The organism is Rhizobium sp. GN54, from assembly GCF_021026345.1.
Classification (GTDB): domain Bacteria; phylum Pseudomonadota; class Alphaproteobacteria; order Rhizobiales; family Rhizobiaceae; genus Mycoplana.
In genome coordinates this window covers 568,104-625,774 of record NZ_JAJNCZ010000003.1, presented here as the reverse complement: position 1 = coordinate 625,774, position 57,671 = coordinate 568,104, and the positions used below count along the sequence as shown (strand labels likewise).

At 65.8% G+C, this 57,671-nt stretch carries 52 protein-coding genes (2 of these 52 cut by a window edge); 22 read left to right on the top strand and 30 right to left on the bottom strand.

Annotated elements, in window-relative coordinates:
* On the top strand, positions 1-524 hold the 3' portion of the coding sequence (locus LQK81_RS12050) for a L,D-transpeptidase (protein WP_230806512.1). 145 nt of this gene lie to the left of the window's left edge; the window shows 524 of its 669 coding nt (coding positions 146-669); its start codon lies off the left edge, out of view; the stop codon is at positions 522-524.
* A gap of 81 nt (positions 525-605) precedes the next feature.
* On the opposite strand, the gene LQK81_RS12045 is transcribed toward LQK81_RS12050, so the two are convergent.
* From LQK81_RS12045 to hslV, 7 genes are all read right to left on the bottom strand, one after another.
* Complete coding sequence (locus tag LQK81_RS12045; protein ID WP_230806511.1) at positions 606-2,777, bottom strand: malate synthase G; 2,172 nt, start codon at positions 2,775-2,777, stop codon at positions 606-608.
* 126 nt (positions 2,778-2,903) lie between these two features.
* A complete protein-coding gene (locus LQK81_RS12040) occupies positions 2,904-4,910 on the bottom strand; it encodes a hydantoinase/oxoprolinase family protein (RefSeq protein WP_230806510.1) in 2,007 nt (668 codons plus the stop codon).
* Positions 4,911-5,049: 139 nt separating this feature from the next.
* Positions 5,050-6,465: a cytochrome P450 gene (locus tag LQK81_RS12035; RefSeq protein ID WP_230806509.1), complete on the bottom strand. Its 1,416-nt coding sequence runs from the start codon at positions 6,463-6,465 to the stop codon at positions 5,050-5,052.
* A 71-nt stretch (positions 6,466-6,536) separates the two neighbouring features.
* Entirely contained in the window at positions 6,537-7,487 is a 951-nt protein-coding gene (locus tag LQK81_RS12030; protein ID WP_442967114.1) for a DUF1402 family protein, read from the bottom strand.
* A 217-nt stretch (positions 7,488-7,704) separates the two neighbouring features.
* Positions 7,705-9,012 carry an ATP-dependent protease ATPase subunit HslU gene (gene hslU / locus LQK81_RS12025; RefSeq protein WP_230806508.1) on the bottom strand — a complete coding sequence of 436 codons (1,308 nt, stop codon included), beginning with the start codon at positions 9,010-9,012 and terminating at the stop codon, positions 7,705-7,707.
* A complete protein-coding gene (locus tag LQK81_RS12020; protein WP_230806507.1) occupies positions 9,009-9,551 on the bottom strand; it encodes a GNAT family N-acetyltransferase in 543 nt (180 codons plus the stop codon). The genes hslU and LQK81_RS12020 overlap by 4 nt, the downstream gene beginning before the upstream one ends.
* Entirely contained in the window at positions 9,541-10,098 is a 558-nt protein-coding gene (gene hslV, locus LQK81_RS12015; protein ID WP_230806506.1) for an ATP-dependent protease subunit HslV, read from the bottom strand. Before hslV ends, LQK81_RS12020 begins: the two co-directional genes overlap by 11 nt.
* A 211-nt stretch (positions 10,099-10,309) precedes the next feature.
* Here hslV and hisB point away from each other — a divergent pair, with 211 nt between their 5' ends.
* Genes hisB through coaA form a run of 7 tightly spaced genes read left to right on the top strand, consistent with a single transcriptional unit; the run spans position 10,310 to position 14,930 of the window.
* Positions 10,310-10,903: an imidazoleglycerol-phosphate dehydratase HisB gene (gene hisB, locus LQK81_RS12010; RefSeq protein ID WP_230806505.1), complete on the top strand. Its 594-nt coding sequence runs from the start codon at positions 10,310-10,312 to the stop codon at positions 10,901-10,903.
* Between the two features lie 25 nt (positions 10,904-10,928).
* Complete coding sequence (locus LQK81_RS12005) at positions 10,929-11,396, top strand: DUF2628 domain-containing protein (RefSeq protein ID WP_230806504.1); 468 nt, start codon at positions 10,929-10,931, stop codon at positions 11,394-11,396.
* Positions 11,397-11,399: 3 nt separating this feature from the next.
* A complete protein-coding gene (gene hisH / locus LQK81_RS12000) occupies positions 11,400-12,050 on the top strand; it encodes an imidazole glycerol phosphate synthase subunit HisH (RefSeq protein WP_230806503.1) in 651 nt (216 codons plus the stop codon).
* A 33-nt stretch (positions 12,051-12,083) separates the two neighbouring features.
* Complete coding sequence (hisA, locus tag LQK81_RS11995) at positions 12,084-12,827, top strand: 1-(5-phosphoribosyl)-5-[(5-phosphoribosylamino)methylideneamino]imidazole-4-carboxamide isomerase (protein ID WP_230806502.1); 744 nt, start codon at positions 12,084-12,086, stop codon at positions 12,825-12,827.
* Positions 12,824-13,600 (top strand): imidazole glycerol phosphate synthase subunit HisF, encoded by a 777-nt coding sequence (gene hisF, locus LQK81_RS11990; protein WP_230806501.1) that lies wholly within the window; start codon positions 12,824-12,826, stop codon positions 13,598-13,600. Before hisA ends, hisF begins: the two co-directional genes overlap by 4 nt.
* Before the next feature lie 14 nt (positions 13,601-13,614).
* Positions 13,615-13,935, top strand: coding sequence for a phosphoribosyl-ATP diphosphatase (locus tag LQK81_RS11985; RefSeq protein ID WP_230806500.1), 321 nt, complete (start codon positions 13,615-13,617; stop codon positions 13,933-13,935).
* On the top strand, positions 13,932-14,930 hold the full coding sequence (gene coaA, locus LQK81_RS11980) for a type I pantothenate kinase (RefSeq protein WP_230806499.1): 999 nt from the start codon (positions 13,932-13,934) through the stop codon (positions 14,928-14,930). The genes LQK81_RS11985 and coaA overlap by 4 nt, the downstream gene beginning before the upstream one ends.
* A 17-nt stretch (positions 14,931-14,947) precedes the next feature.
* Here the strand turns inward: coaA and LQK81_RS11975 are convergent, their stop codons facing one another.
* The 4 genes from LQK81_RS11975 to LQK81_RS11960 form a co-directional block, all read right to left on the bottom strand.
* A complete protein-coding gene (locus tag LQK81_RS11975; RefSeq protein WP_230806498.1) occupies positions 14,948-15,565 on the bottom strand; it encodes an alpha-ketoglutarate-dependent dioxygenase AlkB in 618 nt (205 codons plus the stop codon).
* A gap of 23 nt (positions 15,566-15,588) precedes the next feature.
* The gene (gene lysM / locus LQK81_RS11970) at positions 15,589-16,101 is read right to left on the bottom strand and encodes a peptidoglycan-binding protein LysM (RefSeq protein ID WP_230806497.1); all 513 of its coding nucleotides are present in this window, start codon (positions 16,099-16,101) and stop codon (positions 15,589-15,591) included.
* Positions 16,102-16,210: 109 nt separating this feature from the next.
* On the bottom strand, positions 16,211-16,645 hold the full coding sequence (gene arfB, locus LQK81_RS11965) for an alternative ribosome rescue aminoacyl-tRNA hydrolase ArfB (RefSeq protein ID WP_230806496.1): 435 nt from the start codon (positions 16,643-16,645) through the stop codon (positions 16,211-16,213).
* 140 nt (positions 16,646-16,785) lie between these two features.
* Complete coding sequence (locus tag LQK81_RS11960) at positions 16,786-18,396, bottom strand: phosphoenolpyruvate carboxykinase (RefSeq protein WP_230806495.1); 1,611 nt, start codon at positions 18,394-18,396, stop codon at positions 16,786-16,788.
* A gap of 328 nt (positions 18,397-18,724) precedes the next feature.
* On the opposite strand from LQK81_RS11960, the gene LQK81_RS11955 reads away from it, so the two are divergent.
* The 12 genes from LQK81_RS11955 (at position 18,725) to trxA (ending at position 36,473) form a co-directional block, all read left to right on the top strand.
* Entirely contained in the window at positions 18,725-19,450 is a 726-nt protein-coding gene (locus LQK81_RS11955; protein ID WP_230806552.1) for a response regulator transcription factor, read from the top strand.
* Positions 19,451-19,608: 158 nt separating this feature from the next.
* The gene (locus tag LQK81_RS11950) at positions 19,609-21,381 is read left to right on the top strand and encodes a sensor histidine kinase (RefSeq protein ID WP_330166546.1); all 1,773 of its coding nucleotides are present in this window, start codon (positions 19,609-19,611) and stop codon (positions 21,379-21,381) included.
* Positions 21,378-21,833, top strand: coding sequence for an HPr kinase/phosphorylase (locus tag LQK81_RS11945; protein WP_230806494.1), 456 nt, complete (start codon positions 21,378-21,380; stop codon positions 21,831-21,833). The genes LQK81_RS11950 and LQK81_RS11945 overlap by 4 nt, the downstream gene beginning before the upstream one ends.
* Positions 21,834-21,981: 148 nt before the next feature.
* Positions 21,982-22,383: a PTS sugar transporter subunit IIA gene (locus tag LQK81_RS11940; RefSeq protein WP_230806493.1), complete on the top strand. Its 402-nt coding sequence runs from the start codon at positions 21,982-21,984 to the stop codon at positions 22,381-22,383.
* Position 22,384: 1 nt separating this feature from the next.
* Positions 22,385-22,687, top strand: coding sequence for an HPr family phosphocarrier protein (locus LQK81_RS11935; RefSeq protein WP_230806492.1), 303 nt, complete (start codon positions 22,385-22,387; stop codon positions 22,685-22,687).
* Between the two features lie 170 nt (positions 22,688-22,857).
* Complete coding sequence (gene ahcY / locus LQK81_RS11930) at positions 22,858-24,258, top strand: adenosylhomocysteinase (RefSeq protein ID WP_230806491.1); 1,401 nt, start codon at positions 22,858-22,860, stop codon at positions 24,256-24,258.
* A gap of 285 nt (positions 24,259-24,543) precedes the next feature.
* Positions 24,544-27,093, top strand: a complete 2,550-nt coding sequence (locus LQK81_RS11925) for an ATP-binding protein (protein ID WP_442967113.1) — start codon at positions 24,544-24,546, stop codon at positions 27,091-27,093.
* A 3-nt stretch (positions 27,094-27,096) separates the two neighbouring features.
* The gene (gene tsaE, locus LQK81_RS11920; protein WP_230806490.1) at positions 27,097-28,596 is read left to right on the top strand and encodes a tRNA (adenosine(37)-N6)-threonylcarbamoyltransferase complex ATPase subunit type 1 TsaE; all 1,500 of its coding nucleotides are present in this window, start codon (positions 27,097-27,099) and stop codon (positions 28,594-28,596) included.
* A 14-nt stretch (positions 28,597-28,610) separates the two neighbouring features.
* The gene (locus LQK81_RS11915) at positions 28,611-29,342 is read left to right on the top strand and encodes a nucleotidyltransferase family protein (RefSeq protein ID WP_230806489.1); all 732 of its coding nucleotides are present in this window, start codon (positions 28,611-28,613) and stop codon (positions 29,340-29,342) included.
* A gap of 26 nt (positions 29,343-29,368) precedes the next feature.
* Positions 29,369-32,533, top strand: coding sequence for a double-strand break repair protein AddB (gene addB / locus LQK81_RS11910; RefSeq protein ID WP_230806488.1), 3,165 nt, complete (start codon positions 29,369-29,371; stop codon positions 32,531-32,533).
* Entirely contained in the window at positions 32,526-36,074 is a 3,549-nt protein-coding gene (gene addA, locus LQK81_RS11905) for a double-strand break repair helicase AddA (protein WP_230806487.1), read from the top strand. Before addB ends, addA begins: the two co-directional genes overlap by 8 nt.
* Before the next feature lie 75 nt (positions 36,075-36,149).
* Positions 36,150-36,473, top strand: a complete 324-nt coding sequence (gene trxA / locus LQK81_RS11900) for a thioredoxin (RefSeq protein ID WP_112596916.1) — start codon at positions 36,150-36,152, stop codon at positions 36,471-36,473.
* A gap of 86 nt (positions 36,474-36,559) precedes the next feature.
* Here trxA and LQK81_RS11895 read toward each other — a convergent pair whose 3' ends face one another.
* From LQK81_RS11895 to LQK81_RS11825, 15 genes are all read right to left on the bottom strand, one after another.
* The gene (locus LQK81_RS11895; RefSeq protein ID WP_230806549.1) at positions 36,560-37,903 is read right to left on the bottom strand and encodes a bifunctional folylpolyglutamate synthase/dihydrofolate synthase; all 1,344 of its coding nucleotides are present in this window, start codon (positions 37,901-37,903) and stop codon (positions 36,560-36,562) included.
* A 24-nt stretch (positions 37,904-37,927) separates the two neighbouring features.
* Positions 37,928-38,830: an acetyl-CoA carboxylase, carboxyltransferase subunit beta gene (gene accD / locus LQK81_RS11890; RefSeq protein WP_230806486.1), complete on the bottom strand. Its 903-nt coding sequence runs from the start codon at positions 38,828-38,830 to the stop codon at positions 37,928-37,930.
* Between the two features lie 38 nt (positions 38,831-38,868).
* Positions 38,869-39,708, bottom strand: a complete 840-nt coding sequence (trpA, locus tag LQK81_RS11885; protein WP_230806485.1) for a tryptophan synthase subunit alpha — start codon at positions 39,706-39,708, stop codon at positions 38,869-38,871.
* Between the two features lies 1 nt (position 39,709).
* Complete coding sequence (gene trpB / locus LQK81_RS11880) at positions 39,710-40,930, bottom strand: tryptophan synthase subunit beta (protein ID WP_230806484.1); 1,221 nt, start codon at positions 40,928-40,930, stop codon at positions 39,710-39,712.
* The gene (locus tag LQK81_RS11875) at positions 40,927-41,619 is read right to left on the bottom strand and encodes a phosphoribosylanthranilate isomerase (RefSeq protein ID WP_230806483.1); all 693 of its coding nucleotides are present in this window, start codon (positions 41,617-41,619) and stop codon (positions 40,927-40,929) included. Before LQK81_RS11875 ends, trpB begins: the two co-directional genes overlap by 4 nt.
* Positions 41,620-41,683: 64 nt before the next feature.
* Entirely contained in the window at positions 41,684-42,442 is a 759-nt protein-coding gene (locus LQK81_RS11870) for a M48 family metallopeptidase (RefSeq protein WP_230806482.1), read from the bottom strand.
* Between the two features lie 94 nt (positions 42,443-42,536).
* Positions 42,537-42,965 (bottom strand): DUF2852 domain-containing protein, encoded by a 429-nt coding sequence (locus LQK81_RS11865; RefSeq protein ID WP_230806481.1) that lies wholly within the window; start codon positions 42,963-42,965, stop codon positions 42,537-42,539.
* Positions 42,966-43,106: 141 nt separating this feature from the next.
* Positions 43,107-44,387, bottom strand: a complete 1,281-nt coding sequence (gene phaZ / locus LQK81_RS11860; protein ID WP_230806480.1) for a polyhydroxyalkanoate depolymerase — start codon at positions 44,385-44,387, stop codon at positions 43,107-43,109.
* 153 nt (positions 44,388-44,540) lie between these two features.
* Positions 44,541-45,272 (bottom strand): SDR family oxidoreductase, encoded by a 732-nt coding sequence (locus LQK81_RS11855; protein WP_230806479.1) that lies wholly within the window; start codon positions 45,270-45,272, stop codon positions 44,541-44,543.
* A 57-nt stretch (positions 45,273-45,329) separates the two neighbouring features.
* Entirely contained in the window at positions 45,330-46,349 is a 1,020-nt protein-coding gene (locus tag LQK81_RS11850; RefSeq protein WP_230806478.1) for a zinc-binding alcohol dehydrogenase family protein, read from the bottom strand.
* 18 nt (positions 46,350-46,367) lie between these two features.
* Positions 46,368-47,342: an ABC transporter permease gene (locus LQK81_RS11845; RefSeq protein WP_230806477.1), complete on the bottom strand. Its 975-nt coding sequence runs from the start codon at positions 47,340-47,342 to the stop codon at positions 46,368-46,370.
* 33 nt (positions 47,343-47,375) lie between these two features.
* Positions 47,376-48,932, bottom strand: a complete 1,557-nt coding sequence (locus LQK81_RS11840) for a sugar ABC transporter ATP-binding protein (protein ID WP_230806476.1) — start codon at positions 48,930-48,932, stop codon at positions 47,376-47,378.
* Positions 48,933-49,044: 112 nt separating this feature from the next.
* A complete protein-coding gene (locus tag LQK81_RS11835; protein WP_230806475.1) occupies positions 49,045-50,034 on the bottom strand; it encodes an ABC transporter substrate-binding protein in 990 nt (329 codons plus the stop codon).
* Between the two features lie 321 nt (positions 50,035-50,355).
* Positions 50,356-50,802, bottom strand: a complete 447-nt coding sequence (locus tag LQK81_RS11830; protein WP_230806474.1) for an RbsD/FucU family protein — start codon at positions 50,800-50,802, stop codon at positions 50,356-50,358.
* A 38-nt stretch (positions 50,803-50,840) separates the two neighbouring features.
* Entirely contained in the window at positions 50,841-51,863 is a 1,023-nt protein-coding gene (locus LQK81_RS11825) for an aldo/keto reductase (protein ID WP_230806473.1), read from the bottom strand.
* A gap of 244 nt (positions 51,864-52,107) precedes the next feature.
* Here LQK81_RS11825 and LQK81_RS11820 point away from each other — a divergent pair, with 244 nt between their 5' ends.
* Positions 52,108-52,986 carry a GntR family transcriptional regulator gene (locus LQK81_RS11820; RefSeq protein ID WP_230806472.1) on the top strand — a complete coding sequence of 293 codons (879 nt, stop codon included), beginning with the start codon at positions 52,108-52,110 and terminating at the stop codon, positions 52,984-52,986.
* Positions 52,987-53,014: 28 nt separating this feature from the next.
* Here the strand turns inward: LQK81_RS11820 and LQK81_RS11815 are convergent, their stop codons facing one another.
* The gene (locus LQK81_RS11815; protein WP_230806471.1) at positions 53,015-53,818 is read right to left on the bottom strand and encodes an aldolase/citrate lyase family protein; all 804 of its coding nucleotides are present in this window, start codon (positions 53,816-53,818) and stop codon (positions 53,015-53,017) included.
* Between the two features lie 76 nt (positions 53,819-53,894).
* Positions 53,895-55,349: an NADP-dependent succinate-semialdehyde dehydrogenase gene (gabD, locus tag LQK81_RS11810; RefSeq protein WP_230806470.1), complete on the bottom strand. Its 1,455-nt coding sequence runs from the start codon at positions 55,347-55,349 to the stop codon at positions 53,895-53,897.
* 172 nt (positions 55,350-55,521) lie between these two features.
* Here gabD and LQK81_RS11805 point away from each other — a divergent pair, with 172 nt between their 5' ends.
* Entirely contained in the window at positions 55,522-56,118 is a 597-nt protein-coding gene (locus LQK81_RS11805) for a nitroreductase family protein (RefSeq protein ID WP_230806548.1), read from the top strand.
* 15 nt (positions 56,119-56,133) lie between these two features.
* Here the strand turns inward: LQK81_RS11805 and LQK81_RS11800 are convergent, their stop codons facing one another.
* A complete protein-coding gene (locus tag LQK81_RS11800; RefSeq protein ID WP_230806469.1) occupies positions 56,134-57,087 on the bottom strand; it encodes a glutathione S-transferase family protein in 954 nt (317 codons plus the stop codon).
* Between the two features lie 195 nt (positions 57,088-57,282).
* Positions 57,283-57,671, bottom strand: partial view of a DNA topoisomerase (ATP-hydrolyzing) subunit B gene (gyrB, locus tag LQK81_RS11795; RefSeq protein WP_230806468.1) — the final stretch only. The gene runs 2,044 nt beyond the window's last position; only the last 389 of its 2,433 coding nucleotides appear in the window; the start codon falls outside the window, past its right edge; the stop codon is at positions 57,283-57,285.

Here is a 57,671-nt window from a genome sequence, read left to right as displayed (position 1 = left end):
AAGACCATGGCTACGCCCTGCCGGCCATCCCGATCCAGCGCGTGGACCCGAAGTATCACCGGCAGATCGTCGACTATAAGACCAGCGAGAAGCCGGGCACGATCGTGGTGAACACCCCGACCCGCTTCCTCTATTTCGTGCTGCCCGGCGGCAAGGCGGTGCGCTACGGAATCGGTGTCGGCAAGCAGGGCTTTGCGTGGGAAGGCGAGGCTTATGTCGCCTGGAAGCAGGAATGGCCGATGTGGCATCCGCCGGAAGAGATGGCCGTCCGCCGTCCGGAGATCGCCAAGTACGTCAAGGAGGGCATGAAGCCCGGGCTGACGAACCCGCTCGGTGCACGCGCGCTCTACCTCTTCAACAACAAGGGCCAGGACACGCTGTTCCGCCTGCACGGCACGCCGGAATGGGGCTCCATCGGCACCGCAGCCTCTTCGGGCTGCATCCGCCTGATGAACCAGGACATCATCGACCTCTACGCGCGGGTCCGCCCGGGCAAGGGCGCCCGCGTCGTCGTCCAGCAGTAACCGGCGAAAACGCGCCAACGACACAAAAAAAGCCGCCGGCGATCCCGGCGGCTTTTTTTGGTTCCTGCCCGATCTCGCCCCTCAGAGACCGCGGGCGGCCTTGAGCTCACGGCGGCGGCGATGCAGCACCGGCTCGGTATAGCCGTTCGGCTGGGCGCGCCCCTCCAGCACAAGTTCGCAGGCAGCCTGGAAGGCGATCGAGCCGTCGAAGTCCGGCGCCATCGGCGTGTAATCCGGATCGCCGGCGTTCTGCCCGTCGACGACCACCGCCATGCGCCGCATCGTCTCGACGATCTGGGCCTCGCTGACGATGCCGTGATGCAGCCAATTGGCCATGTGCTGGGCGGAAATGCGCAAGGTGGCGCGGTCTTCCATCAGGCCGACGTCGTTGATGTCGGGCACCTTCGAGCAGCCGACGCCCTGGTCGACCCAGCGCACGACATAGCCGAGGATGCCCTGCGCATTGTTGTCGAGCTCGCGCTGGATCTCTTCCGGCGTCCAGTTAGGCCGGGACGCGACGGGCACGGACAGGATGTCGGAGAGCTTGGCGCGCGGCCTGTCCTTCAGCCCGTCCTGCATCGATGCGACGTTGACCTTGTGATAGTGGGTGGCGTGCAGCGTTGCCGCCGTCGGCGACGGCACCCAGGCGGTGCTGGCGCCGGCCCTGGGCTGGCCGATCTTCTGTTCCAGCATCGCCGCCATCATGTCGGGCATGGCCCACATGCCCTTGCCGATCTGGGCATGCCCCGGCAGGCCGCACTCAAGGCCGATGTCGACGTTGGAATTCTCGTATGCGCCGATCCATAACGACTGCTTCATGTCGCCCTTGCGGATCATCGGGCCCGCTTCCATGGAGGTGTGGATCTCGTCGCCGGTACGATCAAGGAAGCCGGTATTGATGAAGAAGACCCGCTCGCTCGCGGCCCGGATCGCCTCCTTGAGATTGACGGTCGTCCGCCGCTCCTCGTCCATGATCCCCATCTTGATGGTGTTGGGCGCCAGGCCGAGCGCCTCTTCCACGCGGGCGAAGATCTTCACGGCGAAGGCAACTTCCTCGGGCCCATGCATCTTCGGCTTGACGATGTAGATCGAACCGGCGCGCGAGTTCATGCGGCGGCCGTTGCGGCCGACGTCGTGCAGCGCGATCAGTGCGGTAACCATGGCGTCCATGATACCCTCCGGCACCTCGCGGCCCTCGCCATCGAGGATTGCCGGGTTGGTCATCAGATGACCGACGTTGCGCACCAGCATCAGCGACCGGCAGGCGAGGGTGAAGGTCGAGCCATCGGGCCCGTTGTAGTCGAGGTCCGGATTGAGCCTGCGGGTAAAGGTCCTGCCACCCTTTGCGACCTCCTCGGCAAGGTCGCCCTTCATCAGGCCGAGCCAGTTGCGATAGGCGACGACCTTGTCGGCCGCATCGACGGCCGCGACCGAATCCTCGCAATCCATGATCGTCGTCAGCGCCGCTTCCAGCCAGACGTCCGAGATATGGGCAGGATCGGCCTTTCCGATCGCCGTGGTCGCATCGACCAGGATCTCGATGTGAAGGCCGTTGTTGACGAGCAGGAACTGGGCGGGCGCGTTGGCCTCGCCGAGATAGCCGGCGAACTTTTCCGGCGCCTTCAGGCCCACGACCTCGCCGTCCAGCAGCGTTACCTGCAGCGCCCCGGCCTTGACCGCAAATGCCCGGGCCTCGGTCCAGCTTGCCCCGGCGAGCGGAACGCTGCCGTCGAGGAAGGAGCGCACCCAGGCGATGACCTTCTCGCCGCGCTTGGGATTGTAGTCCTTGCCGCGGGTCGCACCGTCGTCTTCGGAAATCGCGTCGGTGCCGTAGAGTGCGTCGTAGAGCGAGCCCCAACGGGCGTTTGCCGCGTTCAGCGCATAGCGAGCGTTCATGACGGGGACGACGAGCTGCGGTCCGGCGACCTGTGAGATCTCCGGATCCACGTTCGCCGTGGTCACGGCGAAGTCGGTGCCTTCCGGGACGATGTAGCCGATCTGGCGAAGGAAGGCCTCGTAGGCGCCGAGGTCGGAAGGCGCGCCATGGGCCTTGTACCAAGCGTCGATCTTCTCCTGCATCCGGTCACGCTTTTCAAGCAGCGCACGGTTTTCCGGCGCCAGGTCCGCGACCAGCGCCGAGAAGGCCTGGAAGTAGGCGGCCGGATCGATGTCCGTGCCCGGAAGCGCCTCCTTCTCCAGGAATTCCAGCAGTTCGCTGTCGAAGGAAAGGCCGTGTTTCTCGCTATAGCTCATCGGACGCTCCGGAAAATGCAGGGCGGGTCGTGGACCCCGTGGATGCTGCCACTTTCCCGACCTTTCATTCATAGTCAATTCAGCAATAGTTCAAAGAATTTATTCCGCAATGGAACAAATCGCAGGCTATTGATCGTTTGCTATCCGTGGGCGACCCGAAGCGGTCGCGGTAAAACGGCCTTCCACCAGCTTGCGCGAGCCCTCGATCTCCGGTGCGTCGACGATTTCCGCGACAGTGACAGCCGGTTCGTCGGCGCCGCTCAGGCGGGCGGCATGAAGCGCGGCAGCGATCGCGCGTTCGCGGGCCAGCGAGAACGCCGCCTCCTCGTCGACCAGGCGCACGCTCGCGCCGGCGCCACCGACGATGAAGACACCCTCCTCCGGCGTGGTCACGAACACGGTGACGCTGGCCCGCACCTGCCCGACGACGGCGCCCACCGCATTCGCCACGTCGGCGTCCCGGGGGATGGCGGACTGCGTGTCGAGCATACCGGCGATGGCCGGATAGTAGACCGGCGCCGAGGCGCCGAGGCCGACCAGCGGCCGGTCGAGGCTGACGCGGAACTGCACGATACCGTTCGCGCGGCGCAGCGCGCGATCGACGGGAAGCGATTCGGCCGGATCGATGACGCCGGTGCCGTCCTCCGCCAGGCAGGCGGCCATGATGACGTCGCAGGACTGTCGCGTCAGCCGATCGACGATCAGGCGCGCCAGGCTCTCGGCCGATTGGGCGATGGGCCGGCCGGAACCGTCCCGGGCGCGGGCGGCGAGCGCAAGGCCGAGCCGTGCCGCTTCCCGATCCCACTGCCCCTGCCGGCCGAGCACATGCATCGCGTCGGAGGGCGTGATCGCACTGATGTGCACGAGCCCGCGGCCGACGAGGCGATCGAGCGTCGCCTTCTGCAGCGTGCTCGCCAGCAACTGGTCGAGCGCGACCGGCACGTCGCCGATCCGCTCGTAGAGTGCTGCCTCCTGCGGCTGAAGTCCGCTTGCCAGATGCCCCGGAACGCCGGTGCGGACGGCGAAGCGGCCGTCATGGCGCCCTCCGTGCTGTGCCCGCAACTGCCGTTCCAGCACGGCATGGATCACGTCTCCATGGAGCTCCGCTGCAAGGCTCAACGGCAGGAAGCGCCGGGGACCGAGATCCAGCCGGGCAGCGAGGCCGCGATCGTTGATGCGGATCTCGGAATCGCCACCGAGCCCGTAGGTGCGCATGGCGACGGCCTCGACCATCGTCCGGTAGCCGCCGACGACGGCCCCTTCCGCGTCCAGGCGGGGGCGGCCCTGATCCAGCACGGCGACGTCGGTGGTCGTGCCGCCGATGTCGGAGACGACGGCATCTTCCAGGCCGGTCAGGTGGCGCGCACCGACGAGGCTGGCGGCAGGCCCCGACAGGATGGTCTCGATCGGTCGCAGCCGCGCCTCGGCGGCGGAAATCAGGGCGCCGTCGCCGCGGACGACCATCATCGGCACATGGATCCCGCGCCGTTCCAGATAACGCTCGCAGGCACCGATCAGCCGGTCGATCATCGATACCAGCCTGGCATTCAGGAGCGTCGTCAGCGCCCGGCGCGGCCCGCCGAGCTTCGAGGAGAGCTCGTGGCTGCAGGTGACCGGAAGGTGGGAAATCTCGCGGATGCGATCCCGCACACGCTGTTCGTGCGCCGGGTTGCGCACGGCAAAATAGCCGGCGACCGCAAAGGAGGTAACGCTTTGCGCCAGTTCCGGCAGGGCAGCGTCCAGCGCCGTCATGTCGAGCGGGGTCTCGTGGCCGTGCACGTTGTGTCCGCCGGGCAGGAAGAGAACGGGATCGTCCCCGAGCGCTTCGGCGAGGCCGTCGCGCTTCAGATCCTCCGGCCCGAAACCGATCATGACCAGCCCGGCGCGGCCGCCCTGCCCCTCGACAAGCGCGTTGGTGGCAAGCGTCGTCGACAGGGACACGAGACTGATGGCCGAGACCTGCGCTTGCGCCTGCTCCAACACCGCCTCGACGGCGCCGGAAATGCCGACGGCGAGATCGTGCCGCGTCGTCAGTGCCTTGGCCTTTGCCACGACGCCGCTCTCCTCGCTGAAGAGAACGGCATCCGTATAGGTTCCGCCGGTATCGATGCCGAGTAACAGATGGTCCGCCACGTGGTCCTTCCGGATAGCTGCGCTCCGCAGGGCAGGCCCGGCAGAATGGTCGATCGTCCCTTGCATCTAGCGCAAAAGAGCGCGGACCGGTATCGATTTTGCGACCCGGCATCCGACCGCACCGGCCATGGATGGACAGTCAGCGGCCCGGCGAAACGGTCGACCGCGGCATCACCCGCATCGGCAGCCCGTTTGCCGGCTGCGTGGTCAGGCGCTGCACCGGCCAGGGGCGCGTCTCGGCCGTCATCTCGAAGCGGAAGCGGTGCATCAGGACAGCCAGCGCGATCACCGCCTCCTGCAGGGCAAAGGTGGCGCCGATGCAGATGCGCGGCCCCGCCCCGAAGGGCAGGAACTGGAAACGGTCGATCCGGTCCCGGTTTTCCGGCAGAAAGCGCTCGGGAATGAAGGCGCGGGGCCTGTCCCAGTAGAGCGCGTGGCGATGCAGCGTCCAGGGCATGATCAGCACGGTGATCCCCTGCGGTATCTCGACCACCTCGCCTGCCGGGCTGGTCCAGCGGTCCGAAGCGATCGCCGCCCGGTTGATCGAGGGAGCCGGCGGATAGAGCCGCAACGCCTCCTCGAAGGCCGCCCGGGTCCAGGGCATCCGCTCCAGCCATTCGACCGGCTCGGCACCGCTTGCGAGAACGCGGTCGATCTCGTCTTCCATCGCCTCGCGGGCATGAGGCGTGTTGGCGACACAATAGAGCGTCCAGGCGAGCGCGCGGGCGGTGGTCTCGTGGCCGGCGCCGATGAAGGTGAGGATATTGTCTTCGATCTCCTCGTTCGTCAGCCCGTCCGGCCCCGCCTGCAGAAGGAGCAGCGTCAGGAAATCCCCCGGCACCGCGTCCGGCTCGGCCTGCATGCGCGAAAGCCTCAGGTCCATGGTGTTGCGGACGATGGCGCGAAACTTGTCGAGCACCTTCTGGCCGCCGATGCGGGTCAGCCGCGGCACCCAGGCCGGCGCCTTCAGCAGGTCGAACGGATCGACGCGGCCCATGCGATGGAGCAGGGCGTTGACGTCGTCGGCAAAATTGCCGGACGACGAGACGATCTCGCCGGAAAAGAGGGTGTCGGCGAGGATCGCGAAGGTCAGTTCGGTCATGTCGTTGGCGATGTCGAAGACGGCTCCGCCGTCGGAGGCCATCTCGTACTTGCCCGCATAGATCTCGGATTGCCGGAGCATCTGGCCGGCGAACCCTTTGGCATGGCGCGGGGTGAAGATCGGGGCGACGGCCTTGCGGGAGCGCTTCCAGACCGCGCCCTCGGCAGTCAATAATCCGTCGCGCAGGATCGGCCGCAGCACGAGCTGGCGCACGTCGGCCATCCGGTAATTCTGTGCATTGTCGACCAGCACGTGCCGGATCAGGCCCGGGTCGTTGACGATCAGCGTGTGCTCGCGGAAGAAGCGCGTCTCGATCCAGGGAAGCGTATAGGACGGCTCGCCCCACAGCTCGAGCGGATTGCGCAGGATCGTGCGGATGATCTCCAGCCGCGACGGCGGCACCGTCCGCGGCTGCGGTGCAGGGGGTTCGAAGGGCTCTGGACGCATGTCCATGGATATACCTCGCGCATCTTGCGGCTCGCGGCCAAGTCCGCGTCGACCACCAGGGCAACGAAGAGGAAAGTCTAGAGCAGCCCCTGAAGTTCCGCCAGCTTGTCGTTGACGAGCCAGCCGTAGTAGTTCTCCTCCGGCCACTCAGAGGTTCCGGCCGCACGGCGGCGGGCGAAGTTCGCGGCCCGCGCGTCGGGGTTTCCGACATTGTAGAGCGTGGCGGTGATGCCGGGATTAACGGAAATGTCGACGCCGGCGACCTTCCTGTAGGCATCGATGGAATGGCGGAGCGATGCCGCCATGTAGGCCAGCGAGATATCCGGGTCCATGATCGCCTTGTAGACGCCGGCCGCATCGTTCTCGTCCAGCCGCTCGTAGCCCGAAATGCGCGCGACGGTGTCGGTCAGCATCAGCGCCGTCAGCGGATTGATCTGGCCAAGGCCGAAGGTCTGTCCGGCGTAGAAGGGCTGGAAGAACACCGCGCTGAAGCGGTTGTTCGGATAGGAGACGCCGCCGACGGCCTTGCCCCTGAACGTCTTCTCCCACACCGCTTCCCGGCACGACCAGAGGGCATAGGATCCCTTCCTTGCCTTGCAGGTAGAGAATTCCGGGCGGTCGACGAATTCGTCGATGCTCTGGCCATCGTAGGCGAAGCGGAAGCGATCGCCGGCATAGGAGGCTGCCTTGATGTAATAGCTCTGCAGCCGGTCATAGGCATCGACGTTGTAGGTGTGCTCGCCGACGATGGCGCCGACCATGTGGATCGGCGCAATACCGTACTGGGAGGCGATGGACTTGAGCTTGCCGGTCAGTTCACGGTCGGTCGCGAGCAGGTCGCGCACCTTCTCGTATTTGGCATCGAAGCTCGTCTTGCCGGCCTTGGTGCGGCGGACGGAGGCGCCCGGCACGGAGGGCTGTTTGGCATGGCGATTGCCGGGCGGTACGACGTCCATGGCCCCGGTGGCGGCGGCGCCGCCCGCAAGCAGGGTGGTGGCAATGGCAAGCATTGTCAGCAGATGTCGCACGATGCGGTTTCCCCGAAGTTCGGAATTGGTGTCGGCATGCCCCGAGTGTCAGCCCAGCCACGAAGCGGTTTCGCGGCACCCCATGCAGCCCAATCGTGTCGGAATGATGCCGTGCCTGAACGCGAAAACGCGCCGCGGTTCTAGATCGAAGCGCAGCGCGTGTCGAGGTGATCGCGATCAAAATCGCGGTACCGGCGGCCCGGGCCGCCGGCGGTCGCTACAGGATATATCGGGATAGGTCGGTGTTCGACGCCAGCGCGCCAACGTGCTTGCGCACATACTCGGCATCGATCGTCACCTGGTTGCCGGCCTTGTCCGGCGCCTCGAACGAGATCTCGTCGAGCACCCGCTCCATGACCGTCTGCAGGCGCCGCGCACCGATGTTCTCGACATTGGCATTCAGCTGGACGGCGACGTCGGCGAGGGCGTCGATCGCGTCCTCGGTGAACTCGAGCGAGACCTGCTCGGTCTCCATCAGCGCCTTGTATTGCCGGATCAGGCTCGCCTCCGTCTCCGTGAGGATCCGGCGGAAGTCCTCCTTCGTCAGCGCGCGAAGCTCGACGCGGATCGGCAGGCGGCCCTGGAGTTCGGGCAGGAGGTCCGACGGCTTGGCGACGTGGAAGGCGCCCGAGGCGATGAACAGGACATGATCCGTCTTGACCGGCCCGTACTTCGTCGCGACCGTCGTGCCCTCGACCAGCGGCAGCAGGTCGCGCTGCACGCCTTCGCGCGATACGCCGGCACCGATGCCGCCCTCGCGTGTGGCGATCTTGTCGATCTCGTCGAGGAAGACGATGCCGTCGTTCTCGACCGAGCGGACGGCCTCGCGTTGGATTTGCTCGTTGTCGATCAGCTTGTCGGACTCGTCCTCGATCAGCACCTTGTAGGAATCCTTGACCGTCGTCTTGACCTTCTTCGTGCGGCCGCCCAACGCCTTGCCGAACATTTCCGACAGGTTCAGCACGCCGACATTGGCGCCCGGCATGCCGGGGATCTCGAAGCCGGGCATGCCGGATCCGGTGTCGGCGACGTCGACCTCGATCTCCTTGTCGTCCAGCTCGTTGTTGCGCAGCTTCTTGCGGAAGCTGTCGCGCGTCGCCGGCGAGGCGGTGGCGCCGACCAGGGCATCGAGCACGCGCTCCTCGGCGTTCATGTGCGCCTTGGCGACGACTTCGGCGCGCTTCTTCTCGCGCACCAGCGAAATGCCGACCTCGACGAGGTCGCGGACGATCTGCTCGACGTCACGGCCGACATAGCCGACCTCGGTGAACTTGGTCGCCTCAACCTTGACGAAGGGCGCACCGGCAAGCTTGGCCAGTCGGCGGGAAATCTCCGTCTTGCCGACGCCGGTCGGGCCAATCATCAGGATGTTCTTCGGCATGACCTCGTCGCGCAGGTCGTCGCCGAGCTGCTGGCGGCGCCAGCGATTGCGCAGCGCGATCGCGACGGCGCGCTTGGCGTCCTTCTGGCCGATGATGTAGCGGTCCAGTTCCGAGACGATCTCTCTGGGGGAAAAGTTGCTCATGATATCTCGTTCGCTTTCGGGTCGAATTGCATGATCAGCACGTCATTGCCGGTGCGGCCTTCGAGCTCGGGCACGGGCCGGAAACCGGCCTTGGCATAGGCACGAACCGCCCGGACATTGGCGGGATCGGGGTCGATGATGATGGTCTCGTGGCCAAGGCCATGAAGATCGGCGACGAAGGCGGCAAGCGCTGCGGAACCGATGCCGGCGGAAAGCTTGTCAGCGTGGCCGATCGATAGATCGACGCCGACGGCCTCCTGCGGCAGTTCCAGCAGCCAGGGATTGTCCTTCGTCCAGTCCTCATTCTGGTGGTGGCCCAAAAACCAGTACTGAATGTAGCCGACCGGCTCTCCGTCGAGCTCGATGAGGAAGGGGCGGGTCGTGTCCCTGCCCTCCACCATGTCGCGGATGAAGCCGAACTCCTCTTCCGGATTGCCCCACCACTCCCGCATGTGCGGCTCGTTCAGCCATGCGAGAAGCAGTGGGTAGTGCCTCTCCCCCACGGGGGAAAAGCCGATCCGGGCGGGGTCAATCGGCATCCAGCGTCTCCACCACGATCGAGTGGTTGGTATAGACGCAGATGTCGCCGGCGATCTGCATGGCGCGGCGGGCGACCTCCTCGGCAGACTTGTCGCTGTCCATCAGCGCGCGGGCAGCGGCAAAGGCGTAGTTGCCTCCCGAGCCGATCGCGAGCGTGCCGTGCTCGGGCTCCAGTACGTCGCCGTTACCGGTGATCGCGAGCGTGATGTTCCTGTCGGCGACCAGCATCATCGCCTCGAGATTGCGCAAGTACTTGTTGGTGCGCCAGTCCTTGGCAAGCTCGACGGCCGCGCGCATCAACTGGTCGGGATATTGCTCGAGCTTTTCCTCGAGCCGTTCGAGCAGGGTGAAGGCGTCCGCCGTCGCCCCCGCGAAGCCGGCGATCACATCGCCCTTGCCGAGCCTGCGCACCTTGCGCGCATTGCCCTTCATCACCGTCTGCCCCAGGCTGACCTGGCCATCGCCCGCCATGACCACCTTTCCGTCCTTGCGGACCGTGATGATGGTGGTGGCGTGCATCGTTCCGTAGGGATCGTGTTCACTCATAGATACACCCGAAGATCTCGCGCCCGCCGAAGCCGGGCGCGCGCCGCCCGAAATGGGCCGGCTCTATCGATCCCTATGTAGGCGGTGAAACGACGATTGCAATCGGCGGCGGGAGCGCCGGCGCGTCGATGTCGCAATGCTGGCTTTTTGCCCTTTCGCCTGATATGGGACGGCGAAGACCATCGCCGTCGATCCAGGATCCCCACGTCCCATGAGCCGCAAAGCCAGCATCTCCCGCAAGACCAACGAAACGGCCGTGTCTGTGACGGTCGACATCGACGGCACGGGCACCTCGAAGATCTCCACCGGCATCGGCTTCTTCGACCACATGCTGGACCAGTTGTCGCGTCATTCCCTGATCGACATGGAGATCGAGACGAAGGGCGACCTGCACGTCGACGACCACCATGCCGTCGAGGACACCGGGATCGCGATCGGCCAGGCGATCGCCAAGGCGCTCGGCGACCGGCGCGGCATCACCCGCTACGCCTCGCTCGACCTTGCCATGGACGAGACGATGACGCGGGCTGCGGTCGACGTCTCCGGCCGGCCCTTCCTCGTCTGGAACGTTGCCTTCTCCGCACCGAAGATCGGTACCTTCGACACCGAACTGGTGCGGGAGTTCTTCCAGGCGCTGGCGCAGAATGCCGGCATCACCCTGCATATCCAGAACATCTACGGCGCCAACAACCATCACATCGCCGAAACCTGCTTCAAATCCGTCGCCCGGGTGCTGCGCGCGGCAACCGAAATCGATCCCCGCCAGCAAGGCCGCATCCCTTCGACGAAGGGTTCGCTGGCCTGACCGGCAGACCGGCAGGACAATTCCGTTGACCACCGCGAGCTATCTGATCCTGACACCGCCCGGCGAACCGGCCGCGGCCGAGAAGGCGGCTTTCATCCGCGACGGCTTCCGCTGGACCGCGTTCTTCTTTCCAGCCATCTGGCTGCTGGTCCATCGGCTCTGGTTCTGGGGCATCCTCGCCCTTATCGCGCAGTTTGCTGCGACGGCGCTGTCGGCCTCGACGGAGCTCGGCATAGCCGGCTGGGTGCTGTCGCTGTCTATCTCGGTTCTGACGGCGCTTGAGGGGCCGCAGGCGCTCGTGCGTGCCCGCGAGGCGCGCGACTGGACGCTGCGTTCCGTGGTGACCGCACCGGACCTGGAGACGGCGGAGCTGATCTACCTCGGCGCACATGAAACGCCGGACAAGACGACGGCTGCGGTTCTGCCCGCGGATACCTCGACCAAGGCCACGCGCCCGCCTGCGCTCGGCCTTCTCGGCTATGACGGAGACTGACTGATGCGCGTGGCCATCATCGACTACGGTTCGGGCAACCTGCGTTCCGCCACCAAGGCCTTCGAGCGGGCGGCGCACGAGGCCGGCATCGAGGCCGAGATCGACCTGACCGACCGGCCCGAGCGCGTCGCCTCGGCCGACCGGGTCGTGCTTCCCGGAGTGGGTGCCTATGCCGACTGCCGGCGCGGGCTCGATGCCGCCAGCGGTATGACCGAAGCTCTGCGCGAAGCCGTCGAACTCGGCGGCCGCCCCTTCCTCGGCATCTGCGTCGGCATGCAGCTGATGTCCTCGCGCGGGCTGGAGAAGACGATCACCGAGGGGCTCGGCTGGATTCCCGGCGACGTCGTGCTGATGGAGCCCGACGATCTGGCGCTGAAGATCCCGCAGATCGGCTGGAATACGCTCACACTGCGCTCCGGGCATCCGCTGTTTTCCGGCATTGCGACGGGTGACGGCGGCCTGCACGCCTACTTCGTCCATTCCTACCATCTGCAGGCGGCCAATCCGGACGACGTAGTCGCGACCGTCGATTATGGCGGGCCGATGACCGCCTTCGTCGCCCGTGACAACAGGGCGGGCGCACAGTTCCATCCGGAAAAGAGCCAGGCGCTCGGCCTGGCGCTCATCACCAATTTCCTGCGCTGGAAGCCTTGAGAGCCCGCGCCGATCGAACGGACGACAGATACGATGATCCTCTTTCCCGCAATCGACCTCAAGGATGGCCAGTGCGTCCGCCTCAAGCTCGGCGACATGGAGCAGGCGACGGTCTACAACCCCGATCCGGGAGCGCAGGCGCGCGCCTTCGAGGAGCAGGGGTTCGAGTGGCTGCATGTCGTTGACCTCAACGGCGCCTTCGCCGGCGAGACGGTGAACGGAGCGGCCGTCGACGCGATCCTGAAGGCCACGAAGAACCCGGTGCAGCTCGGCGGCGGGATCCGCACGCTCGATCACATCGAGAACTGGCTGTCCCGCGGTCTGGCCCGCGTGATCCTCGGCACCGTCGCCGTGCGCGATCCGGCGCTGGTGATCGAGGCGTGCAGGCGTTTCCCCGGCAAGGTTGCCGTCGGCATCGACGCCAAGGGTGGCAAGGTCGCAGTCGAAGGCTGGGCCGAGGCGTCCGAACTCGGCGTGATCGAGCTTGCGAAGAAATTCGAGGGCGCTGGCGTAGCGGCGATCATCTACACGGACATCGACCGCGACGGCATCCTGACCGGCATCAACTGGGCTTCCACGCTCGAGCTCGCCGATGCCGTCTCCATCCCCGTAATCGCCTCGGGCGGCCTCGCTTCGATGGACGACATCCGCCGGATGCTCGAGCCGGACGCCGCCAAACTCGAAGGTGCGATCTCCGGCCGCGCGCTCTATGATGGGCGGATCGATCCGCAGGAGGCGCTGTCGCTGATCCGCGGCTCGAAAGGAGCATCGGCATGACCCTGAAGGCCCGCGTGATCCCCTGCCTCGATGTGAAGGACGGCCGCGTCGTCAAGGGCGTCAGCTTCGTCAACCTCGTGGATGCCGGCGATCCGGTGGAATCGGCCAAGGCCTATGACGCCGCCGGTGCCGACGAGTTGTGCTTCCTCGACATCACCGCCTCCTCAGACAACCGCGACACGATCTTCGACGTCGTGGCGCGCACAGCCGAGCACTGCTTCATGCCGCTGACGGTCGGCGGCGGCGTGCGCGCCATCGCCGATATCCGCAAGCTGCTTTTGGCCGGCGCCGACAAGGTCTCGATCAACTCGGCGGCGGTCAAGGACCCGGATTTCGTCGCCGAGGCGGCCGACAAGTTCGGCAACCAGTGCATCGTCGTCTCGATCGATTCGAAGAAGGTGTCGAAGGAGGGCGAGGCAGATCGCTGGGAGATCTTCACCCATGGCGGTCGGCAGGCGACCGGCATCGACGCCGTCGCCTTTGCCGAGAAGATGGTGGAGCGCGGCGCGGGCGAACTGCTTCTGACCTCGATGGACCGCGACGGCCAGAAGGGCGGCTACGACATCGCGCTGACGCGCACGATCGCCGATCGGGTGCCGGTGCCGGTGATCGCGTCCGGCGGCGTCGGCAATCTCGATCACCTCGTGGAAGGGATCCGCGACGGGCATGCGACCGCGGTGCTCGCCGCCTCCATCTTCCACTTCGGCACCTATACGGTTGGCGAGGCCAAGCGCTACATGGCCGATCACGGCATCGCCATGCGGCTCGACTGAGGAGACGACCTACGATGAGCGATTTCACCCTTGCCGATCTGGAGCGGATCGTCGCGAAGCGGGCGTCGGCCTCCGCAGAGGAGTCCTGGACGGCAAAGCTCGTCGCCGCCGGCCAGCCGAAGGCGGCCAAGAAGCTCGGCGAGGAGGCGGTGGAAACCGTGATCGCGGCGATCGAGGGCGAGCACAAGGCACTCGTCAGCGAGAGCGCGGACCTGCTCTATCATCTCCTCGTGGTCCTGAAGATCGGCGGCGTCAACGTTGCCGAGGTAATGGCGGAACTCGAGCGGCGGACCGGCCAATCCGGGATCGCCGAGAAGGTGAGCCGGACCACATGATTGCGCAACCCCCGCATGGCCACAGCCGGGCCGACATTCCCGACGACTACGGCAACCACCACTATTCGCCCTATCGTTTCTTCTCCGCCGAGGAATGGTCGCAGTTCCGCGCCGACACGCCGCTGACGCTTTCGGCGGACGAAGTGCAGCGGTTGCGCTCGCTGAACGACCCGATCGACCTCGACGAAGTGCGCCGCATCTACCTGTCGCTGTCGCGGCTGCTGTCGGCCCACGTGGAATCGTCGCAACTGCTGTTCCAGCAGCGCAAGCGCTTCCTGAGCCTGTCGGACGAATCGAAGACGCCCTTCGTCATCGGCATCGCCGGCTCGGTGGCGGTCGGCAAGTCGACGACCGCGCGCATTCTCGCCGAGCTTCTGTCGCGCTGGCCGTCGAGCCCCAAGGTGGATCTCGTCACGACCGACGGCTTCCTCCATCCGAACGCCGTGCTGAAGCGCGAGAACATGATGGACCGGAAGGGCTTTCCCGAAAGCTACGACATGGGCTCGCTGTTGCGCTTCCTGTCGGCGATCAAGGCGGGCCAGCCCAACGTCAAGGCACCGACCTATTCGCACCTGACCTATGACGTGCTGCCTGATCAGTTCCAGGTGATCCACCGGCCGGACATCCTGATCTTCGAGGGCATCAACGTGCTGCAGTCGCGCAGCCTGCCGGCGGACGGCAAGGTGGTGCCGATGGTCTCCGACTTCTTCGACTTCTCGATCTACATCGATGCCGACGAGGCGCTGATCCACAACTGGTATGTGGAACGCTTCATGCGCCTGCGCGAGACCGCGTTCAAGAACCCGGATTCCTACTTCAACCGCTACTCGCTGGTCAGCGAGGAGGAGGCCCTGTCGATCGCCGAGGGGCTGTGGCGGAACACCAACCTGAAGAACCTGCGCCAGAACATCCTGCCGAGCCGGCCCCGCGCGGACCTGATCTTGCAAAAGGGCGAGAACCATCTGGTCGAGACGGTGGGGCTGCGGAAAATCTGACAGCCCGCGCCGCCGCCTCAGGGATCGACGCGCCGCAGCGTCAGGTTGAGCCGTCCGCCATCCTTCAGAAGCGTCGAGGTGCCGGGATAGACGCGGTCGACGCCATGGAAGCTGAGCCGGCTTTCGCCACCGAGCACCACCACGTCACCGCTCGAAAGCCGCAGCGAGCGCGTCGGATCGCGGCGCGACGTCCCGCCGATGCGGAACAGGCACTGGTCGCCCAGCGACACCGAGACGACCGGGGCTTCGAGGTCCCGTTCGTCACGGTCCTGGTGCAGGCCCATCCTCGCCGCACTGTCATAGAAATTGACCAGGCAGGCCTGCGGCGGCTTCGGATAAAGGGAAACCACCTCCCACAGACGCAGCAAGGCCGCCGGAATGGGCGGCCAAGGCTCCCCGCTGACGGGATGGCGGTCCTGGTAGCGATATCCGCCATCCCGGTCCGTCACCCAGCCGAGCGAACCGCAATTGGTCATGCGGACGGACATCGGCTGGCCGGCCTTCGGCATCACCGGAACGTAGAGCGGGGCGGCAGCGGCAACGGCCCTGATCTCCGCGACCAGGGCCTCCTGCTCGAAGCGCGAGAAATGGCCGGGCAGATAGCGAAAGCCCGGGAGGAACTCATGCCCCGTCATTCAACTGCCCGCCTCCTGCCCTATCAGCCTTCGTTGAGGTCCGGAATCCGGAGCACCTGGCCGGGGTAGATCTTGTCCGGGTCGCTCAGCATCGGCCGGTTGGCTTCGAAGATCACCTTGTGCTTGGCACCCTTGCCCTTGCCATAGGCGGCCTCAGCGATCTTCCAGAGATTGTCGCCCTTCTTAACCGTATGAAAGACAGGCTCCTTAGCCGGAGTCGCCGCCTGCACCAGCGCCGTCATATCGGCGTCTGCGAGCTTCAGGCCGGATTCGGGGGCAACGACCTTAAGGTCGGCCGCCTCGACCTTGGAGATGCCGAGCGTGTTGCCGACGGCAACGACGGCTTTTTCGAAGATGCTCTGGTCGGCCACCACGCCCTTGAGGACACATTTGTCGCCGTCCATCGAGACCTCGACCTTGTCCGTGCCGAGCCCGAAGGAATCCAGTTCCTTCTTGACGGCTTCCGCTTCCGGCGGCTCGTCGTCGCCAATGCCGAGCTTCTTTCCTGCGTTCTTGATAAAGCTGAAGAGACCCATCGTTTTCTCCCGTTCCCGGACCTGCGCGAGGCCGACCGAAGCCATTGTCCTGCAAGAGCAAACTAGGTCAGGCGCCGGCGTCGTCAACCCGAAACCGGCGGCGAGGCATTCAATCCTTGTCGGGCTTGGCCCGCATGCGCTTGACGTCGGAGCGACCGGCCTTTTCCTTCAGGCGCCGCTCCACCGCGCCCCTGGAGGGACGGGTCTTCTTGCGCGGTGGCGGCGGCGGCTCGGCCGCCTCAAGGATCAGCGCCTTCAGGCGCTCGCGCGCGTCCTCCCGGTTGCGCTCCTGGCTGCGGAACCGGTTCGCCTCGATCATCAGGACGCCGTCCTTCGATAGCCGCCGTCCCGCCAGCCGGGCCGCATTGGCCTTGACCCGCTCGTTCAGCGCCGGCGAGTTCATGAGATCGAAGAAGAGCTGGACGGCGGTCGAGACCTTGTTGACGTTCTGGCCGCCGGGACCGCCGGCGAGCACGAACTGCTCGACCAGTTCCCAACCAGCGATGACGATGGAACCTTTGATGGGAAGCGGATCGCTGGCCATGGACCTTTCCTTCAGGAGACGGTCCTGCATAGCGCATGCCCGGCAAAAAGCGAATGCCGTCCTTCAGGCAGCAAAAGGCCACGACGCGAAAAACCCGGCCGGGGCCGGGTTTCACGTGAATCACCGCTTGGACGGCGATGCTATTCGGCTGCGATCCGCAGGCCCGGCGCAGCGTCGCGGACGCTGCCGTCGACATGATCCTCGAACTTCGAGAAGTTGGTGATGAACATGTCCACGAGCCTGCGGGCCTGGCCGTCATAGGCCTGCCCATCCGCCCAGGTCGAGCGCGGGTCGAGGATCTTGGTGTCGACGCCCGGCACACAGATCGGAACCTCGAAACCGAAATTGTCGTCGCGGCGGAACAGCGCACCGTTCAGCGAACCGTCGAGCGCTGCCGACAGCAGAGCACGAGTGGCCTTGATCGGCATGCGGCGACCCTCGCCGTAGGCGCCGCCGGTCCAGCCGGTGTTGACCAGCCAGCAGGTGACGCCGTGCTCGGCGATCAGCGTCTTCAGGAGGTTGCCGTACTCGGTCGGGTGACGCGGCATGAAGGGGGCGCCGAAGCACGTGGAGAAGGTGGCCTCCGGTTCGGTGACGCCGCGCTCGGTGCCGGCGACCTTCGCCGTATAGCCCGACAGGAAGTGATACATTGCCTGGTCCGGCGTCAGCCGTGCGATCGGCGGCATGACACCGAAGGCATCGGCCGTCAGCATGATGATCGTCTTGGGGTGGCCGGCCCTGCCCGTCTCGCTGGCATTCGGGATGAAGTGCAGCGGATAGGCGCAGCGCGTGTTCTCGGTCAACGAACCGTCGTTGAAGTCCGGCACGCCGTTGGCGTCGAGCACGACGTTCTCCAGAACGGTACCGAAGCGTTGCGTCGTGGCGTAGATCTCCGGCTCGGCCTCGGCGGAGAGACGGATGGTCTTGGCGTAGCAGCCGCCCTCGAAGTTGAAGATGCCGTTCTCGCCCCAGCCATGCTCGTCGTCGCCGATCAGCGTCCGGTTCGGGTCGGCCGACAGCGTCGTCTTGCCCGTACCCGACAGGCCGAAGAAGATCGCCGCGTCGCCGGCGGGGCCGACATTGGCGGAGCAGTGCATCGGCATGACATCCTTCGCCGGCAGGATGTAGTTCAGCGCGGTGAAGACCGACTTCTTCATCTCGCCCGCATAGTAGGTGCCGGCGATCAGGATGATGCCGTTGGTGAGGTCGCAGGCGATCATCGTCTCGCTGCGCGCACCGTGGCGCTCGGTATCAGCCTTGAAGGTCGGCAGGTCGATAATGGTCAGTTTCGGCACGAAGCCTTCCAGGGCCTCCTGCGCCGGGCGGATCAGCAGGTTGCGGATGAACAGCGAATGCCAGGCAAGCTCGGTCACGACGCGGGTCGGCAAGGCGTACTCGCCGTCAGCGCCGCCGATCAGGTCCTGGACGAACAGGTCCTTTCCAGCCGCATGCGCCAGCATGTCCTGCCTCAACGCCTCGAAATGCTCGGGCGACAGTTCCTTGTTGTTGTCCCACCAGATCTGGTCTGTGGTGTTGCCGTCGCGGACGACGAACTTGTCCTTCGGCGAACGGCCGGTGTGCTGGCCGGTCAGAGCACGCAGTGCGCCGTGGGCCGTCTTGACCGCTTCGCCACGCCCCAGCGCCTCGTCGTAGAGATCTGCTTCGGTGAAATTGTAGCGGACCGTTCCCGTGTCCTTGAAGCCGATCGATTCGAGACCGCAAGAGGGATTGCGAATGCCCAGTTCCGTCATGGCCCAGTATTCCTTCGCGTTTAAGGGAAAGGGTGAATTTTCTCGGAAACTAGCTTCTGTCAGCGCACATGACAAGCGGACTTTCAAAAAAAGACCAATAATATCAGTATATTAATCGATTTAATAAATAGTCTGACTTTTTAAATCGTTTAGAAAATCGATTTAAATGAGGGTTTGCCGAGAGGCGCCGACGGCCCTCGATCGGCTCGCTGTAAGGCTTGCCACAATTTGTTCCACCTTTACCCCCAAAGGAAGCGCACCATATCGATGGCCGGGAAGACGTATCCGGCAAGTCAGTGAGGCGCACATGACCATGGAGACGAGCAGGATGCAGACAATCGCGCTGGTGGACGACGACAGGAACATCCTGACGTCCGTTTCGATCGCGCTGGAAGCCGAAGGATACCGTGTGGAAACCTACACGGACGGCGCATCCGCCCTCGACGGCCTTCTCGCCCGCCCGCCGCAGCTGGCGATCTTCGACATCAAGATGCCGCGCATGGACGGCATGGAGCTTCTGCGCCGCCTGCGGCAGAAGTCGGACATCCCGGTGATCTTCCTGACCTCCAAGGACGAAGAGATCGACGAACTGTTCGGCCTGAAGATGGGCGCGGACGACTTCATCACCAAGCCGTTCTCGCAGCGCCTGCTGGTCGAACGCGTCAAGGCGGTGCTGCGCCGGGCCTCCAACAGGGAAGCGGCGGCAGCGGGCACCGTCTTGCCGGCGAAGCCGGGCGACGCGCAGGCCCGCTCGCTCGAGCGCGGACAACTGGCGATGGACCAGGAGCGGCACACCTGCACCTGGAAGAACGAACCGGTCACGCTCACGGTCACCGAATTTTTGATCCTGCATGCGCTGGCGCAGCGGCCTGGCGTCGTCAAGAGCCGCGATTCCCTGATGGACGCCGCCTATGACGAGCAGGTCTATGTCGACGACCGCACCATCGACAGCCACATCAAGCGGCTGCGCAAGAAGTTCAAGATGGTCGATGCCGACTTCGACATGATCGAGACGCTCTACGGCGTCGGCTACCGGTTCCGCGAGAGCGGCTGAACGCCGGCCGGATGGACCGAAGCGGCTGAAAGCCGCCGCCCGGATGCGATTTTGCTTGCATATCGCTAGGCGGCGGTGGCATCCCAGCCGGGACGGAGGCGGCCAGAAGCCGTTCAGGACCATTGACTGCTGTACCGCAAAACACGCTGGACAAGGAGTTGGACGACCTTGAGGGTCGCCCCGCCCCCCGGCATGGGCGCTCGTACTGGACCTATCCCTTCAAGCTGATCCGCCGGATCTTCGGCAACGCCGTCTTTTCCAGCCTGACGCGCCGGATCCTGTTCTTCAATCTCGTCGCGCTCGTCGTTCTCGTCGCCGGCATCCTCTACCTCAACCAGTTCCGCGAGGGGCTGATCGACGCGCGGGTGGAGAGCCTGCTGACCCAGGGCGAAATCATCGCCGGCGCGATCTCGGCCTCGGCCTCGGTCGACACCAACTCGATCACCATCGACCCCGAGAAACTGCTCGAACTGCAGGCCGGCCAGAGCATCACTCCGCTTCCGAACGACGAAGACCTCGATTTTCCGATCAATCCGGAGCGGGTGGCGCCCGTCCTGAGGCGCCTGATCTCGCCGACCAGGACACGCGCGCGCATCTATGACACCGATGCGAACCTGCTGCTCGATTCCCGTCACCTCTATACCCAGGGCCAGGTGCTGCGCTTCGACCTTCCGCCGGTGGAGCCCGAGGAGACGTCGTTTTTCGACACATTCAACGCCTGGTTCAACCGTATCCTGCAACCGGGCAATCTGCCCGAGTACAAGGAAGCCCCCGGCGGCGACGGCTCGATCTATCCCGAGGTCATGAACGCGCTGACGGGCGTTCGCGGCGCGGTGGTGCGCGTCACGGACAAGGGCGAACTGATCGTCTCGGTCGCAGTTCCGGTCCAGCGCTTCCGCGCCGTCCTCGGGGTGCTGCTGCTTTCGACGCAGGCCGGCGACATCGACAAGATCGTCCATGCGGAACGGCTCGCGATCATGCGCGTCTTCGGCGTCGCCGCACTGGGCAACGTGTTTTTGTCGCTGCTTTTGTCCAGCACGATCGCCAATCCGCTTCGCCGGCTCGCGGCGGCCGCCATCCGGGTCCGCCGTGGCGGCGCGAAGGAGCGCGAGGAAATTCCCGACTTTTCCTCGCGCCAGGACGAGATCGGCAACCTGTCGGTGGCGATCCGCGAGATGACGACGGCGCTCTACGACCGCATCGATGCGATCGAAAGCTTCGCCGCCGACGTCAGCCACGAACTCAAGAACCCGCTGACGTCGCTGCGAAGTGCTGTGGAGACCCTGCCGCTTGCGCGCACCGATGAATCGAAGAAGCGGCTGATGGACATCATCCAGCACGACGTCCGCCGGCTCGACCGCCTGATCAGTGACATTTCCGACGCCTCGCGGCTCGACGCCGAGCTCGCCCGCAGCGACGCCCGGACCGTCGACCTCGAGAAGGTCCTGGGCGACCTCGTCGACATCTCGCGGCAGATCCGCAGCAACAAGAAGCCGGTGATCCTGGACTTCGTCGTCGACCGCAACGACAATCCGAAGGCGCGCTTCGACATCAGCGGGCACGAGTTGCGCATCGGCCAGATCATCACCAACCTGATCGAGAACGCTCGTTCCTTCGTTCCCGAACAGGGCGGTCGCATCGTCGTGCGGCTGTCGAACGGGCGAAACGGCCGGCGGATCGTCAAGATCGAGGACAACGGTCCCGGTATCCAGGCGGAAGACATCGACCGCATCTTCGAGCGTTTCTATACCGACCGGCCAGACAGTGAGGACTTCGGGCAGAATTCCGGCCTCGGGCTGTCGATCTCGCGGCAGATCGCCGAAGCTCACGGCGGCACGCTGAAGGCCGAGAACATCATCGACCGCAGCACCGGCGAGATCAAGGGCGCGCGCTTCCTCCTGTCCCTTCCGGCGGCGGGTCGCCGGCAATGAGCCGGGGTACCAACGTCCATGGCACGGCCATCGTCGTAGGCACCACCGGCCTGCTGTTCATCGGCCCGTCAGGCGCCGGCAAGACCGCGGCAGCGTTGCACTGCATCGGCCGGGCGCGCCGGCGCGGCCTGTTCTCGGCACTGGTCGCCGACGACCAGGTGCTGCTCGACGTCGCCGGCGGACGCATCGTCGCGCGCGCGCCTGCGTCGATCGCGGGACTGGCGGAGATCCGCGGTTCCGGTATCGTCTCCGTGGAGACGATCGGTTGCGCAATCCTGGGGCAGATCGTCCAGCCGATCCGGCCGCCGTTCGACGAGCGCATCGCGCCCGACGGCGAGGACTGCGAAATCCTTCCCGGCCATCGCTTGCCATTGACCCGCCTGCCCGTCGCGGACGGCTTCTGCTGTTTCGAAAGGCTCGTGCAGTTGCTGCCGTTTCTGGTCCGGAATTGATGCGCAGGCGCCGTGAAATGCCCGCTATCTGGCATTTTTAACTTGCGCTTGGCCTTTTCATCGACATGATGACCTCCCCAACGGTGGACGTCTTTTTCGCAGTGCGGTATTAGCGTCGCCTAAATGTTGGGCAATTGGAGCAGTGCTTATGATCGGACTGGTGCTTGTCACCCACGGCAGGCTGGCGGAGGAGTTCCGTCTCGCACTGGAGCACGTCGTGGGTCCGCAAGAGGCGATCGAGACCGTCTGCATCGGCCCGGAAGATGACATGGACCAGCGCCGCCACGACGTGCTGGAGGCCGCGCAGCGCGCCGAGCGCGGCCAGGGTGTCATCATCCTGACCGACATGTTCGGGGGCACGCCTTCCAATCTTGCGATTTCCGTCATGAACAGCGGCTCGGTCGAGGTCATCGCCGGGGTGAACCTGCCGATGCTGATCAAGCTCGCAGGCGTCCGCAACGACGGCGACATGGAGCGTTCGCTCGTCGAGGCCTCTGAAGCGGGGCGCAAGTACATCAATGTCGCCAGCCGCGTCCTCAGCGGCAAGTGAAATGGAAGCGCCCCAGGCCATGCACGGCTCCGCCCCCCTCTCAAAGGATCTCCTGATCATCAACAAGCGCGGCCTGCATGCCCGCGCGTCGGCCAAGTTCGTGCAGACGGTCGACGGCTTCGATGCCGAGGTGACGGTCTCCAAGGACGGCATGACCGTCGGCGGAACCTCGATCATGGGCCTGATGATGCTGGCCGCCAGCCCGGGCTGTTCGGTGCACGTCACGGCCGCCGGAGCGCAGGCCCACGAGGTGCTGGCCGCGCTCGAGGCGCTTGTCGCCAATCGCTTCGGCGAAGACATGTGATACCGGCATCAATATAAAGATATAAAGACTTCTTTATATCCGTGTTGCCACCCCCGATGTTTCCTGCTAAGCGTGCGCCAGACCGCGGACGGGCGGAGCGCCGGCGTTCGGTCCGGCTCGCGCCGCCTGCGCCGCACCGGGGCACGGCCCAATTCAGTCTGGAGACATGCATGAGCAACACCAAGGACTATCACGTCGCCGACATCGGCCTTGCCGACTTCGGCCGCAAGGAAATCGCGATCGCGGAAACGGAAATGCCGGGCCTGATGGCCTGCCGCGACGAGTTCGGGGCCGCGAAGCCGCTCAAGGGTGCGCGGATCACCGGATCCCTGCACATGACCATCCAGACCGCCGTTCTCATCGAAACCCTCGTGGCGCTCGGCGCCGAGGTTCGCTGGGCTTCGTGCAACATCTTCTCCACCCAGGACCACGCCGCCGCCGCCATCGCAGCCGCCGGCATCCCGGTCTTCGCGGTCAAGGGCGAGACGCTCGAGGAGTACTGGACCTATACCGACCAGATCTTCCAGTGGGCCGATGGCGGCGTCTCCAACATGATCCTCGACGACGGCGGCGATGCGACCATGTACATCCTGCTCGGCGCCCGCGCCGAGGCCGGTGAGGACGTGCTCTCCAATCCGGGTTCGGAAGAGGAAGAGGTCCTGTTCGCCCAGATCAAGAAGCGCCTGAAGGCTTCGCCCGGCTGGTTCACCAAGCAGCGCGACGCCATCAAGGGCGTGACCGAGGAGACGACCACCGGCGTCAACCGGCTTTACCAGCTTCAGCAGAAGGGCCTGCTGCCCTTCCCGGCGATCAACGTCAACGACAGCGTCACCAAGTCGAAGTTCGACAACAAGTACGGCTGCAAGGAATCGCTCGTCGACGGCATCCGCCGCGGCACCGACGTGATGATGGCCGGCAAGGTCGCCGTCGTCTGCGGCTATGGTGACGTCGGCAAGGGTTCGGCTGCCTCGCTGCAGGGGGCCGGCGCCCGCGTGAAGGTGACCGAGATCGACCCGATCTGCGCCCTGCAGGCCGCCATGGACGGCTTCGAGGTCGTCCAGCTCGAGGACGTCGTCGGCTCGGCCGACATCTTCATCACGACCACCGGCAACAAGGACGTCATCCGCATCGAGCACATGCGCGAGATGAAGGACATGGCGATCGTCGGCAACATCGGCCATTTCGACAACGAGATCCAGGTCGCCAGCCTGCGCAATCTCAAGTGGACGAATATCAAGCCGCAGGTCGACATGATCGAGTTCCCCAAGGGCAACCGGATGATCCTTCTCTCCGAAGGCCGTCTGCTGAACCTCGGCAACGCCACCGGGCACCCGTCCTTCGTCATGTCCGCCTCGTTCTCGAACCAGGTGCTGGCTCAGATCGAGCTCTACAAGAACAACGGCAAGTACCAGAACGAGGTTTATGTCCTGCCGAAGCACCTCGACGAGAAGGTGGCTCGCCTGCATCTTTCCAAGCTGGGCGCGAAGCTGACCGAGCTTTCGCAGGAGCAGGCATCCTATATCGGCGTCACGACCACGGGTCCGTTCAAGGCAGAACACTACCGGTACTGATCCTTACCCGACTTATCCACAATATGTGGTTAGCCGCAGCCTTGACAGGGCTGCGGCTTCTTTTTTGCCCGCGCGCCTTCCCGACGATTCGGGATGGAAGTATGGTTATGTTGTTGATTCGACGCCGTGATGGGGACTTCGGATGTGGCACGTCGCAAGTGACGTGTGCGCGGCTCCGCAACCTCATCGCTGCCGGCTTCCGCCGTATCCGGCGGGCCGCGGCGGCGCCGGATCTGGGATGTCTTGTCGATCAGGCGGCAAACAGACGGAGACATACCGGGGATGATGTCGGAACTGAAAAAGGGCCTCTCTGGCCCGGGCGCTGGCGCGCCCATGACGATCGCCACGCGGATCAGGACGATCCGCGAAACCAGCCTGAAGGCAATGTTTCATCACAGAGGGTGGCTGCGGTTCCTGGCGGCCGGCTCGGCCCTGTCCGTGGCCGCGACACCGGCGCTGGCACAGCAGGCCGCCGGCGCCACGCGCCTTCTCGGGTCGTCGGAGGTCATCACCTTTTCCGTCCTGCTCGGCGTCGTCTCCGCGGCGCTGTTCTCGGCCGTCTGGATGATCCGGCAGCGCGGACGGCTGGAAGACGAGATCGGCGCACTGCGCGCCACCGTCGCCGACGCCAGGCACCGCAATGCCCGGCTCCAGGCACTGATCAGCGACAAGAACCGGCGCATCATCGTCTGGGACGGCCTTTCGCAGCGCCCCGAGGTGCTGGGACAACTGCCGCCGGAGACAGGTGCTCCTGCCGCCGATGCCGATTTCCAGGCGCTGGGACGATGGCTGAAACCGGCTTCGGCAGGCGAGGCCGAGCGGGCGATCGAGACGCTGCGCTCGCAGGCCCAGAGCTTCGACCTCGTGGTCGAGACGATCCGCAACGAGATCGTCGAGGTGCAGGGACGCGTGTCCGGCGGACAGGCCTTCGTGCGCTTCGTCGCACTGAACAATCTCCGTCGCGAGGCGGCGGAACTGCAGCTCGAACGCGACCGCCTGGAGCAGTCGCTGACCGTGTTCCAGCATCTGCTCGATTCGCTCGACCTGCCTGTCTGGCAGCGATCGAAGGAGGGAGCGCTGGTGTGGGCGAATGCCGCCTACGGCGAGGCGGTCGAGGCCCGCGATGCGCAGGAAGCCGTGCGCGAAGGCCGCGAGCTCCTGCCAGCGGTTGCCCGCGAGCGGATCCGCGCCACCAGCACGTTCGACACGCCCTTCCGCGATCGGGTCTCCACCGTGGTCCAGGGCAAGCGGAACTTCTTCGAGGTCGTCGATGCCCGTTGCGCCGCAGGCTCCGCCGGCATCGGGCTCGACATATCCGAGGCGGAAGCGATCCGGGAAGAGCTCCAGCGCACCCTGAAGAGCCACGCCGAGACCCTCGACCACCTGGCGACGCCTGTCGCCATCTTCGACGGCAGCCAGCGCCTGCAGTTCTACAACCAGGCCTTCCAGAGCCTCTGGAACCTCGACACCGCCTTCCTCGAGCGGCGGCCGGACCATGGCGAGATGCTGGACCGCCTGCGGGCAGCCTCGAAGTTGCCGGAGCAGCTCAACTGGCGGCAGTGGAAGGAAAAGGTTCTCTCGGTCTACCGGGCGATCGATACGCAGACGGAGCTCTGGCACCTGCCGAACGGGCAGACGCTGCGCGTCTTCGCCACCGCACGGCCGCAGGGCGGCGCAACCTGGGTGTTCGAGAACCTGACCGAGAAGGTCGACCTGGAAACGCGCTACAACACGCTGGTGCAAGTCCAGGACGACACGATCGACCATTTGTCCGAGGGCGTGGCGGTGTTCGGTCCCGATGGCCGCATCCGCCTTTCCAACCCCGCCTTCCGCGCGCTCTGGGGCGTCACCGAGGCGCAGACGCAGCCGGGAACGCATATCCGCGCGATCGAACAGGCCTGTGCACCCTCCTATGACGGTGCCGACGGATGGAAGCGCTTCGGCCGCATCATCACCAGCTTCGACGACGAACGTCCGTCCTGCCGGGGCGTCCTGGAACTGCATACCGGCCTGGTGCTCGATTTCGCGGTGATCCCGCTATCCAACGCGCAGACCATGCTGACCTTCGTCAACATCACCGACAGCGTGCGGGTCGAGCGGGCGCTGACGGAGAAAAACGACGCGCTGCGCAAGGCGGACGCGCTGAAGAACGACTTCGTGCAGCACGTTTCCTATGAGCTACGCTCGCCGCTGACGAACATCATCGGCTTTGCCGATCTCCTGAAGACGCCGACGATGGGGGCGTTGACCGATCGGCAGGCCGAGTATGTCGATCACATCGCCACGTCGTCGGCGATCCTGCTGACGATCGTCAACGACATCCTCGACCTTGCGACCGTCGATGCCGGCATCATGGAGCTCGAGCTCTCCGATATCGAGCTGTCCGACCTGCTCGAGGACGTCGCCATGGAGTTCTCCGACCGGCTGCAGGAGAATCACGTGTCGCTCGACATCGTCGCCTCGGAAAAGCTGGGCGGCATCGTCGCCGACCACCAGCGGCTCAAGCAGATCCTGATCAAGCTGCTCGCCAACGCCGCGAATTTCGCGGCCGAGGGCACGGCGATCGAGTTGAAATGCTGGCGCGACGGCGAGGATTTCGTCTTCAGCGTCTCCGACAACGGCCCCGGCATCCCGCAGGACGTTCTGCGCACGGTCTTCAACCGCTTCGAAAGCCACGGTCGTCGCGGCGGCGCCGGACTGGGGCTTTCCATCGTCGAGAGCTTCGTCAGCCTGCATCACGGCACCGTCACCATCGACAGCCGCGAGGGCGAAGGCACCTGCGTCACCTGCCGGATCCCGCCCGGATCGCTGCCGTCGGTCGTGGCGGCGGAATAGACCATGTACACCGCGACGATCCAACTTGCCGACGAAGCCGAGACCATACGCTTCGGCGAGGATCTGGCGCGCGCCGTCCGACCCGGCGACCTCATTGCGCTGTCCGGCGATCTCGGCGCCGGCAAATCGACCTTCGCCCGGGCGCTGATACGCGCCGTCGCCGACGACGAATTCCTCGAGGTGCCGAGCCCGACGTTCACGCTCGTGCAGAGCTACGCGCTACGCATCCCGATCGCCCATTTCGACCTCTACCGCATTGCCGATGCCGCCGAACTCGATGAACTGGGCCTCGACGAGGCGCTGGAGGACGGCGTCTGCCTGGTGGAGTGGCCGGAACGGGCGACCGAAGCCCTGCCCGCCGCCCGCCTGACCTTGCGCTTCCAGCACGAGGGCTCGGGACGGCGCGTCGAGATCGAGGGGCCGGACGAAATCGGCGCGCGCGTCGGCCGCACGCTCGACATCCGCGCTTTCCTTTCGAAGGCCGGACTGGCCGTGGCCCGCCGCCGCCACCTGACGGGCGATGCCTCGATCCGGGCCTACGAGCATGTCTATGCGGACGGGCAGCGGCTCGTGCTGATGGATTCGCCCCGCCACACGCCGGGCCCGATCCTTGCGGACGGCAAGTACTACCAGCAGATCGCCCACATCGCCGAGGACGTCCGCCCGTTCGTGGCGATCGCCGCCCATCTCGGCGCCCGCGGCCTTGCGGCACCTGCGGTCTACCAGCGCGACCTCGACCGCGGCATCCTGCTGATCGAGGACCTGGGCCAGGAAGGCGTGCTCGACGACGAAGGCCGACCCGTTGCCGAACGCTACCTCGAAAGCGCCGGCGTGCTTGCGACCCTGCACGCCCAGCCGATGCAGCGCATCCTCCCGGTCGGAGACGGTACGGACTACCGGATTGCCGACTTCGACCACGACGCCATGCAGATCGAGGTCAGCCTGCTGACCGACTGGTACCTGCCCTGGCGGACGGGCGCGCCGGCGACGGACGCGCTGCGCGCGGAATACCGGGCAATCTGGAGCGATCTGGTGGCCACGCTGGCAGGCGCGGAGAAGAACCTGCTGCTGCGCGACTTCCATTCGCCGAACATCATCTGGCGGCCGCAGGCTGCGGGCATCGACCGCGTCGGCATCATCGATTTCCAGGACGCGATGATCGGGCCGACGGCCTATGACGTCGCCTCGCTGGTGCAGGATGCGCGCGTCGACATTTCGAAAGAGCTCACTGGCCGGATCCTCGACCACTATCTCACGCTCAGGGAAGGATCCGGCGCCTTCGACCGCGACGCCTTCCTGGAGGCGTGGCACATCATGGCGGCGCAACGGAACTGCAAGCTGATCGGCATCTGGGTCCGGCTGATGCAGCGCGACGGCAAGCCCTCCTATATGAAGCACATGCCGCGAACCCTGGATAACCTCCGCACGGCCCTGGTACATCCGCGCCTCGCCCCCTTGCACGACTGGTGCAGAAAGGCTGGAATCCTGTCCGACGAATCATAGGGACGGATGCCGCAATGAAGATCGAAAATGCCGTGGTACTGGCGGCCGGGCTCGGAACGCGGCTGCGGCCCGTGACGAACACCATGCCGAAGCCGCTGGTGCCGATCGCCGGCAAGCCGATGATCGACTACGGCCTCGACGCGCTGGAGGCAGCCGGCGTTGCGCGGGCGGTCGTCAATGTCCATCATTTCGCCGGCCAGATGATCGACCATCTGTCGCGCCGCACCCGCCCCGAAATCCTGATCTCCGACGAGACCGACGCGCTGATGAATTCCGGCGGCGGGCTTGCCAAGGGGCTGAGGCTGCTTGGCCGCGAGCCGGTCTTCGTCCTCAATGCCGATCTGTTCTGGGTCGGGGAGCGCGCCGGCGAGAAGACCAACCTGCGGCGGCTCGCCTCCTTCTTTGATCCCGACCGCATGGATATGGCGATGCTGTGCGTGCGGCTGGAGGACACGACGGGGCATAACGGGCGCAACGACTTCTCGATGGATACCGAAGGCCGGCTGACCCGCTTCAGGGACGGCGACGGCGAACCCGTCGTCTATGCCGGCGCGATCGCCATGATGCCGGCGCTGCTCGACGATGCGCCGGACGAGGCCTTCAACCTCAACATCTACTTCGACCGGGCGATCGCGGGCGGCCGTCTCTACGGCCTCATCCTCGAAGGGCACTGGATCACGGTCGGCACCCCGGAGGCGATCGCCGAGGCAGAGGCGGTCGTCGGCCGGCAGGCGGGTGCGGCGTGAACAGGCGGCGGGACAGCGCCGGAAACGTGTTCTCGATACATCCGGGCCTGCCGTTCCTGAAGACGCTGGCGCAGCGGATCTGCGACGGCACGATCATCCCCGGCTTCCGCCACGACGATAGCGATCCGCTGTCGCTGGCGGACATGACGATCTACGTTCCGACCCGGCGCTCGGCGCGAACGTTGCGGTCCGAGTTCGTCGATCTCCTCGGCGGGCGCTCCGCCATCCTGCCCGTCATCCGCCCGCTCGGCGAGGCCGACGACGATAGCGGCTTCTTCGACGAAGTGGCCCCGGCCGCCCTCGACATGGCAGAGCCGCTTTCCGGCCCGGCCCGCCTGCTGGAGCTCGCGCAGCTCGTCCTCGCCTGGCGCAACAGCCTGCCGGCGGCCATCACCGCGGTGCATGCCGAAAGCCCGCTGGTCGCGCCGGCAAGTCCCGCCGACGCGATCTGGCTCGCCCGCGAACTTGCCGAGCTGATCGACGCGATGGAGACCGAGGAGTGCGACTGGGACGCGCTCAAGACCATCGAGGCCGCCGACCACGCGCAATGGTGGCAGCTGACGCTGGCCTTCCTGAAGATCGCCAGCGAATACTGGCCGGCGCGGCTCGACGAGCTCAACCGCTCCTCTCCGTCGATCCGTCGCAACGCAACGCTGCATGCGGAGGCCGATCGCTATCGCGATGCGCCGCCGTCCGGGCCGGTGGTCATCGCGGGCTCCACCGGCTCCATTCCCGCCACCGCACGCTTGATCGAGGCTGTTGCCGGGATGTCGAACGGTGCCGTCGTGCTGCCCGGGCTCGATTTCTCGATGTCGGACGAGGATTGGCGGCTGGTCACGCACGATCCGCTATCCGGCGAACCGTCGCGCGAGGCGTCGAACCGCAGCCATCCGCAATACGGTCTCAGCCGGCTGCTGCAGCGGTTGGGACTTGAACGTTCGATGGTCGTTCCGCTCGGCACGCCGGAAGCGGCGCTGGCGACACGCGCGAAACTGCTGTCCCGGGCGCTGCTGCCGGTTCATGCCACCGCCGGCTGGGAACAACAGCGTCACGCGACGCAAGGTGGCCAGGCACTGGTCGCATTCGACGGCGCCTGCCTGGTCGAGGCGGCGAACGAGCGCGAGGAAGCAACCGCGATCGCGATCGCGTTGCGGCTGGCGCTCGAAGAGGGTGAAGATAGCCAGGCCGCCCTGATCACGCCGGACAGGAAGCTTGCCCGGCGCGTCGCGGCGGAACTCGCCCGCTTCGGCATCGAGGCCGACGATTCTGCCGGCACCTCGCTGCTTGCCAGCCCCCAGGGCACGCTCACCCGGCTTTTGCTGGAGGCCACGCTCCGGCCGGGCGATCCGGTTGCGCTCGTCGCCCTCCTGAAGCATCCGCTGGCTCGCTTCGGCCTTTCGGCGGAAAGAATGCGTGCCGGCGCGACCGCGCTGGAGCTGCTGGCGCTTCGCGGCGGCACGGCCGAAGTCGACATCTCCGCCCTGGAGCCGCTCCTCGACGCCGCCCTGCGGCGGCAGGCGACCGACCGGAAGCCACCGGAATGGCGCACGGCCATCCCCGAGACCTCGGTGCTGGAAGCGTGCGAACTCGCCCGGCGGATCGCGACCGCGGTCGAGCCTTTGGCCGGCGTCCTGGTGCGCCATGGCCGCACGGGGCGACGCTTCACGACAGCGCTCCCGATCTCCGAATGGGCCGAACGAACCGGCCGGGCGCTGGAGGCGGTCACCATCGACGAACACGGCAATCTGGCCGGCCTCTGGTCCGGCGAAGCCGGCGACGGGCTGGCGTCGCTCCTCAAGGGCGTGATCGAGGCCGAGGGTCAGCTCGAGGCGGACGGCCCGCAATGGTGCGATGCTCTGGAGGCGATCAGCGCCAGCGAAACGGTGAAGCCGCGCTCGATGCGCCACCCACGCGTCTTCATCTTCGGCGCGCTCGAATCGCGCCTGCAGAGCGTCGATACGATCGTCATCGGCGGGCTGAACGAAGGCACCTGGCCGGGACAGACGACGAATGACGCATTCCTGTCGCGCGCCATGAAGGCAGGCATCGGGCTCGAGCCGCCCGAGCGGCGTATCGGCCAGCTGGCGCACGACTTCCAGATGGCCTGCGCGGCGAGAAAGCTGGTTCTCACACGGGCGATGCGCAGCGGCACCTCGCCGACGGTCGCCTCGCGCTGGCTGCAGCGTCTGCTCGCGGTCGGCGGTCCTTCGCTGGCTCAGGACCTGAGGAGAAAGGGTGCGGACCTCCTGCGCTGGACGGCCCTGCTGGATCGACGCCAGAGGCAGCCGGCGGCCAAGCGGCCCGAGCCGAGACCGCCGGCCGAACTGCAACCGAAGACCTATTCCTTCAGCGAAGTCGGGCGGTTGCGCCGCGATCCTTATGCGATCTATGCGCGGCGGATCTTGCGCCTTCATCCGATCGCCCCGTTCAACGTCGATCCCGGTGCCGCCGAACGCGGCACGCTGTACCACCGCATCGTCGATCGCTACGTGCGCGAGCATGGTGGCGGGCACGCGGACGGGGAACTGATGAGCCGGATCACGACGGAGGAATTCGACCGCATGGCGCTGCCGCTGCATATTGATGCGGTCTGGCGTCCACGCTTTCGGGCCGTCGCGAACGCCTTTCTCGCCTGGGACGGCAAGCGAAGGCAGGTGCTCGAAAAGTCGCTGACGGAGGTGTCCGCCTCGCTCGATCTCGGAATTGCCGGCATGCGGCTGACCGGTGTCGCCGACCGGATCGATCTGCGCTCCGATGGCCGCGGCGACCTGATCGATTACAAGACCGGCAGTTCGCCCTCGCTGAAGATCGCCCGCGCGCTCCTCGATCCGCAGCTGCCGCTGGAGGCCGCGGCCCTCAAGCGCGGCGCCTTCAGGGACCTGCCGTCGATGCCGCCCGGCGACCTGACCTATGTCCGCCTCAAGCCCGGCGACCGCTTCAACCACGAGGTTGTCAACTACGAACACGCCCGGCCGACGAAGGATCGGCCGCCGAAATCCGCCGAGGATCTTGCCGACGATGCGCTTCTCCAGCTGGAGAAGCTTTTGGCACAGTTGCTCTCCGGTCACTATGGCTTCGCCTCGCGCGTCATCCCGGAAGCGGAACGGGAATTCGGCGGCGAATACGACCATCTGGCCCGCGTGGCCGAGTGGTCGACGGCGGAAGGTTCCGAGGGAGACGAGGATGTTTGAGGCAGAGCGCCCGCCCGCCGACGATCCCGGCGCCTGGCTCGGCTGGACGAGCCGCATGCAGGCGGCCGCGTCCGACCCCTCCGGTTCGGCATGGGTCTCCGCCAATGCCGGCTCTGGCAAGACACACGTGCTCACCCTGCGCGTGATCCGTCTCCTGCTCGCCGGGTGCCGACCGTCCGCCATCCTGTGCCTGACCTACACCAAGGCGGCGGCATCGGAGATGTCGAACCGCGTGTTCGAGCGCCTGGCCGAATGGGCGGTGCTGCCGGACGACGAGCTTGCCCGGCGCGTCGAACAGATCGAGGGGACCGTCCCCGACCGGTTGAAGCTCGCGGAGGCGCGCCGCCTGTTCGCACGCGCATTGGAGACGCCGGGCGGGCTGAAGATCCAGACGATCCACGCCTTCTGCGAGGCGCTGCTGCACCAGTTCCCGCTGGAGGCGAACGTCGCCGGCCACTTCGCCGTTCTCGACGACCGGGCCGCGGCGGTGCTGCTAGCCGACGCCCGCCGCTCGCTCCTGACCGCGACCTCGGCGGAGGACGATGCCGCGCTCGCCGGAGCGTTTTCGACCGTGCTCGAGATCGCCGACGACACCGGCCTCGACCGGCTGATCGAGGACATCATTGCCAGCCGCAGCGCCATCCGCGCCTTCATTGACGAGGCGGCCGCCCATGGCGGTGCCACCGCCCTGCTGCGCGAGCGGCTCGGGTTCGGGCCGCAGGACGATGCCGCCAGCCTGATCGACGCCTTCTGGCCGCCGCCCGGCTTCGACATGGCCGTCTTCCGCCGCTATCTCGACACCGCGCTCGAACTCGGCTCCGACACCGTCAAGGCGAGTGCCGCCGATCTGGCCGCCCTGCCCGAACTGCCGACGGCAGCCGGACGCCGGCAGGCGCTCTGCGATCTCTTCTTCAACGGTGGCGGAAAGCCGGCCAGCATCGACCGCGCCTTCCTGTCCAAGAAGGTGAAGGATCGCGATCCGGAGTTCGAACCGTTCTTCGTCGACCTGCAGGCGCATGTGATCGCCTGCGACGATCGTCTGCGACGTTTCCGCATGTTCGAGGCGACCCGCGCCGCGCTTGTGATCGCGGCGCGGCTGATCGGCGACTATGAGGACCTCAAGCGCGGGCGCAGCCTGCTCGATTTCGACGACCTGATCGAGCGTGCTGCCACGCTCCTGACCCGTAGCGACGTCGGCGCCTGGATCCACTACAAGCTCGACCAGGGGATCGACCACGTCCTCGTCGATGAGGCGCAGGACACCAGCCCGCGGCAATGGGAGATCATCGGCGCGCTGACCGGAGAATTCTTCGCCGGCGCCTCGGCGCACCCGGCGATCCGCACCGTCTTCGCCGTCGGCGACGAGAAGCAGTCGATCTATTCCTTCCAGGGCGCGCGCCCCGAGCGCTTCGCCGAGGAGGGCCGCAAGGCAGGGCGGCGCGCCGGCGAGGCCGACGCCCTCTTCCGGTCGATCCGGCTGCTGCTCTCGTTCCGCTCCACCCGCGACGTGCTTTCTGCCGTCGACCGGGTTTTCGCGGTCGCCGACCATGCGCGCGGGCTCTCCCCCGACGGCGACGCCGTCATCCATGCCTCCAACCGCGGCCAGGAGCCCGGGGCCGTCGACCTGTGGGAGGTGATCGCGCCGGCCGAGACCATCGACGAGGAGGACTGGACCGCGCCGTTCGACGCCGTGCCGGAGAAGGCGCCGGTGAACGTCCTGGCGCGGCGCATCGCCGATACGCTCGCGGGCTGGATCGGGCGGGAGACGGTGACCGAGAAGGGCACGACGCGGCCCATGCGTCCCGGCGACGTCATCGTACTGGTGCGCAAGCGCGACGCCTTCGTCAACGCGCTGACCCGCGCCCTGAAGCAGTCGCACAACATTCCCGTCGGCGGCGCCGACCGGCTGGTGCTGAGCGGCCACATCGCCGTGCAGGACCTGCTCGCGCTCGGGCGGTTCGCGCTCCTGCCGGAGGACGACCTGTCGCTTGCAGCCCTGCTGAAAAGTCCCCTCCTCGGACATTCCGAAGAAACGCTGATGGAGCTTGCGGCACGGCGGCCGGAGGCGACCAGCCTGTGGCGGCACCTGCAGGCACAGGCACCGCAAGACCTGTTCCTCGGTGCCGTGGTCCGTCAACTGGAGGCCTTCATTACGATCGCGCGGGAGCTCCCCGCCCATGATTTCTACGCGAGGGTCATCGGTGTCCTCGGCGGGCGGGCCGCGTTCCTGGCGCGACTAGGGCAGGAGGCCGGCGAGATCATCGACGAGTTCCTGTCCTTCGCTCTCGACCAGGAGGAAAACGGCCTTCCCGGCCTGCAGGCCTTCATCTCGACGCTGGAGCTCGAGGCCCCAACCGTCAAGCGCGAGCAGGACAAGGGGCGAAACGAGGTCCGGATCATGACGGTGCATGCCGCCAAGGGACTGGAGGCGCCCGTCGTCTTCCTCGTCGACAGCGGCGGGGCGCCCTTCACCCACGCCCACATGCCGAAGCTCAGGTTTCTCGCCGCCGGCGAGGGCGGCACCCTGCCAGCATGGCTGCCGGTGAAGGACCTCGGAAACGACCTGACCGACCTCGACGCGCAGCGCATCCGCGCGCAGGCGGAGGAAGAATACCGGAGGCTTCTCTATGTGGCGATGACGCGTGCGGCCGACCGTCTCGTCGTCTGTGGCTATCGCGGCAAGCGGCCGATCAGCGGCACCTGGCACGAGATGGTCACCGCCGGGCTTTCCGGAGACGAACGCTGCAGCGCAGCGGAGTTTTCCGCCGGACCGGATACGTGGGGCGGTGCGGTCTGGCGCGAGGCATCTCCGCAGGCCGGCACGCCCGGCGAAGCCATTGCCGATACGGACGAGACGGAAGCGCCGCTGCCGGAGGCGCTGGGGCGTCCATTGCCGCCACAACGCCACCTGCCACGTCCGTTGAGCCCGTCGGGCGCCGCAACAGTCATCGACACCGGCGAGGCCGACCTGAGGGTCGGATCCGCCCTTTTCGCCACCCATGCGCCTTCCGGTGCCGGCCGGGCGCTGGAGCGCGGCCGGATCCTGCACCGGCTTCTGCAGGTCCTGCCCGGCCTGCCGGAAACGGATCGCCCGGCTGCGGCGGAGCGCTATCTGGAACGGGCAGTGCGGCACTGGCCGGATCGCGACCGGGCCCGCCTCAGCGCCGACGTCGCCGCGATCATGCAGGATCGGTCGCTTGCGGCGATCTTCTCGCCCCGCAGCCGCGCGGAAGTCGAAATCATGGGAACGCTCGGCTTGGGACGCACTGACTATGCAGTCTCCGGCCGGATCGACCGGATGGTGGTGACGGAGGATGGCGTCGAGATCGTCGATTTCAAGACCAACAGGCAGCCGCCGGCAAGCCCGGCGGACATCCCTTTCGAGCATCTGGCGCAGCTTTCAATCTACCGCTCCCTGCTTGCTCCCCTCTATCCCGGCCAGGCGATCCGCTGCGGGCTCGTCTATACCGAGGCACCGGCGGTCTACTGGCTCGAGGACGAGGCGATGACGCGAAGCCTTGCCGAGCTTGCGACAAAGTGAGATACCATCCATTGAAATGCCCGCCGCCGCGCATCACATGACATGCAACTTCAATTCGCCAAGGAGCAGCCCCTCATGGCTACCGTGAAAGTCGACAATTCCAATTTCCAGGCCGAAGTGCTCAACTCCGCCGAGCCGGTGGTCGTTGATTTCTGGGCCGAATGGTGCGGCCCGTGCAAGATGATCGCGCCTGCGCTGGAGGAGATCTCCGCGGAACTCGCCGGCAAGGTGAAGGTCGCCAAGCTCAACATTGACGAGAACCCCGAGCTCGCAGCCCAGTTCGGCGTCCGCTCGATCCCGACGCTCGCCGTGTTCAAGGGCGGCGAAGTGGCCGACATCAAGGTCGGCGCTGCGCCGAAGACGGCACTGTCGTCCTGGATCTCGACTGCGGCCGCCTGAGCCTCACGCGAGACATCGACATTCAAGGCCCGGCTCGTCCGGGCCTTTTTCGTTTCTCTCTTGGAAAACTGCCGGAAGACGGCGGATCAGACCGGCGGCGTGCCGTTGTCGGCAAGCACGTCGCCGATGAGATAGAGCGAGCCGCCGATCAGGATCCGCGGCGCGACCGCATCTTCCTCGACGATGCGACCGATCGCATGCAGCGCCTCGGCGACCGAAGAAACCGGCTCCGCTTCGAGGCCGGCATCGGCAGCATCACTTGCAAGCACGACCGGGTCGATGCCGGCGTCCGATCCGCGGATCGGCACGGTGAAGACGCGTTCGGCGATGCCGCGGAAGGCATCGAAATAGCCGACCGGGTCCTTGGTGTTGATCATGCCCGTGACCAGAAACAGCGGGCGCGGGTCGCGCTCCTCGAAGGTGGCCATGGTTTCGGCGATCACGACGCCGGCACCGGGATTATGGCCGCCGTCGACCCAGATCTCGGAGGATTCCGGCGCGGCCTTGACAAGCGCTCCGGCATGGAGCCGCTGCAGGCGCCCGGGCCATTCGACTGCGACAAGGCCACGTTCGAACGCATGCTCGGCGACCGGCAGGCCCGTCGCCTTGACGGCGCGTATCGCAGCCGCCGCATTGGCATACTGGTGCCGGCCGGGAAGCCTCGGCGGCGGCAGATCCATCAGACCGAACTCGTCCTGATACACCATCCGGCCGAACTCGCCATAGGCCAGGAAATCCTGCCCGTAGACCGTGTAGGGGCAGGAGAGCCGTTCCGCGGTCGCGATCAGCACGTTGCGTGCGGCTTCCTCCTCTTGATGGCCTATGACGACGGGCGAGCCCTTCTTCATGATGCCCGCCTTCTCCGCCGCGATCAGTTCCACCCGGTCGCCCAGATAGGCCTGGTGGTCGAGCGAGATCGGCATGATCACCGATACCGCCGGCTTCTCGATGACGTTCGTCGCGTCGTAGCGGCCGCCGAGGCCGACCTCGATGATCGCAACGTCGGCCGGATGCTCGGAGAAAAGCAGGAAGGTGACTGCCGTCAGGATCTCGAACACCGTGATCTTCTGGCCGTCATTGGCCTCTGCCACCCGCCGGACGGCATCGGCCAGGACCGGATCGGAAACGTAGGCGCCGCGCCCGTCCTTGCGGCCGAGGCGATAGCGCTCGTGCCAGTCGACGAGATGAGGAGAGGTGTGGACGTGAACCGAAAGGCCGGACGCCTCGAGGATGGCGCGGCTGAAGGCCGTCACCGAACCCTTGCCGTTGGTGCCGGCGACATGGATGACCGGCGGAAGGCGCTTGTGCGGATCACCGAGCGCGGACAGCAGCCGCGTGATGCGGTCCAGCGAAAGATCGTAACCCTTCGGATGCAGCGAAAGGAGCTTTTCGATCTCCCGCCCCGCCTCTGAGGTACCGGCCGCCTCCACCACGCCGCCCCGCCTGCGCGCGGTTCAGGCGCTGGCGGCGATGGCGACGACGCCAGCCGCCTTGGTGGTTTCGGTCACCGGCTTCTTAGTGAGGATCCGCAGCAGCCGTGCCAGCGTGCCGGGAATGTCGTGGCGCTTGACGACCATGTCGACCATGCCGTGCTCAAGAAGGTATTCGGAGGTCTGGAAGCCCTCGGGCAGTTTCTCGCGGATCGTCTGCTCGATGACGCGCTTGCCGGCAAAGCAGATTTCGGCGCCCGGTTCTGCCAGATGGATGTCACCCAGCATGGCATAGGAGGCCGTCACGCCGCCGGTCGTCGGATTGGTCAGGACGACGACATAGGGCTGGCCCGCTTCCTTCAGCATCTCGACGGCGACGGTGGTGCGCGGAAGCTGCATCAGCGACAGGATGCCTTCCTGCATGCGGGCGCCGCCGGAGGCCGGGAACATGACCAGCGGGCACTTGTCGGAGATGGCGCGCTCGAAAGCCTTGACGATCGCCTCGCCGGCGGCGATGCCGAGCGACCCGCCCATGAAGCCGAATTCGTGCACGACCGCGACGAGCTTGACGCCGCGCACCTTGCCGACGCCGGCGAGGATCGTGTCCTCCTGCTCGGTCTTGATGCGGCTGTCCTTCAGGCGGTCGATATACTTCTTGGAATCCCGGAACTTCAGCGGGTCCTGCGCGACCTTGGGCTGCGGCAGCGCCTCGAAGGCGCCGTCGTCGAACAGGTCCTTGAGCCGGGCCTTCGCCGGCATCTTCATGTGATAGCCGGAGGCCGGAATGACCCACTTGTTTTCTTCCAGGTCGCGGTGGAAGACCATCTCGCCCGTCTCAGGGCACTTGATCCAGAGGTTCTCGGGAACCTCCCTGCGGCCCAGCATCGAATTGATCTTCGGCCGAACGTAGTTTGTGATCCAGTTCACTGAAGCTACTCCTGAATTTTTCGCCCCTATGTGGGGATTTATTCCGCTGCCGCAACCCGGGCGCCGCGAACGCCGAGCGCAAGGCTGCGTACCAGCGCCTCGACGCCGGCCACGGTCGCCTCCGTGGCGGCGCCGTCTGCCGTCAGGCTGGAAGCGATCTGGTTGACGATGGCGCTGCCGACGACCACGCCGTCCGCGGACGCGCCGATGGCACGCGCCTGCTCCGCCGTCTTGACGCCGAAGCCGACGCAGACCGGAAGCGCCGTATGGTCCTTGATGCGCCGGACGGCGCCGCCGATCAAGGACGGATCCGGCAGGGCAGAACCGGTGATGCCGTTCATCGAGACGTAGTAGACGAAGCCGGAGGTATTCTCCAGCACGGCCGGCAGCCGCTTGGCGTCCGTCGTCGGCGTCGCCAGGCGGATGAAGTTGATGCCGCGGCTCAGTGCCGGAATGCAGAGCTCGTCATCCATCTCGGGCGGCAGGTCGACGACGATCAGGCCGTCGATGCCCGCCTCCAGCGCATCCTCGATAAAACGGTCGACGCCGTAGATGTAGATCGGGTTGTAATAGCCCATCAGCACGATCGGCGTGTCTGCGTCCTCGAGCCGGAAGTCGCGCGCCATCTGGATGGTCTTGGACAGCGTCTGGCCGCCCTTGAGCGACCGCTGCCCGGCCACCTGGATGGCCGGTCCGTCGGCCATCGGATCGGAAAACGGCATGCCGAGTTCGATGATGTCGGAGCCGGCCTTCGGCAGCGCCTTCATGATGGCGAGCGAGGAGGCATAGTCCGGATCGCCACCCATGAAATAGGTGACGAGGGCCGGGCGTCCTTCGGCTGCGAGAGCGGCGAAACGTCTGTCCATGCGGGCGGTCATCTTAGAGCTCCATGCCGAGGATCTTGCCGACGGTGAAGATATCCTTGTCGCCGCGGCCGGAGAGGTTCATCAGGATGATTTCCTCCTTGCCCATCGTTGGCGCGCGCTTGATCACCTCGGCCAGCGCGTGGCTGGGCTCCAGGGCGGGAATGATGCCCTCGATGCGGGTGAGAAGCTGGAACGCCTCCAGCGCCTCGTGATCCATGATCGGAACATATTCCGCACGGCCGATGTCGTTCAGCCAGGAATGCTCCGGGCCGATGCCGGGATAGTCCAGGCCCGCCGAGATCGAGTGGCCTTCCTTGATCTGTCCGTCGCCGTCCTGAAGCAGGTAGGTGCGGTTGCCGTGAAGCACGCCCGGCGAGCCTGCGGTGATCGAGGCACAGTGCTCGTCGCCGTCCAAGCCCTTGCCCCCGGCCTCGACACCGACGATCCTGACATCCTTGTCGTCAAGGAACGGATGGAAGATACCGATCGCGTTCGACCCTCCGCCGACCGCGGCGATGACGACGTCGGGCAGCCGGCCTTCCGCCTTGAGGATCTGCTCGCGGGCCTCGCGGCCGATCACCGCCTGGAAGTCGCGAACCATTTCCGGATAGGGGTGCGGGCCGGCGGCGGTGCCGATCAGGTAATAGGTGTCCTCGACATTCGTCACCCAGTCGCGCAACGCCTCGTTCATTGCGTCCTTCAGCGTGCCGTGGCCGGCGGTCACCGGCTTCACCTCGGCGCCGAGCAGCTTCATCCGGAAGACGTTCGGTGCCTGCCGTTCGACGTCGGTGGCGCCCATGTAGACGACGCAGGGCAGGCCGAAGCGTGCGGCGACCGTGGCCGAGGCCACGCCATGCTGGCCGGCGCCGGTTTCGGCGATGATGCGCGTCTTGCCCATCCGCTTGGCAAGCAGGATCTGGCCGATGCAGTTGTTGATCTTGTGGGAACCGGTGTGGTTCAACTCCTCGCGCTTGAAGTAGATCTTCGCGCCACCGAGATGCTCCGTCAGGCGCTCGGCGAAATAGAGCGGCGAGGGCCGGCCGATATAGTGCGTGCCGAGATCGGCCAGTTCCTTCTGGAATTCCGGATCGGTCTTCGCTTCGTTCCACTTGTCCTGCAGTTCCAGGATCAGCGGCATCAGCGTCTCGGCGACGAAGCGGCCGCCATAGATCCCGAAACGGCCGTCCTCGTCGGGACCGCCGCGAAACGAATTCAGAAAGGGTGACTGGTTCACATCCTGCTCCTTGCGGCAACGGCCCGACCGGTCGCCCGCCGCAACGCCTCGAAAAACTCTTCCATCCTGCCGAGGTCCTTGACGCCCGGTGCGCTTTCCACGCCGGACGACACATCGACGCCGGGCGCCCGCGTCGCCGTGACCGCCTCTTCGACATTGTCCTTGTTCAAACCACCGGAAAGCATGTAATCGACGCTGCCGTCAAGCGCATCCATCAGCGACCAGTCGAAGGAAACGCCGTTGCCGCCGGGCAATTGCGAGCCGGCAGGCGGCTTGGCGTCGAACAGGAAGCGGTCGGCGATGCCGATATAGGCATCGACCTTGTCGAGGTCCGCAACCTCCCGGACCGAGAAGGCCTTGATCACCGGCAGGCCATAGACCGCCTTGATCGTCAGCACGCGCTCGGGGCTTTCCTTGCCGTGAAGCTGGAGCATGTCGGGACGCAGAAGCGAAACGATCTCGTCCAGTTCGTCATTGTCGGCATCGACGGTGACGGCGACGATCTTCGCCCGGCCCCTGGCGAGATCCGCGAGCCCGGCGGCATCGGCCGGCTCGATGTTGCGCGGGCTCTTTTCAAAGAAGATGAAGCCCACATGCGTGGCGCCGAGATCGACGGCGCGCAGCACGGCTTCCGGCGTCTTCAGGCCGCAGATCTTGATATCGATGCTGTTGGTGGCAGTACTTTCCATGAGCCACGGAACTCGCATGAAACGGCCGCAGAGTCGAGGACATTTGCGCGCCCGCGGCGGAACGTCAGTCGAAGTCGAGGGCGTGTAGCATCGTGCCATTCCGCTTCAACCAGCGCTTGGCCTCTTCCACCCTCGGGCACAACTCGCGGCAGAGGCTCCAGAAGTCCGGGCCGTGGTTCATCTCGCGCAGATGCGCGACCTCGTGGACTACCAGATAGTCTAGCACGAAGGGCGGCGCCATGACGATGCGCCACGAGAAGCTGAGCGCGCCATCGGCCGAGCACGACCCCCAGCGGCTGCGGGTATCGCGCAGCGTCATCGAGCGAACCTTGCGGCCGACTTTGGGGGCGTGGAAAGCGACACGATCCTGAAGATCCTTGCGGGCCTCCTTCTTCAGATAGTCGCGGATGCGGCGCGGCACATGCTCGCTCTCGCCGCTGACGCGCAGGACCGCCTCGCCGTCGACCGTCGCCGCCTCCGTCAGCCCACGCAGCATGCCGGTTTCCTCTATGCGGTGGGCGACGCCGCGGATGAAGATGTGATGGCCATCGGCCAGGGCGCTGCGGCTGGAGAAGCGCGCGAGCTTGGTCATCAGCCAGGCATGGTGGCGATCGAGGAAGTCCCGGATCTCGCGCTCGGGCAGGCCGGTGGGAACCGTCATCTTCAGCGCCCGGCCACCGGGCTCGATCCGCAGGGTCAGCCGTGTCGCCTGCGCATTTCGGCGGATCGTCAGGGGGACGGACCGGCCGTTCACCTCCACCGCCCGCAGTTCCGGCGGCGGGGTGCGCAATGCACGACGGGGCTTCAGGATCGAGGAGAACATCGCGCTCCTTCATAACCGATTCGCGCGGCCTTTGAACCAAGCAAAACCGGCGCCACAGGGGCGCCGGCCATGACATTCACGACATTCAAGCCACTCAGACCGCCGGGAAACCCGGCACCGTGCCGCCATTGCCGGAACGGCGCTCGCGTATGAAGCGATCGAACTCCTCCTTATCCTTCGCCTTGCGCAGTTCGCGCATATAGGCGTCGAACTCGTCGCGCATCTCGTCGAGCTTGCGGCGCTCTTCCTCGATGCGGCTCAGTTCGGATTCGCGCCATTCGTCGAAAGCGACGTTGCCCGTTCCGAAGCCCGGACCGCGGAAACCGCGGCGGCGCCCGCGGCAGGCGGCGAAGAATCCGTCCGCCGTGTCGTTTGCGTCCTTCTTGAAGGTCTTGAGGCGCTCACCGAAAACGATGTAGGCGAGCATGGCCAGGCCGAGGGGCCAGAAGACCATAAACCCCAGCACCATCAGCGCGACGGTCGCAGGCGTCCAATCCGGACGCAGCAATGCAGACTGGTTCATTTGCAATCTTCCTCACATTCGCCGGACCGCCACCGTGGCGACCGATGATTTCGATGTGGTAAGACCATGAACACGCTTCAAGGCGATGCCCGGCAGAATCGGGCAAGCCCATGAAAGCCCCACAGGAATTCGAACGACTGACTACCTGCCGCCGACCTTGCCGCCCTTGATGACGCGCGGCACCGGCCGCTTTTCCCGCCGGTTCGCCTCGATGAAGGAAACGATGCGGGGCGCGATCTCGCGCCGGAAGCGCGAGCCGTTGAAGACGCCGTAGTGGCCGACGTCGGGCTGCATGTAATGCAGGCGGCGGTCGTCTGGGATGTTGGGACAGATCGTCTGTGCCGCCTTCGTCTGGCCGACGCCGGAAATATCGTCGTTTTCGCCTTCGACCGTTAGCAACGCCACGTTGCGGATCGCACCCGTGTCGACGCGGCGCGAGCGGTGCATCATCTCCCCCTTCGGAAGGGCGTGCCTCATGAACACGGTCTCGACCGTCTGCAGGTAGAACTCGGCCGTCATGTCCATCACGGCGAGGTATTCGTCATAGAAGTCGCGGTGTTTCTCGGCCGCGTCACCATCGTTCTTGACGAGATGTTCGAAGAACTCCTTGTGGGCGATCAGATGGCGATCGAGGTTCATAGACATGAAGCCGGACAATTGCAGGAAGCCGGGATAGACCAGGCGCATGAAGCCCGGCTGCGGCCACGGCACCGGCATGATGACATTGTCGCGGAACCATTCGATCGGCCGCTCCTCGGCCAGCCTGTTGACCGCCGTCGGATTGACGCGCGTATCGATCGGCCCGCCCATCAGCGTCATCGAAGCCGGCGCTAGGGGATCGCCGTCCTCCTCCATCACCGCGACGGCGGCAAGCACGGGCACCGACGGCTGGCAGACCGCGATCACATGGGTATCGGGCCCGAGCGCGTGCAGCATTTCGATGACATAGTCGATGAAGTCGTCGAGATCGAACGAACCGTCGGAGAGCGGCACCATGCGGGCGTCGATCCAGTCGGTGATGTAGATCTCGGCATGCGGCAGGAGGGTCTCGACGGTTCCGCGCAGGAGCGTCGCGTAGTGGCCCGACATCGGCGCCACCATCAGGATCTTCGGATCGGCCCGATGCCCGCCGGGCAGCATGCGCTCGAAATGGACGAGGTTGCAGAACGGGCGCTGCCAGACGACCTTTTCGCGCACCGACACGGGCTGGCCGTCGACGGTGGTGGTGTCGAGACCAAACGCCGGCTTGCCGTAGCGCCGCGTCACGCGCTCCAGCACTTCCAGCCCGGCCGCCATGGTCCGGCCGAAGCAGGTATGCGAAAGCGGATTGAGGGGGTTGCTGTAGGCGAGCCGCATGTGATCGGCGACGGCGCGCCAGGGCGCCATCATGGCATGGTTCAGTTCATAGAGCTGATAATACATGGGAAGAATTCCCTGTCGTTCCCTGAGCACATCCAGGCCCGGGTGACATCCTGCCCTTCATGCAATTGCGAACAAGGTATCACGTTTTCGTTGCGGTGCAACGGAGCAGGCTCCCACCGATCCGATCCGCAGGAGCGCGAGACCGCCCGATTCTCAAGCGGTCCACCCCCCATCGACTACATAGGCCTGGCCGGTCGTATAGGTCGCGCCGGCCAGATAGACGGCGAGTTCGGCGATTTCCTCCGGCGTTCCGAGCCGTCCCATCGGCTGCCGCGCGATGAAGGCGGCCCGTGCCGCCTCGTAGTCGCCGCCGGCGCGCATGCGCTCCTGCAGCGACGGGCTTTCCACCGTGCCCGGGCAGATCGCGTTGCAGCGCACACCCTGGGCGACGTAGTCGGCGGCGATCGATTTCGTCAAGCCGATCACGGCCGCCTTGGTGACCGAATAGGCGAAGCGGTTCGGAACGCCCTTCACGCTGCTTGCGACCGAGGCCATGTTGACGATCGCGCCGCCGCCGCGCGCGAGCATGCCGGGCAGGAAGGCGCGGGCGGTGCGCACCATCGCGCGGACGTTGAGGTCCCAGGCGAACGCCAGGTCCTCGTCGCTCGTCTCCAGGACGGTGCCGCCATGCACGACGCCTGCGCAATTGAACAGGATGTCGACCGGACCGATCCCGGCTGCGGCGTCCTTCACCGCCTGGTCGGAAAGGACGTCGAGAAGGCGGGTTTCGATCCCCTCGGCGGCGAGCGCCTCGAGCGCCGGCGCGTTGATGTCGGTGGCGATCACCCTGGCGCCGGCTCGCCTGTAGGCGAGCGCCGAGGCGCGGCCTATCCCCTGTCCCGCCGCCGTCACCAGCGCTGTCTTTCCACCCAGATCCTGGCTCATTGTCTTTTCCTCGTCACTTGATCGATACAGGCCGAACGATGATGGATGCGCAAGGCGTCAGCGCGCAACCCTCACCACGGCCTTTATAAGTCCGTCCTTCGTCGTCGCCCAGCGTGCGAGGTCCGCCGGAACGGCCTCGAGCGTGGTGCGATGCGTCACCAGCGCCTCGACCGGAACATCACCCGCCTCGATAGAGGCCACCACATGGCGGAAGTCCTCTGCGGTGGCGTTGCGGCTGCCGACCAGCGTCATCTCCCGCTTGTGGAATTCGGGATCGGCGAAGCGGATGTCGTCCTTCACGACGCTGACATAGACGAGCGTGCCGCCGTGGGCAACATAGGCGAAGGCCGCCTCCATCGACCTGGCATAGCCTGTCGCATCGAACACGACGTCGAAACCCTCAGCATCGGTGATCTCTGCAAGGGCCGAGGCCATGTTTGCGTCAGCCACGACACCGCGGTCGAAGCCGAGCCTGTCGCGCGCCATGGCAAGCCGCTCGGCGGAGGTGTCGAGCAAGGTGACGTCGTGGCCGGCAATGCGGGAGAAGAGTGCCGTTCCGAGCCCGATCGGACCGGCACCGATCACCAGCGACCGCGATCCCTTCGGCGTTTGCGCCCGGCGGACGGCATGGGCGCCGATGGCAAGAAACTCGACGGTGGCGGCCGCCTCCAGCGACAGGTTTCCGGCCGGGTAGAGGTTGGTGGCCGGTACTGCGATCTCGTCGCAGAAGGCACCATCGGTGTGCACGCCCAGCACCTTGATCGCCACGCAGCAGTTGGGCTTGCCCTTACGGCAGGCCACGCAGGAGCCGCAGGAGATGTAGGGGTTGACGATCACCGGCTGGCCGGCCGCCAGGCCGGATCCTGCGGGCGCCTCCAGGACGGTGGCGGAGACCTCGTGGCCCATGACGCGCGGATATTCCAGGAAGGGGTGCTTACCCTCGAAGATATGATAGTCGGTGCCGCAGATCCCGACATGGCTGACGGCGATACGGACCCAGCCTTCGGGGATGGCGGAGGGGGACGGTCGATCCACGAGTTCGAGCCGCCCCGGCTCCTGGCAGATGATGGTGCGCATTTCGCATTCTCCCGGCCGTCAGCGGCTTCCGCGGCGGCGAAGCTGGTCGAAATAGACGATGACGATGATCAGCAGGCCGGTGATGATACGCTGCCAGAACGAATTGACGTTCAAAAGGTTCGCGCCGTTGTTGATCGTCGCCAGGATGAAGGCGCCGATCAGGGGACCATGGACCGAGCCGACGGCGCCGAAGAGGCTGGTGCCGCCGATCACCGAGGAGGCGATCGCCTGCAGTTCCCAGCCTTCGGCCTGGGTGGCGTTGCCGATGCCGATGCGCGAGGCGAGCAGCACGCCGACGAAGGCGGCGCATGTGGCCGACAGAATGTAGGCCATGTAGATCGTGCGATTGACGTTGACGCCCGACAGGCGGGCCGCCTCGCTGTTGGAGCCGACGGCAAAGAGATAGCGGCCCCAGCGGCTGAGGTGAAGGAACACGTAGGCCGGCACCGCGACCAGGATCACCATCCAGAACAGGCTCGGGATGCCGAGGAAATCGGCGCGGGCGAAGTTGGTGAAGCCCTCGTTGTTGATCGAGATCGTCGAACCGTTGGTGATCAGCAGGCCGACCCCACGCAGGGACGTCAACGTCGCCAGCGTTATGATGAACGGCGGCAGCCCCATGCGGACGATGCCGAAGCCATGGAAGGCGCCGATGGCAACGCCCATCAGGAGCGTGATCACGATCGCGATCCAGAGCGGTACGCCGGCCTGCAGGAGCCAGGCCAGAATGACGGTAGAGAAGCCGACGATCGCGCCGACGGAGAGATCGATGCCGGCGGTGATGATGACGAAGGTCTGGCCGACGGCGAGGATCGCCGTCATCGCGCCCTGCCGCAACAGGTTGGAAATGTTCAGCGGTGTCCAGAAGCTGACAGTGACGATGCCGAGTGCGATCCAGAGCGCGAGCAGGAGGCCGATCAGCGTCAGACTGAAGAGGATGTTCATCCCGCGCCGCGGGGCGGCCGCCGGGCTCTCCGTTGTGGTGATGGTCATGCTTGCTTCTCCCGCTTCAATCTCAATTCTGGCTCAGACGCCTATGGCCTCGCCGAGCACGTCCTCATGGGTCGCGGCATGGAAATCATGGCTGCCGACAAGCCTGCCGCCCCGGAACACGTGCAGCCTGTCGGCAAGTTCGTAGACTTCCGGCAGGTAGGAGGAGATGAGGATGATGCCGGCCCCCTCCTTCAGGAGCTTTGCAAAGAGCCGGTAGATCTCCGCCTTGGTGCCGACGTCGACGCCGACGGTCGGCTCGTCGAAGATGAACAGCTTGGCGCCGTGGCTCAGCCATTTGCCGATGACGATCTTCTGCTGGTTTCCGCCGGACATCGACGACGCCGGCACGCGCCGGCTCGGCGTCTTGATGGCGAGGTCGCGGATCTGCCGGTCGGCGTTCGCCGCCTCCTCGGCCCGGCCGATCACGGGGCCGCGGCTCAGCCGCCCGAAGACCGGCAGGTTGATGTTGAGGCCGATCGGCAGGTTGAGGCAAAGGCCCTGGTCGCGCCGGCTTTCCGGAGCGAGCGCGATACCGAGCTCCATCGCGTCGCGCTCGTTGCGGATCTTCACCTTGCGGCCCATCCAGTGCACTTCGCCCGCCGACAAGGGCTGGCGCCCGTAGAGACCAAGCGCGAACTCGCTGCGGCCAGCGCCGATCAGCCCGTAGAGGCCGACGATCTCGCCGGCCCGCACGGTCAGCGAGATGTCCTCGAAGCCCGGCCCGGTCAGCCCGCGCGCCTCCAGGATCGGTGCGCCGATCGCAATGTCTTCCTTGTGGTAGATCTGTTCGATCGAGCGATTGATCATCAGCGCGATCAGTTCGTTTTCGTTGGTCTCGCCGATCGCCCGCGTGCCGACATGGGTTCCGTCGCGCAGGACCGAGACGCGGTCGGCGAGCTCGAAGACCTCCTCCATCCGATGGCTGATGTAGACGATCGTCACGCCCTCGCTCTGCAGGCGGCGGATCAGCTTGAACAGCTGGGCGGATTCCTGTCGCGTCAGGTAGGCGGTCGGCTCATCGAAGATGAGGAACTGCGTGCCGCGCATCGCCGCGCGCGCGGTGGCGACGAGCTGCTGCTGGCCGATGGTCAGCGACCCGAGTTCGGCTGCCGCCGGGAGGTAGAAGCCGAGATCGTCGAGGACGGATTGCGCCATCTTCTCCATCTGCCTCTTGCGCATCAGCCCGTGCCGCTCGACTTCGTCGCCGAGGAAGAGATTGGCCGCAACCGACAAATGCGGGCAGAGGACCACCTCCTGATGCACGGCGTTGATGCCGCGCGCGATCGCCTCGTTGGGGGTGGAAAGGGCGACCGGGTGGCCGCACCAGAGCACCTCGCCGGCTGTCCGCGTGATGACGCCGGTCAGAAGCTTGATGAGGGTCGACTTGCCGGCGCCGTTTTCACCGACGATGGCGTGAATCTCGCCCGCCAGAAAGGTGATCGTCGCCGGCTTCAACGCCTGCACGTAGCCGTAGTTCTTCTGAAGGCCCTTCAATTCCAGGATCGGCGCGCCTGCCGGCACGCGGCTGCCTTCCGTCAGAAGGGCGCTGGCCTCGTCGTGGCGATGCGCAATATCCTCCAGCCGGGTCATGGTGCTCTCCTCCTGCTTGCGGCCTTCCGGATCGCCCGGCGAAAGCGCCGGACAGATCCGCGATCAAAGTTGCAGGCCGCGCCGGCGGAAGACCGGCGCGGCCGTCCTCGGGTCAGTTGACCTTCGGGTTGATGAGCGCGTCGATCTTGGGCTCGCTCATGTTGGCCTTCGTCACCAGGTTGGCCCCGGTGTCGACGTTTGCCTCGACCTTCTCGCCCTTGGAGACCGCCAATGCCGTCTTCACGCCGTCGTAACCCATGCGATAGGGATCCTGCACGACGAGGCCGGCAAGCGCGCCGTCCTTGAGGAAGCCGATGGTCTTGTCGTCGCTGTCGAAGCCGATCACCTTGATCTTGTCGCCGAGCTTGTTCTCCGAGATCGCCTGGCCGACGCCCTGCGCCATGATCAGGTTGGAGGCGAAGACGCCGACGAGGTTCGGATTGGCGGTGATGAGGTCGGTCATCATGTTGAGGCCGGTCGTGGCCTGGCCGTCGGCATACTTGTCGGCGATGACCTTCAGGCCCGGATACTTGGTCTTCACCTGGTCGAGGAAGCCCTCGCGGCGCTGCTCGAGCGAGCCGGCGCCGGGCAGGCTGGTGATGATCGCGACTTCGCCCTCTTCCTTGCCGGTGGCCTCCTTGATGGCGGCGGCCAGACCGTCGGCGGCAATGCGGCCGCCCTGGACGTTGTCCGTCGTCAGGAACGAAGAAAAGGCCTTCGAGTCGGCGCCGGAATCGATGCCGATGACCGGAACGGACTTGGCGGCCTCGTCGATCGGCTTGCCGAGCGCCTTGAATTCGGTCGGCGAGATGACGACGGCGGCCGGCTTGCCGGCGACGGCGTTCTCGAGAATGCTGATCTGGCCGTTGACGTCGGCCTCGGACTGGGCGCCGAGTTCCGGCACGTTCACGCCGAGATCCTTGCCGGCGGCGCGGGCACCGGCCAGAACGATCTGCCAGTAGAACGAAGTGGTGTCCTTCACGACGATCGGGATGGTGACGTCCTGCGCGAACGAGGCGGCGGGCGCCATCGTGGCAAACACGGCTGCACCGGCCAGCGCGGTGAATGCGCGTCGCGACAGAAGCTGCTTGGCAATGCTCATCGGGGTTCTCCTCTCAGGGTGCGTTCTCCTCCAGTGAAACCGAACCGCTGAACGCAAGCGGACGATTTTTATCGATAAAGTACATTTTTGCCCGCAGCGAACATGGAAAACCAGGCTGCAAGCGCCCTTCCTCACGAGCCCTCGCGCTGTTGCACAAGGGCCCGGTCCGGGTCTGCTATCGATTCTTCCTCCCTTGCGCCGTCACCGGCCTCCACGGTGGCATGCGGCATCGACATTCAGGCGATGCTCAATTGAACCAATAATTCCGCAATACTGTCAACATGGAATATTCATTCCATTTACCGTTCCGGCCGCTGCCGCTCACACCGTGTGGACTTCGTGTGGATGGAGCACGCCCTTCTTGAGAATGATGTTGCCATAGAGCCTGAACTCGGTCGTGGCGATGATGTAGGCCGCCTTTCGCGTCATCTCGTAGAAGGCGAAGCGTTCGACCGAGCGGACGGTGAAATCGCCGGCCAGGCGGTTGACGATGTTCTGGAATTCGACGCAGACCGGCGGCACCGCATCCGGATCGCCGACGACCTGCATTCGCCAGGCGACGTCCGGTACGAAGGTATCGAGCGGCATGTGGGCGAGCACGGCCTCGGTCATGGCGAGCGCGTCGACGCCGTCGGCGCGGATGACCTTCGGTCCCATCGAATGGGCCGGGAAGTTCGCGTCCACGATGGCGATGTCGTCCCCGTGCCCCATCGACTGCAGCGCATGCAGGAGATCGGGGCCGAGCAGGGGGTGAATGCCTTTCAACATGCGTATGCTCCTGAATGTCTTTCAATCTTCCGGCAAACCTATTGCCGCACCGCCTCGGTTCCGAGCGGCGGAGCGACAAGAGTATGGGCCTCGGCTTCCATGTAAAGGGCTTGCGGAACCGTGATCCGGGTAAGTTCGGCATTCCGGTGCAGGCTCGACGGCTTGGCCGTGCCCAGAAGCACCGAGGCGACCGCCGGATGCCGCAACGGAAACTGCATGGCGGCTGCAGCAAGCGGCACGCCGTTGAGGCTCGCCAGTTCCTCCAGGGCGCGCACGCGCGCCACGACCTCGTCATTGGCGGGCATATAGTCGAAATGCGCGCCCGGGATGGCGCCGGTCGCCAGAATGCCGGAGTTGAACACGCCGCCGACCACCAGCGACGTCTTCCGTTCCTGGCAGAGCGGGAGAAGTTCCTCGACCGCGGAACGATCCAGCAGCGTGTACCGTCCGGCCAGCAGGATGCAGTCGATCGGCGCGCGCTTCATGACTTCGAGGCAGACGGGCACCTCGTTCACGCCGAGGCCGTAGGCCCTGATGGTGCCGGATGCCTTCAGTTCCTCGAGCGCCTTCAGGCCGGAATCCATCAACGCCTTGAAATGCACCGCATTGCGCTCGGCGCCGTGGGTATAGACGCCGATGTCGTGGACGTAGAGGATGTCGATGCGGTTCAGGCCGAGCCGCGTATAGCTCAGTTCCAGCGAACGCATGATACCGTCGTAGCTGTAGTCGTAGCGCACGTCGAAGGGCAGAGGATCGACGTAGCCGTAGTCCGTCGGCACCTTGTTGTCGTCCACCGGAAACATGATCCGGCCGACCTTCGTGGAGAGTACCCACTCGCCCTTAGGCCTTCCGCGGAGGAAATCGCCCGTCGCGCGTTCGGCGAGGCCGAAGCCATACCAGGGCGCCGTATCGAAATAGCGCATGCCCTCGGCCCACGCCGCTTCCAGGGTTGCGATCGCGGTGTCGCGCGGGCAGGGACGGTAGAGACCGCCGAGTGCGGCCGTTCCGAAGCTGTACTCGCCCACGGCGAGGCCCGTCGTCCCGATGGTTCGTGTCCGCATCGCTTCCTCCCGCCGCGCGCTTCCCCTCACTCCCAGGTTGCACGCAGAACAATCTGACTTCTGTCTTTTATCTACAATAGACAGATCAAGGTCAATGGCTATTATGGGTAACGGGAGGATCACATTGCAGGGACCGGCTTCGGCATGGCCGGAGGACGAACGCTGCACGACCGTCCAAGCGCTGGAAAATCCAGTCGCCACCGCCTAAACGAGCAGATATCAATCCGATCGATCGACGAGAGCCATGGCCAAGCAGAATACCGTCTTCAAGGATGCCTTCAACCGTTGCCTCGTACTCCTCGAGACGAGCAGCGCGCTTGCGTCCGAACCGGAGCTCGGCAACACGCTGGGGGTCAGCCGCACGACGGTCCGGGCGATCCTGACGCGTCTGGAGGAGATCGGGTTGATCGAATGGTCGAAGCGCCGCAAGGTCGTGCTTCGCAAGCCCGTTGCCGCCGACTACTTCCCGACCGAGGAAACCGATTCGCTGTCGGAGATCATCGAGCGGAGCTTCATGCGCCGGATTCTTGCCGGCGGCGCCGAGCCGGGCATGCAGATCAACGAGCTGGAGCTTGCCCGCGAGATCGGCACCGGCACCACGAGCGTGCGGGAATTCCTCATCCGGTTCAGCCGTTTCGGGCTGATCGAGAAACGCCCGAACAGCCACTGGGTTCTCAAGGGGTTCACGCCGGAATTCGCGCTGGAGCTGACCGAGGTGCGCGAAATGTTCGAGCTGCGCTCGGCCGCCGCATTCGCCCACCTGCAGGACGACCATCCCGCATGGGCGGAACTGGACTCGATCGCAGCCCTCCACCGCGAGATTCTGGCCGATGTCGACAACCGATACCGGGAGTTCTCCGAACTGGACGAGCGGTTTCACCTGCTCGTGCACCGGGCCTCGCGCAACCGCTTCATCATCGATTTCTACGACATCATCGCCATCGTCTTTCACTATCACTACCAATGGAACAAGACGAACGCGCGCCAGCGGAATGCGCGGGCGATGGAGGAGCACCTGGTCTATATCGAAGCGCTCAAGTCCCGCGATCCCGCGCGGATCGAGGATGCCTGCCGGCGACACCTGAAATCGGCCCGCGAGACCCTGCTTCAATCCACCAACTGAGCCGAGAGGCCCTCGAGCGAAGAGCCCCTCAGTAACCGCCACCCTTCTGGTCCGTCGTACCCGGCAGGCCGAGGAAAGTGCGGCGCAGGCCGTCGATCGACCTCACCAGGCAGTTGACGTCGGTACCGATCGCCATGAAGTCGGCCCCCATCGCCCGGTACTCGTGCGCCTGGTCGACCGCCACCGTCATGATCCCGCGCGCCTTACCGTGCCGGTGGATGCGCTGGAAGGCGTCGCGGATCGCCTCCTGCACGGCCGCGGCAGACGGCTGGCCGAGATAGCCCATGTCCGCCGCCAGGTCGGAGGGGCCGATGAAGACGCCGTCGACACCCTCGACGGCCGCGATATCGTCGAGCGCCTCGAGACCGGCACGGCTTTCCACTTGCACGATCAGGCAGATCTCTTCGTCGGCCGTAGCGAGGTAGTCGGGTATCCGGTTGAAATCGCTGGCGCGCCCAAGCCCGGCGCCGACGCCGCGCATGCCGCGGGGCGGATAGCGCACGGCCCTGACCAGCGCCGCCGCCTGCTCGGCGGTCTCGACCATGGGGACCAGGAAGGTCTGCGCGCCGAGGTCAAGCAGTTGCTTCAGCAACCACGCCTCGCCCATCGGTGGCCGGACGATCGGGTGGCTCGCGCTGCCGCGCAGGGCACCGAGCTGCGCGCCGATCAGCGGCATGTCGCTCGGTCCGTGCTCGCCGTCGATCAGCAGCCAGTCATAGCCGCTGCCGGCGGCGATCTCCGCGGCGTAGGCGCTGCCCAGCGCCACCCACAGGCCGAGCTGGAACCGCCCCTCGCGAAGCGCAGCCTTGAACGGATTGACGGGAGCGGGCATGGCGCAGATCCTCTTCGAATGCAACGAGATCAATAACCATCGGCCGACGACGGTCCGGCCGATGAGGCGTTCATCGTCAACCGATGCCGCCGAGGCAGACGTACTTCATCTCGGTAAATTCCTCGATGCCGTACTTCGAGCCTTCCCGGCCGAGGCCCGACAGCTTGACGCCGCCGAACGGCGCTTCCGCCGTCGAGATCAGCCCGGTGTTGACGCCGACCATGCCGTATTCCAGCGCTTCGGCGACGCGGAAGACGCGCGCCAGATCCTTGGCGTAGAAATAGGAGGCGAGCCCGAATTCGGTATCGTTCGCCTGGGCTATGACGTCCTCCTCGTCCCTGAAGCGGAAGACGGGCGCTACCGGCCCGAACGTCTCCTCGCGCGCCACCGCCATCTCGGAGGTCACTCCGGTGATGACGGTCGCCTCGTAGAAGGTGCCGCCGAGTGCGTGGCGCTTGCCGCCCTGGACAACGCGTCCGCCCTTGCTGAGCGCATCGGACACATGCTCCTCGACCTTGGCGAGCGCCGCCTCGTCGATTAGCGGGCCGAGAATTACGCCCTCGTCGAAACCGTTTCCGGTCTTGAGCTTTGCAACCGCAGCCGCCAGCTTTTCGGAGAAGGCCTCATAGACACCCTCCTGCGCGTAGATGCGATTGGCGCAGACGCAGGTCTGGCCGTTGTTGCGGAACTTGGCGATCAGTGCGCCCTCGACCGCCGCGTCAAGGTTGGCGTCGTCGAAGACGATGAAGGGTGCGTTACCGCCGAGCTCGAGCCCCAGTTTCTTGATCGTCGGCGCGCTCTGCCTGTAGAGCTCGGCACCGACCTCGGTCGAGCCGGTGAAGGTGAGCTTGCGAACCGTCGGGTTTGCCGTCATCTCGGCGCCGATCTCCCTGGCGGATCCGGTGATGACGCTGAACAGCCCCGGCGGCAGGCCGGCGCGCTCGGCAAGGACGGCGATCGCGATGGCGGAGAACGGCGTTTGCGAAGCCGGCTTCAGAACCATGGCGCAGCCGGCGGCGAAGGCCGGACCGGCCTTGCGGGTGATCATGGCATTGGGGAAGTTCCACGGGGTGATCGCGGCAACCACGCCGATCGGCTGCTTCATCACCAGGATGCGCTTGTCCTTCTGGTGACCGGGCACGATGTCGCCGTAGAGGCGACGTGCTTCCTCGGCGAACCATTCGATGAAGCTTGCGCCATAGGCGATTTCGCCCTTGGCCTCGGCCAGCGGCTTGCCCTGCTCCATGGTGAGGATGCGGCCGAGGTCGTCCTGATTGGCCATCATCAGTTCGAACCACTTGCGCAGGATCGCGGAGCGCTCCTTGGCCGTCTGCGCGGCCCATTCCTTCTGCGCCTTCCCGGCTGCGGCGATCGCCTCCTTCGTTTCCGCCGTCCCCAGCTTCGGCACGTAGCCGATGCGCTCGCCGGTCGCCGGATTGTTCACGGCAATCCCGGTCGCCGGGTCGGCCTCGATCCAGCGCGTGCCGACGAGCGCCGCCTGGCGCAGGAGGGTTGGATCTTTGAGGCTCATGGCGTTGTCTCCCTGTTCACGGCATCGAGATTCCTTGGGCGTGGTTATAGGCTCTTTTCCGCCCTCTCCACAATGCGGCAAAGCCTGCTGCGGCGACCGCGCCCGGTCGACATCGCGCGCGCGGCGGTGCATCCTGAGGCGGTCAATGACCGCAACACTGGTGGTGGAATTCATGCATGAGATCAACGGCCGCACGGCCGATCACGACATTCATCCGGTTTTTCTCGAGCGATGGTCGCCGCGCGCCTTCACCGGCGAGGCGATGCCGCAGGAGAACCTTCTGCGGCTGTTCGAGGCCGCGCGATGGACGCCATCGGCGAGCAACCGCCAGCCCTGGCGCTTCGTCTATGCCCATCGCGGCACCGAAGCCTTCAAGGCCATCCTGACGACGCTGGACGACGGCAACCGGCGCTGGACGCCCAATGCCTCGGTTCTGGTCGTGATCGTCTCCAAGACCCACAACCGCACCGCTTCCGGGGAGATCCGCCCCGCCTATACGCATGCCTTCGACACGGGAGCGGCCTGGAGCGCGCTGGCGTTGCAGGCGACGTTTTCCGGCTACCACGTCCATGCCATGGCCGGGATCGATCGCGACAAGGCGATGGCGGCCGCCGGTGTCCCCGAGGGCTACCGGGTCGAGGCGGGGCTCGCCATCGGCAAGATCGCGCCGAGGGAAACGCTGCCCGACGACCTGAAGGCCCGCGAGGTTCCCAGCCAGCGCCATCCGGTCGAGGCCTTCGCCTTCGAGGGCAGCTTCAGGCCGGACTGAGGGCGCGGCCGGGGCTCAGAACAACATTTCCTGCGCCGGCCCGACAGGCACGATACCGGTCGGGTTCAGCGAGGCGATCGAGTAGTAACCGCGCTTGATGTGGTCGAGGCTGACGGTCTCGGCCACGCCCGGCCAGTCGTACAGGCGCCGGACGAAGCGGCGCAGGCGGGGATAGTCGGCCAGCCGGCGCAGGTTGCACTTGAACAGGCCGTGATAGGCGGCATCGAAGCGGACGAGGGTGACGAACAGCCGGATATCGGCCTCGGTGGGATGGTCAGCAAAGAGGAAGTCCCGCTCGCCGAGTTCGCCGTCGACCCAGTCCAGCGTCGCGAAGACCTCAAGGAAGGCCTCCTCGTAGGCAAGCTGCGTGGTGGCGAAGCCGGCGCGATAGACGCCATTGTTCAGGCCGGGATAGATGCGGGCGTTGAACGCATCGATCGCCTCGCGGCGGGCCAGCGGATAGAGATCGATCGTCCCGGTGGCGAGCGATCCGAAGCCATCGTTCATCATGCGCAGGATGTCGGCCGATTCGTTGTTGACGATGGTGCCCCGCTTCCTGTCCCAGAGAACGGGAACCGTGGCGCGGCCGGTGTAGTGCGGGTCGGCGCGGGTGTAGATCTCGTGCATGAATCTTGCGCCGTTGACCGTGTCCGCGGTCGCACCGGGATAGTCGCCGAAGCGCCAGCCTTCCCTCGTCAAAGCCGGCTCAACGACCGAGACGCCGATCGTCTCCTTCAGCCCCTTGAGGCTGCGGCCGATCAGCGTGCGGGATGCCCAGGGGCAGATATAGGCGACGTAGAGATGGTAGCGTCCGGGTTCGGCGGCAAAGCCGCCCTCGCCGGTCGGCCCGGGTGCGCCGTCGGGCGTCACCCAGTTGCGAAAACCGGAGACCTGGCGGACGAAGCCGCCCTTTTCGTCCTTTGCCTGCACCGGATGCCAGTCGGCCGTCCATTTTCCATCCACCAGCATGACGTGCTCCTGTCTCCTATATTCAAGACTGCGCTGCAATCCGGCCCCCGTATGCTCGCGTCTCATACGCTGCCGTTTCGGCGCATATTGACCCGTCCCGACGACTTCCGCCATCGAAAAACCCCGCGCCGGAAGGCACGGGGTTCGCTTTCTTATCCGGATTCTCGGCCCGCCTTCACGCGCGTAGACAAGGCGTCAGATGTCGAGATTGGCCACGCTGAGTGCGTTATCCTGGATGAACTCCCGGCGCGGCTCGACCTCGTCGCCCATCAGGCGCGAAAACAGCCCGTCGGCGTCGGTGGCATCCGAGACGCGAACCTGCAGGAGCGAGCGGACGTTCGGATCGAGCGTCGTCTCCCAGAGCTGTTCGGCGTTCATTTCGCCCAGGCCCTTGTAGCGCTGCAACGACAGGCCCTTGCGGCCGGACGCGAACACCGCGTCGAGCAGGGCGCGCGGGCCGCTGATCTCGATCTCCAGATCCTTGCGCTTCAGCTTCGGCGGGACGGCGTAGATATCCTTCAGCCGCATGGTCAGCTGATCGATATGGCGAGCGTCTGACGAGCCGATCAGCGCCATGTCGAGAT

Excerpts from the sequence above, each read along its gene's own strand:
- trpA (WP_230806485.1), bottom strand. The coding sequence starts at position 39,708 with ATGACCGCCCGCATGGACAGACGTTTCGCCGCTCTCGCAGCCGAAGGA.
- trxA (WP_112596916.1), top strand. The coding sequence starts at position 36,150 with ATGGCTACCGTGAAAGTCGACAATTCCAATTTCCAGGCCGAAGTGCTC.
- gabD (WP_230806470.1), bottom strand. The coding sequence starts at position 55,349 with ATGAGCCTCAAAGATCCAACCCTCCTGCGCCAGGCGGCGCTCGTCGGC.
- LQK81_RS11955 (WP_230806552.1), top strand. The coding sequence starts at position 18,725 with ATGCAGACAATCGCGCTGGTGGACGACGACAGGAACATCCTGACGTCC.
- LQK81_RS11945 (WP_230806494.1), top strand. The coding sequence starts at position 21,378 with ATGAGCCGGGGTACCAACGTCCATGGCACGGCCATCGTCGTAGGCACC.
- LQK81_RS11830 (WP_230806474.1), bottom strand. The coding sequence starts at position 50,802 with ATGTTGAAAGGCATTCACCCCCTGCTCGGCCCCGATCTCCTGCATGCG.
- LQK81_RS11870 (WP_230806482.1), bottom strand. The coding sequence starts at position 42,442 with ATGTTCTCCTCGATCCTGAAGCCCCGTCGTGCATTGCGCACCCCGCCG.
- addA (WP_230806487.1), top strand. The coding sequence starts at position 32,526 with ATGTTTGAGGCAGAGCGCCCGCCCGCCGACGATCCCGGCGCCTGGCTC.
- LQK81_RS12035 (WP_230806509.1), bottom strand. The coding sequence starts at position 6,465 with ATGGACATGCGTCCAGAGCCCTTCGAACCCCCTGCACCGCAGCCGCGG.
- LQK81_RS11940 (WP_230806493.1), top strand. The coding sequence starts at position 21,982 with ATGATCGGACTGGTGCTTGTCACCCACGGCAGGCTGGCGGAGGAGTTC.
- LQK81_RS11820 (WP_230806472.1), top strand. The coding sequence starts at position 52,108 with ATGGCCAAGCAGAATACCGTCTTCAAGGATGCCTTCAACCGTTGCCTC.
- LQK81_RS11815 (WP_230806471.1), bottom strand. The coding sequence starts at position 53,818 with ATGCCCGCTCCCGTCAATCCGTTCAAGGCTGCGCTTCGCGAGGGGCGG.
- lysM (WP_230806497.1), bottom strand. The coding sequence starts at position 16,101 with ATGGGTCTCTTCAGCTTTATCAAGAACGCAGGAAAGAAGCTCGGCATT.
- phaZ (WP_230806480.1), bottom strand. The coding sequence starts at position 44,387 with ATGTATTATCAGCTCTATGAACTGAACCATGCCATGATGGCGCCCTGG.
- LQK81_RS11935 (WP_230806492.1), top strand. The coding sequence starts at position 22,385 with ATGGAAGCGCCCCAGGCCATGCACGGCTCCGCCCCCCTCTCAAAGGAT.
- LQK81_RS11845 (WP_230806477.1), bottom strand. The coding sequence starts at position 47,342 with ATGACCATCACCACAACGGAGAGCCCGGCGGCCGCCCCGCGGCGCGGG.
- tsaE (WP_230806490.1), top strand. The coding sequence starts at position 27,097 with ATGTACACCGCGACGATCCAACTTGCCGACGAAGCCGAGACCATACGC.
- LQK81_RS11975 (WP_230806498.1), bottom strand. The coding sequence starts at position 15,565 with ATGACGGGGCATGAGTTCCTCCCGGGCTTTCGCTATCTGCCCGGCCAT.
- hisB (WP_230806505.1), top strand. The coding sequence starts at position 10,310 with ATGAGCCGCAAAGCCAGCATCTCCCGCAAGACCAACGAAACGGCCGTG.
- LQK81_RS11825 (WP_230806473.1), bottom strand. The coding sequence starts at position 51,863 with ATGCGGACACGAACCATCGGGACGACGGGCCTCGCCGTGGGCGAGTAC.
- LQK81_RS11800 (WP_230806469.1), bottom strand. The coding sequence starts at position 57,087 with ATGCTGGTGGATGGAAAATGGACGGCCGACTGGCATCCGGTGCAGGCA.
- hslU (WP_230806508.1), bottom strand. The coding sequence starts at position 9,012 with ATGAGCAACTTTTCCCCCAGAGAGATCGTCTCGGAACTGGACCGCTAC.
- LQK81_RS11835 (WP_230806475.1), bottom strand. The coding sequence starts at position 50,034 with ATGAGCATTGCCAAGCAGCTTCTGTCGCGACGCGCATTCACCGCGCTG.
- ahcY (WP_230806491.1), top strand. The coding sequence starts at position 22,858 with ATGAGCAACACCAAGGACTATCACGTCGCCGACATCGGCCTTGCCGAC.
- LQK81_RS11960 (WP_230806495.1), bottom strand. The coding sequence starts at position 18,396 with ATGACGGAACTGGGCATTCGCAATCCCTCTTGCGGTCTCGAATCGATC.
- hisA (WP_230806502.1), top strand. The coding sequence starts at position 12,084 with ATGATCCTCTTTCCCGCAATCGACCTCAAGGATGGCCAGTGCGTCCGC.
- LQK81_RS11985 (WP_230806500.1), top strand. The coding sequence starts at position 13,615 with ATGAGCGATTTCACCCTTGCCGATCTGGAGCGGATCGTCGCGAAGCGG.
- hslV (WP_230806506.1), bottom strand. The coding sequence starts at position 10,098 with ATGAGTGAACACGATCCCTACGGAACGATGCACGCCACCACCATCATC.
- LQK81_RS11855 (WP_230806479.1), bottom strand. The coding sequence starts at position 45,272 with ATGAGCCAGGATCTGGGTGGAAAGACAGCGCTGGTGACGGCGGCGGGA.
- hisH (WP_230806503.1), top strand. The coding sequence starts at position 11,400 with ATGCGCGTGGCCATCATCGACTACGGTTCGGGCAACCTGCGTTCCGCC.
- hisF (WP_230806501.1), top strand. The coding sequence starts at position 12,824 with ATGACCCTGAAGGCCCGCGTGATCCCCTGCCTCGATGTGAAGGACGGC.
- LQK81_RS11840 (WP_230806476.1), bottom strand. The coding sequence starts at position 48,932 with ATGACCCGGCTGGAGGATATTGCGCATCGCCACGACGAGGCCAGCGCC.
- arfB (WP_230806496.1), bottom strand. The coding sequence starts at position 16,645 with ATGGCCAGCGATCCGCTTCCCATCAAAGGTTCCATCGTCATCGCTGGT.
- LQK81_RS11850 (WP_230806478.1), bottom strand. The coding sequence starts at position 46,349 with ATGCGCACCATCATCTGCCAGGAGCCGGGGCGGCTCGAACTCGTGGAT.
- LQK81_RS11805 (WP_230806548.1), top strand. The coding sequence starts at position 55,522 with ATGCATGAGATCAACGGCCGCACGGCCGATCACGACATTCATCCGGTT.
- LQK81_RS11915 (WP_230806489.1), top strand. The coding sequence starts at position 28,611 with ATGAAGATCGAAAATGCCGTGGTACTGGCGGCCGGGCTCGGAACGCGG.
- LQK81_RS11865 (WP_230806481.1), bottom strand. The coding sequence starts at position 42,965 with ATGAACCAGTCTGCATTGCTGCGTCCGGATTGGACGCCTGCGACCGTC.
- LQK81_RS11875 (WP_230806483.1), bottom strand. The coding sequence starts at position 41,619 with ATGGAAAGTACTGCCACCAACAGCATCGATATCAAGATCTGCGGCCTG.
- LQK81_RS12020 (WP_230806507.1), bottom strand. The coding sequence starts at position 9,551 with ATGCCGATTGACCCCGCCCGGATCGGCTTTTCCCCCGTGGGGGAGAGG.
- coaA (WP_230806499.1), top strand. The coding sequence starts at position 13,932 with ATGATTGCGCAACCCCCGCATGGCCACAGCCGGGCCGACATTCCCGAC.
- LQK81_RS11925 (WP_442967113.1), top strand. The coding sequence starts at position 24,544 with ATGTCGGAACTGAAAAAGGGCCTCTCTGGCCCGGGCGCTGGCGCGCCC.
- LQK81_RS12045 (WP_230806511.1), bottom strand. The coding sequence starts at position 2,777 with ATGAGCTATAGCGAGAAACACGGCCTTTCCTTCGACAGCGAACTGCTG.